General features: G+C 68.8%; 50 protein-coding genes and 3 pseudogenes (1 of these 53 running past the window's edge). 20 read left to right on the top strand and 33 right to left on the bottom strand.

All coding sequences use genetic code 11. The features are described from left to right. The 3 genes and pseudogenes from AB0I81_RS36020 to AB0I81_RS36010 all read left to right on the top strand — a co-directional run. On the top strand, positions 1-653 hold the final stretch of the coding sequence (locus AB0I81_RS36020; RefSeq protein WP_360666217.1) for a prenyltransferase/squalene oxidase repeat-containing protein. 880 nt of this gene lie to the left of the window's left edge; only the last 653 of its 1,533 coding nucleotides appear in the window; its start codon lies off the left edge, out of view; the stop codon is at positions 651-653. 269 nt (positions 654-922) lie between these two features. After that, complete coding sequence (locus tag AB0I81_RS36015) at positions 923-1,459, top strand: hypothetical protein (RefSeq protein ID WP_360666214.1); 537 nt, start codon at positions 923-925, stop codon at positions 1,457-1,459. A 93-nt stretch (positions 1,460-1,552) separates the two neighbouring features. Next, positions 1,553-1,847: pseudogene (locus AB0I81_RS36010) on the top strand (ISAzo13 family transposase); the annotation flags it as partial. A 58-nt stretch (positions 1,848-1,905) separates the two neighbouring features. Here the strand turns inward: AB0I81_RS36010 and AB0I81_RS36005 are convergent. After that, positions 1,906-2,616 (bottom strand): annotated as a pseudogene (locus AB0I81_RS36005) (acyltransferase domain-containing protein); the annotation flags it as partial. A gap of 692 nt (positions 2,617-3,308) precedes the next feature. Here AB0I81_RS36005 and AB0I81_RS36000 point away from each other — a divergent pair. Beyond that, on the top strand, positions 3,309-4,223 hold the full coding sequence (locus AB0I81_RS36000; protein ID WP_360666211.1) for a hypothetical protein: 915 nt from the start codon (positions 3,309-3,311) through the stop codon (positions 4,221-4,223). A gap of 48 nt (positions 4,224-4,271) precedes the next feature. On the opposite strand, the gene AB0I81_RS35995 is transcribed toward AB0I81_RS36000, so the two are convergent. The 6 genes from AB0I81_RS35995 to AB0I81_RS35970 all read right to left on the bottom strand — a co-directional run bounded on the left by AB0I81_RS35995 (position 4,272) and on the right by AB0I81_RS35970 (position 8,981). Further along, on the bottom strand, positions 4,272-5,378 hold the full coding sequence (locus tag AB0I81_RS35995) for a serine hydrolase (RefSeq protein WP_360666208.1): 1,107 nt from the start codon (positions 5,376-5,378) through the stop codon (positions 4,272-4,274). After that, the gene (locus AB0I81_RS35990) at positions 5,375-6,334 is read right to left on the bottom strand and encodes a hypothetical protein (RefSeq protein ID WP_360666206.1); all 960 of its coding nucleotides are present in this window, start codon (positions 6,332-6,334) and stop codon (positions 5,375-5,377) included. The genes AB0I81_RS35995 and AB0I81_RS35990 overlap by 4 nt, the downstream gene beginning before the upstream one ends. A 41-nt stretch (positions 6,335-6,375) precedes the next feature. Then, on the bottom strand, positions 6,376-7,101 hold the full coding sequence (locus tag AB0I81_RS35985) for a hypothetical protein (protein ID WP_360666203.1): 726 nt from the start codon (positions 7,099-7,101) through the stop codon (positions 6,376-6,378). Positions 7,102-7,113: 12 nt separating this feature from the next. Then, a complete protein-coding gene (locus AB0I81_RS35980) occupies positions 7,114-7,344 on the bottom strand; it encodes a hypothetical protein (protein ID WP_360666200.1) in 231 nt (76 codons plus the stop codon). A gap of 199 nt (positions 7,345-7,543) precedes the next feature. Beyond that, on the bottom strand, positions 7,544-7,870 hold the full coding sequence (locus AB0I81_RS35975) for a hypothetical protein (protein WP_360666197.1): 327 nt from the start codon (positions 7,868-7,870) through the stop codon (positions 7,544-7,546). A 298-nt stretch (positions 7,871-8,168) separates the two neighbouring features. Further along, positions 8,169-8,981 carry a methyltransferase domain-containing protein gene (locus AB0I81_RS35970; protein WP_360666194.1) on the bottom strand — a complete coding sequence of 271 codons (813 nt, stop codon included), beginning with the start codon at positions 8,979-8,981 and terminating at the stop codon, positions 8,169-8,171. A gap of 163 nt (positions 8,982-9,144) precedes the next feature. Here AB0I81_RS35970 and AB0I81_RS35965 point away from each other — a divergent pair, with 163 nt between their 5' ends. The 3 genes from AB0I81_RS35965 (at position 9,145) to AB0I81_RS35955 (ending at position 11,294) form a co-directional block, all read left to right on the top strand. Continuing rightward, positions 9,145-9,684, top strand: a complete 540-nt coding sequence (locus AB0I81_RS35965) for a hypothetical protein (protein ID WP_360666191.1) — start codon at positions 9,145-9,147, stop codon at positions 9,682-9,684. After that, the gene (locus AB0I81_RS35960) at positions 9,681-10,319 is read left to right on the top strand and encodes a chorismate pyruvate-lyase family protein (RefSeq protein WP_360666188.1); all 639 of its coding nucleotides are present in this window, start codon (positions 9,681-9,683) and stop codon (positions 10,317-10,319) included. The genes AB0I81_RS35965 and AB0I81_RS35960 overlap by 4 nt, the downstream gene beginning before the upstream one ends. A 402-nt stretch (positions 10,320-10,721) precedes the next feature. Beyond that, the gene (locus tag AB0I81_RS35955; protein WP_360666185.1) at positions 10,722-11,294 is read left to right on the top strand and encodes a hypothetical protein; all 573 of its coding nucleotides are present in this window, start codon (positions 10,722-10,724) and stop codon (positions 11,292-11,294) included. 72 nt (positions 11,295-11,366) lie between these two features. Here the strand turns inward: AB0I81_RS35955 and AB0I81_RS35950 are convergent, their stop codons facing one another. The 7 genes from AB0I81_RS35950 to AB0I81_RS35920 all read right to left on the bottom strand — a co-directional run bounded on the left by AB0I81_RS35950 (position 11,367) and on the right by AB0I81_RS35920 (position 18,109). Then, positions 11,367-11,738, bottom strand: coding sequence for a transposase (locus AB0I81_RS35950; protein WP_360666182.1), 372 nt, complete (start codon positions 11,736-11,738; stop codon positions 11,367-11,369). A 737-nt stretch (positions 11,739-12,475) separates the two neighbouring features. Then, a complete protein-coding gene (locus AB0I81_RS35945) occupies positions 12,476-13,447 on the bottom strand; it encodes a hypothetical protein (protein ID WP_360666179.1) in 972 nt (323 codons plus the stop codon). Positions 13,448-14,011: 564 nt separating this feature from the next. After that, positions 14,012-14,404 carry a hypothetical protein gene (locus AB0I81_RS35940; protein WP_360666176.1) on the bottom strand — a complete coding sequence of 131 codons (393 nt, stop codon included), beginning with the start codon at positions 14,402-14,404 and terminating at the stop codon, positions 14,012-14,014. Between the two features lie 5 nt (positions 14,405-14,409). Continuing rightward, entirely contained in the window at positions 14,410-14,745 is a 336-nt protein-coding gene (locus AB0I81_RS35935; protein ID WP_360666173.1) for a hypothetical protein, read from the bottom strand. A 24-nt stretch (positions 14,746-14,769) separates the two neighbouring features. Continuing rightward, a complete protein-coding gene (locus AB0I81_RS35930; RefSeq protein WP_360666171.1) occupies positions 14,770-14,970 on the bottom strand; it encodes a hypothetical protein in 201 nt (66 codons plus the stop codon). Continuing rightward, positions 14,951-16,432 (bottom strand): tetratricopeptide repeat protein, encoded by a 1,482-nt coding sequence (locus AB0I81_RS35925; RefSeq protein WP_360666169.1) that lies wholly within the window; start codon positions 16,430-16,432, stop codon positions 14,951-14,953. The genes AB0I81_RS35930 and AB0I81_RS35925 overlap by 20 nt, the downstream gene beginning before the upstream one ends. 126 nt (positions 16,433-16,558) lie before the next feature. Then, positions 16,559-18,109: a BTAD domain-containing putative transcriptional regulator gene (locus AB0I81_RS35920; protein WP_360666166.1), complete on the bottom strand. Its 1,551-nt coding sequence runs from the start codon at positions 18,107-18,109 to the stop codon at positions 16,559-16,561. A gap of 140 nt (positions 18,110-18,249) precedes the next feature. Here AB0I81_RS35920 and AB0I81_RS35915 point away from each other — a divergent pair, with 140 nt between their 5' ends. Genes AB0I81_RS35915 through AB0I81_RS35905 form a run of 3 tightly spaced genes read left to right on the top strand, consistent with a single transcriptional unit; the run spans position 18,250 to position 21,237 of the window. After that, entirely contained in the window at positions 18,250-19,392 is a 1,143-nt protein-coding gene (locus AB0I81_RS35915) for a serine hydrolase domain-containing protein (protein ID WP_360666163.1), read from the top strand. 14 nt (positions 19,393-19,406) lie between these two features. Further along, the gene (locus AB0I81_RS35910; protein ID WP_360666160.1) at positions 19,407-20,087 is read left to right on the top strand and encodes a hypothetical protein; all 681 of its coding nucleotides are present in this window, start codon (positions 19,407-19,409) and stop codon (positions 20,085-20,087) included. Continuing rightward, entirely contained in the window at positions 20,080-21,237 is a 1,158-nt protein-coding gene (locus AB0I81_RS35905) for a serine hydrolase domain-containing protein (RefSeq protein WP_360666157.1), read from the top strand. The genes AB0I81_RS35910 and AB0I81_RS35905 overlap by 8 nt, the downstream gene beginning before the upstream one ends. A 193-nt stretch (positions 21,238-21,430) precedes the next feature. Here AB0I81_RS35905 and AB0I81_RS35900 read toward each other — a convergent pair whose 3' ends face one another. The 10 genes from AB0I81_RS35900 to AB0I81_RS35855 form a co-directional block, all read right to left on the bottom strand. Further along, positions 21,431-22,855: an aldehyde dehydrogenase family protein gene (locus tag AB0I81_RS35900; RefSeq protein WP_360666154.1), complete on the bottom strand. Its 1,425-nt coding sequence runs from the start codon at positions 22,853-22,855 to the stop codon at positions 21,431-21,433. Beyond that, complete coding sequence (locus AB0I81_RS35895; RefSeq protein WP_360666151.1) at positions 22,852-24,429, bottom strand: GMC family oxidoreductase N-terminal domain-containing protein; 1,578 nt, start codon at positions 24,427-24,429, stop codon at positions 22,852-22,854. Before AB0I81_RS35895 ends, AB0I81_RS35900 begins: the two co-directional genes overlap by 4 nt. Beyond that, the gene (locus AB0I81_RS35890; RefSeq protein WP_360666148.1) at positions 24,426-25,427 is read right to left on the bottom strand and encodes a membrane dipeptidase; all 1,002 of its coding nucleotides are present in this window, start codon (positions 25,425-25,427) and stop codon (positions 24,426-24,428) included. Before AB0I81_RS35890 ends, AB0I81_RS35895 begins: the two co-directional genes overlap by 4 nt. Beyond that, entirely contained in the window at positions 25,424-27,283 is a 1,860-nt protein-coding gene (locus tag AB0I81_RS35885; protein WP_360666145.1) for a prolyl oligopeptidase family serine peptidase, read from the bottom strand. Before AB0I81_RS35885 ends, AB0I81_RS35890 begins: the two co-directional genes overlap by 4 nt. Then, on the bottom strand, positions 27,280-28,776 hold the full coding sequence (locus AB0I81_RS35880) for a peptidase S10 (RefSeq protein WP_360666143.1): 1,497 nt from the start codon (positions 28,774-28,776) through the stop codon (positions 27,280-27,282). The genes AB0I81_RS35885 and AB0I81_RS35880 overlap by 4 nt, the downstream gene beginning before the upstream one ends. 158 nt (positions 28,777-28,934) lie before the next feature. Beyond that, a complete protein-coding gene (locus tag AB0I81_RS35875) occupies positions 28,935-29,933 on the bottom strand; it encodes a membrane dipeptidase (protein WP_360666140.1) in 999 nt (332 codons plus the stop codon). Positions 29,934-29,942: 9 nt separating this feature from the next. Next, positions 29,943-31,790: an ABC transporter ATP-binding protein gene (locus AB0I81_RS35870; RefSeq protein WP_360666138.1), complete on the bottom strand. Its 1,848-nt coding sequence runs from the start codon at positions 31,788-31,790 to the stop codon at positions 29,943-29,945. Further along, on the bottom strand, positions 31,787-32,653 hold the full coding sequence (locus AB0I81_RS35865; RefSeq protein WP_360666135.1) for an ABC transporter permease: 867 nt from the start codon (positions 32,651-32,653) through the stop codon (positions 31,787-31,789). The genes AB0I81_RS35870 and AB0I81_RS35865 overlap by 4 nt, the downstream gene beginning before the upstream one ends. After that, positions 32,650-33,615 (bottom strand): ABC transporter permease, encoded by a 966-nt coding sequence (locus AB0I81_RS35860; protein WP_360666132.1) that lies wholly within the window; start codon positions 33,613-33,615, stop codon positions 32,650-32,652. Before AB0I81_RS35860 ends, AB0I81_RS35865 begins: the two co-directional genes overlap by 4 nt. 56 nt (positions 33,616-33,671) lie before the next feature. Next, positions 33,672-35,330 (bottom strand): ABC transporter substrate-binding protein, encoded by a 1,659-nt coding sequence (locus AB0I81_RS35855; protein ID WP_360666129.1) that lies wholly within the window; start codon positions 35,328-35,330, stop codon positions 33,672-33,674. A 276-nt stretch (positions 35,331-35,606) separates the two neighbouring features. Here AB0I81_RS35855 and AB0I81_RS35850 point away from each other — a divergent pair, with 276 nt between their 5' ends. The 4 genes from AB0I81_RS35850 (at position 35,607) to AB0I81_RS35835 (ending at position 42,287) form a co-directional block, all read left to right on the top strand. Further along, positions 35,607-36,485, top strand: coding sequence for a serine hydrolase domain-containing protein (locus AB0I81_RS35850; RefSeq protein WP_360666126.1), 879 nt, complete (start codon positions 35,607-35,609; stop codon positions 36,483-36,485). Positions 36,486-36,592: 107 nt separating this feature from the next. Beyond that, positions 36,593-38,851, top strand: a complete 2,259-nt coding sequence (locus AB0I81_RS35845; RefSeq protein ID WP_360666123.1) for a DPP IV N-terminal domain-containing protein — start codon at positions 36,593-36,595, stop codon at positions 38,849-38,851. Positions 38,852-38,871: 20 nt separating this feature from the next. Beyond that, the gene (locus AB0I81_RS35840; protein WP_360666120.1) at positions 38,872-41,172 is read left to right on the top strand and encodes a DPP IV N-terminal domain-containing protein; all 2,301 of its coding nucleotides are present in this window, start codon (positions 38,872-38,874) and stop codon (positions 41,170-41,172) included. Between the two features lie 161 nt (positions 41,173-41,333). Continuing rightward, the gene (locus tag AB0I81_RS35835; RefSeq protein WP_360666117.1) at positions 41,334-42,287 is read left to right on the top strand and encodes a GntR family transcriptional regulator; all 954 of its coding nucleotides are present in this window, start codon (positions 41,334-41,336) and stop codon (positions 42,285-42,287) included. Positions 42,288-42,320: 33 nt separating this feature from the next. On the opposite strand, the gene AB0I81_RS35830 is transcribed toward AB0I81_RS35835, so the two are convergent. The 5 genes from AB0I81_RS35830 to AB0I81_RS35810 are packed head-to-tail and all read right to left on the bottom strand — an operon-like array spanning position 42,321 to position 47,235. Continuing rightward, complete coding sequence (locus tag AB0I81_RS35830; RefSeq protein WP_360666114.1) at positions 42,321-42,749, bottom strand: cobalamin B12-binding domain-containing protein; 429 nt, start codon at positions 42,747-42,749, stop codon at positions 42,321-42,323. A gap of 30 nt (positions 42,750-42,779) precedes the next feature. Then, positions 42,780-44,468, bottom strand: a complete 1,689-nt coding sequence (locus AB0I81_RS35825) for a methylmalonyl-CoA mutase family protein (protein ID WP_360666111.1) — start codon at positions 44,466-44,468, stop codon at positions 42,780-42,782. Beyond that, a complete protein-coding gene (locus tag AB0I81_RS35820) occupies positions 44,456-45,361 on the bottom strand; it encodes a GTP-binding protein (RefSeq protein WP_360666108.1) in 906 nt (301 codons plus the stop codon). Before AB0I81_RS35820 ends, AB0I81_RS35825 begins: the two co-directional genes overlap by 13 nt. Further along, positions 45,348-46,835: an AMP-binding protein gene (locus AB0I81_RS35815; RefSeq protein ID WP_360666105.1), complete on the bottom strand. Its 1,488-nt coding sequence runs from the start codon at positions 46,833-46,835 to the stop codon at positions 45,348-45,350. The genes AB0I81_RS35820 and AB0I81_RS35815 overlap by 14 nt, the downstream gene beginning before the upstream one ends. A gap of 1 nt (position 46,836) precedes the next feature. Next, positions 46,837-47,235 (bottom strand): hotdog domain-containing protein, encoded by a 399-nt coding sequence (locus AB0I81_RS35810; RefSeq protein WP_360666102.1) that lies wholly within the window; start codon positions 47,233-47,235, stop codon positions 46,837-46,839. A 444-nt stretch (positions 47,236-47,679) separates the two neighbouring features. Here AB0I81_RS35810 and AB0I81_RS35805 point away from each other — a divergent pair, with 444 nt between their 5' ends. Next, positions 47,680-48,984: an aspartate aminotransferase family protein gene (locus AB0I81_RS35805; RefSeq protein ID WP_360666099.1), complete on the top strand. Its 1,305-nt coding sequence runs from the start codon at positions 47,680-47,682 to the stop codon at positions 48,982-48,984. Positions 48,985-48,997: 13 nt separating this feature from the next. Here AB0I81_RS35805 and AB0I81_RS35800 read toward each other — a convergent pair whose 3' ends face one another. Then, positions 48,998-49,342 carry a hypothetical protein gene (locus AB0I81_RS35800; protein ID WP_360666096.1) on the bottom strand — a complete coding sequence of 115 codons (345 nt, stop codon included), beginning with the start codon at positions 49,340-49,342 and terminating at the stop codon, positions 48,998-49,000. A gap of 743 nt (positions 49,343-50,085) precedes the next feature. Continuing rightward, entirely contained in the window at positions 50,086-51,054 is a 969-nt protein-coding gene (locus AB0I81_RS35795) for a hypothetical protein (RefSeq protein ID WP_360666093.1), read from the bottom strand. 316 nt (positions 51,055-51,370) lie between these two features. Here AB0I81_RS35795 and AB0I81_RS35790 point away from each other — a divergent pair, with 316 nt between their 5' ends. Then, complete coding sequence (locus AB0I81_RS35790) at positions 51,371-52,174, top strand: ATP-binding protein (RefSeq protein ID WP_360666090.1); 804 nt, start codon at positions 51,371-51,373, stop codon at positions 52,172-52,174. 813 nt (positions 52,175-52,987) lie between these two features. Here the strand turns inward: AB0I81_RS35790 and AB0I81_RS35785 are convergent. Further along, positions 52,988-53,389 carry a hypothetical protein gene (locus tag AB0I81_RS35785; RefSeq protein ID WP_360666087.1) on the bottom strand — a complete coding sequence of 134 codons (402 nt, stop codon included), beginning with the start codon at positions 53,387-53,389 and terminating at the stop codon, positions 52,988-52,990. Positions 53,390-53,930: 541 nt separating this feature from the next. On the opposite strand from AB0I81_RS35785, the gene AB0I81_RS35780 reads away from it, so the two are divergent. The 4 genes and pseudogenes from AB0I81_RS35780 (at position 53,931) to AB0I81_RS35765 (ending at position 57,518) form a co-directional block, all read left to right on the top strand. Next, complete coding sequence (locus AB0I81_RS35780) at positions 53,931-54,371, top strand: hypothetical protein (protein ID WP_360666085.1); 441 nt, start codon at positions 53,931-53,933, stop codon at positions 54,369-54,371. Between the two features lie 761 nt (positions 54,372-55,132). Then, a pseudogene (locus AB0I81_RS35775) lies at positions 55,133-55,266 on the top strand (IS5/IS1182 family transposase); the annotation flags it as partial. Positions 55,267-55,292: 26 nt separating this feature from the next. Then, the gene (locus AB0I81_RS35770; RefSeq protein WP_360666082.1) at positions 55,293-56,444 is read left to right on the top strand and encodes an alginate lyase family protein; all 1,152 of its coding nucleotides are present in this window, start codon (positions 55,293-55,295) and stop codon (positions 56,442-56,444) included. 504 nt (positions 56,445-56,948) lie between these two features. Then, complete coding sequence (locus AB0I81_RS35765; RefSeq protein WP_360666079.1) at positions 56,949-57,518, top strand: helix-turn-helix domain-containing protein; 570 nt, start codon at positions 56,949-56,951, stop codon at positions 57,516-57,518. 60 nt (positions 57,519-57,578) lie between these two features. Here the strand turns inward: AB0I81_RS35765 and AB0I81_RS35760 are convergent. After that, on the bottom strand, positions 57,579-57,671 hold a 93-nt coding region (locus AB0I81_RS35760; protein ID WP_360650124.1), incomplete at its 5' end, for an AraC family transcriptional regulator.

The raw sequence follows: 57,671 nt of genomic DNA, 5'->3' as shown, positions 1-57,671 counted from the left end.
CTTCGATCACGGCGGCTTCGATCACGGCGGCTTCGATCACGGCGGCCGAGGAATACCTCCTCGCCCAGCGCAACCCGGACGGCGGCTTCCCCACCTTCTCCCACGGAGCCCCGTCCGAGATCGCGATGACCGCCGGCGCCATCAACGCACTGGCATCCAACCCCGCACGCCGGCCCGACATCGAACGGGCCGTCGCCTTCCTCCTCCAAGCCGGCCACCCCATCGAACGCAGTTGGAGTCGCACCGCCACCAACGCGCTCTACCGCACCACGCTCGCCCTCGCCGGCCTCACCCCCTCCGCACCCGCACCCCTGCGAAGCGCCGCCCACATCGCCCATCGGAGCGCGATCCGCCACCTCATCGACATCCAGGAACCCGACGGCGGCTGGGGCCACGAACCCGGCGACACCAGCGACCCCATCAGCACCTCATACGCGGTCATCGCCCTCACCACCCAACCCGCACCCGTCGTCAGCCCCGCCCTGCACCGCGCCCTCGACCGCCTACTCGCAGCCCAGCAGCCCGATGCCGGCTACACCAGCCGCGCCGACCAGGCCGGCCCCCGGCCCCTGCTGTACGACATCCCGGCCCTCGCCGACATCTTCGCCCTGCTCGCCCTCAGCACAGCCCCCGGACACCGTGACAAACCCTGAGCAACAAGGTCTTCTGCGCTCCAACCAAGATCCCTAGGACGAGCTCATGGTCGAAGCTCAGCCCGGCGTAGATCCGCTCGACCGCCGCTTCGGCGAAGCCGATCGCCGCCATGCAGGCCGGGAAGTCGGCCTCGGCTGGCCAACGAGTCGATGCTGGAGCTGTGTGAGACTTCAGCCACGAAACAGACAAACGCTCAGAGTAATTGAACGGCGACACTGAGTGTGCATAGCATGGCTGTTGATCAATCCCCCCACCTTGGAGACCCGACGTGTCAAAGGATGCCGCGTTTCACCTGACCCGCCTCCGAGCCCGCTTCGCACTCCTCGACACCACCGGAGATGGGCGCCTGCGAGCCGAAGACTTCGACCTGCTGGCGGAACGGGTCCTCAACGCCCTCGGAGTGAACCGGGACTCGACCAAAGCCCGCGCCCTCGTCGACGGCTGCCGCACGTACTGGCAAGGATTCGCCAGCGCTTGCGACGGCGAGCCGGCCAACGGCATCACCTTCGGGGAGTACGTCGCAGCCGCCACCGACGTCGACCACTTCGACACCTACGGCCAACCCTACGCCCGCGCCTTGGCCGCCCTGACCGACCGCGACGATGACGGCTACATCGAACCGGGCGACTTCCTCGCTTGCATGACGGCGATCGGCTTCCCGCTGGCACGGGTCAGGCAACTCTTCGCCACCTTGTCCCCCAAGGGCCTGATCGCCAACGCTGACTGGCAGGCGGCGATCAAGGACTACTATGTCAATGCCTCCGCCGACACCCCTGGCCAACTGCTGATTCGCAGATCTGTGTGAAACCGTCGACTAAGGACCTGCAGAGAAATAACCCCTAGCTTTCAGGGTTCGCGGTCGATGGTCTGATTGAGCGTATCGGCGGAGACCGTGGCGATGCTGGCTGCGAAGCTTGAGGCGATCTTGCCGCATCTGGATGAGCGGCAACGCCGGCTGCTGCTCGGCGCCAAGGCTCGCGTGTTGGGGCGTGGTGGGATCCGGGCGGTGGCCCAGGCCGCGGGCGTGCGAGAGGCGACGGTGTCACGGGGGCGTTGGCGAGTTGGACGCTGGCGCTGAGCCGCTGGGGCGAACACGCCGCCCAGGCAGCGGCCGCAAACGGCTGCTCGAGACCGACCCAGAGTTACGGGCGGCATTGCTGGTGCTGGTCGAGCCGGATGAGCGCGGGGATCCGCGTGCGCGGTGCATTCGTTGAACAGCTGGTGCCCGTCCTCCAGCGCCGCCCCCGTGGCGCCGGAGAACCGGACGACCTGGCGCAGGTTGTCCACCCCGTAGCCGGCATCCAGGGCCCGTTGGTCGTGCGGGTCGCTGGTGACCGTGGAGTAGAAGGCGATCTCCGGCCCGCTCGGATCCAGGCCGGCCAGCGCGCCGCGCAGGCGGTCCAGGATCGGGTCCATGTACGGCGAATGCGAGGCGACGTCGATCTCGACCAGCGCCGCGGCCACCTCCCGGGCGTGCCAGTTTTCCACGAGCGCGGCGATCTGGTCCGGGTCTCCGGAGATCACCGTGGAGGCCTCGGCGGTCATCACCGCGGCCGACACCCGATCCGCGCCCGCGGCGGCAATATCGGCTTCGACGTCGGCGGCGGACAGCAGCACCGAGGCCATCGCGCCGCCGGTGACCTGGCGCAGCAGCGCGGAGCGGCGGCAGATCACGGCGGCGCCGTCGGCGGGCGACAGGGCGCCGGCGACCACGGCGGCCGCCACCTCGCCCATCGAGTGGCCGATGACCGCCGCCGGGTGCACGCCCCAGGATCGCCACAGCGCGGCCAGCGCGACCTGGACCGCGAACAGCGTCGGCTGGATGCGATCCACCTCGCCCAGTTAGCCGGGCGTGGTGAGCGCGGCGCGCAACGAGAACCCGGCCTCCGCAGCGATCAGCGGCCCCAGTTCGTCGATCACGCCGGCGAACACCGGCTCGCCCTCCAGCAGGGTGCGGCACATGCCGGGCCACTGCGAGCCCTGGCCGGTGAAGACGAACACCGTGCCGCCATGCTGCTCGGGCAGCACCGGGATGCCCTCGGCCAGGCCGTCGGCCTGGCCGTCCCGACCGAAAGCCGTGAGCCGGTCGGCGAGTTCGCGGCCAGAGGCGGCCACCACGCCGAGCCGGAACGGCGCGTGCGCAGGACCTGGACACCCCTCGCACAAAACCGGCGCAGGCGCAGTGGGATCGCCCCTACCCGAGCTTCTGCGACGGGTGCGGCGCTCGCCTGGCCACCGAGCCGGTCGGGCGACGCCGCTACTGCGGACCGGCCTGCGTGACGACCGTCTCCCGCGTGCGGAAACCGGACACCCCGTAAGGCTCGCTCCTTCAGGCGCCTGGGACAGACATCCGTCGTTACCGAGTTCCGCGATCGGCGCCACCGGCCAGGCCGGAGGAAAGATCACGGTCCGGTACGTCTGCCCGGACATGTCCCCATAACCCGCCTGCCACGATCGCTTCATCTGACCAGAGACCTGACCACAGGGACCAGTGTCCGGCTGTTCCGGCGCCGACAGCCCCTCCGGGCTCTGACGAGTGTGAGCTGCGCACCGTGACCAACGGCACAAACTCGCCAACAGCAAATTGTAATCAATTGATTACACTAGGTAGTAGGACGTCAACGTGCGGCCTGCAACACGTCAGGAGTTTCAGAGTGAGCCCCCGCTACCACCAAGACCATTACGGCGCGATCACCGTCGGCGTCTACAACTGCCTGCCGCCGGATACCGACGTCGGCTACAAGCCCTTGCCTTCGGTGGTCCTGCGACGACTGCCCGTCGTGCAGACCGCGTCCAATCCTCGCCGGTTCCCTCCACGACTGGTCCGCCCCGCCTGGGACAACCAGGTCACCAGGAGCGAGATCGAGGCCGAGATGCCGCTGCCGGAGGCCTATCGGCGGCTTGCCCGGCACACCGCCGGTCATTGGGGCGGTCGCGACTTCGACCCCGCCGACGTCTCGGTCATCCACACCGACTGGTCCCGCTACCCGGTGGGCACCCGGTGCACCCAGCGTCTGGTGCTGGGCAACGCCTATGGGCGGGCCGGGCCGACCATCGCGCTGGCCGCGTTGTGCGACCTGATGCGGGCCAGCCGCCCGGCCGCGTTCGTCGGCACCCTGGTCTCGGTGGCCCCCTACGTGTGCGGCACCGCCCCGGTCTCCGGCGGCCCGGAGGGAGTGAGCAAGGAGTACACCGACACGGTCACCATCACCGTCGCCTCCACCACCGCCGACGGCCGGGAATTCGGCCTCACCGCCACCGCGGGCATCACCACCCCCGGCGAAAAGCTCGATCGCACCGCCACGATGCAGTGGTCGATCTCCACCTCACAGACCACCGAAGTCGCCAAGGCCCACTCCGAGACGACCCGCCTGCAGGTGCCACCCGACCATTGGGGAAAGATCGACATACGGGCGTGCGCCGGGCTCTACTCGGGCTGGCTCGCCTACGCGACCGGCCACAACGACGACGCGATCGGCCTATATCCGGCGCGCGTGCCGATCCAGGCCTACGGCTTCCCCAATCCGGTCGCCGAGCACACCATGACCGCACCCGCCACGCCGATCTGACCGCCCCTTCCGGCCCTGCCCGCTCCGGCCAGGTGCGGGTGTGGTGGGTCAGGGAAAGGCGACGGCCTTGAAGAGCCGGCGTGCGGCGCGGACGACGGGCTGAGGGCGGGACGGCCGGGTGTTGGCGAGCAGCACCACGCCGGCTGCGGCGCCGGGGCTGAAGCCGATGAAGGCGGTGAATCCGCCGGTGCCGCCGCTGTGCCACAGCAGCGTGTGTCCCTGCACGGCACGCACGTTCCAGCCCAGCCCCATCGCGTCGGGCGCCTGCGGCGGGTGGTCGTGGGGCGGGTGGTCGTGGGGCGGGTGGTCGTGGGGCGGGTGGTGGGTGGCGGCGATCGCGGTGGCCAACCGGGCGGGCGCTGAGCCTGGATCCAGTTGGACGTGCAGGTAGCGCAGCATGTCTGCGGTGGTGGAGTACAGGGCGCCGGCCGCGGCGAAGGCGCCCAGGTGCCAGTGCGGGACCGGGTGCCGGTGACGGTGTCCGCCGGCGGCGCGGCGGGACAGGTCGTCGTCGGTGGGGATGGTGGTGTCGTGCAGCCCCAGGGGGGTCAGGACGCGTTGGGTGAGCAGGTCGGCGTAGGACAGATGGGCGGCGCGGGCCAGCAGGTGGCCGAGCAGCCCCATGCCGAAGGTGGAGTACCGGGTGGCGGGGTCGTGGCAGGGTCGTAGCCGGGCGGTGGCCCGGTGCAGGTCCTGCACGCCGAGCCGGGCGTAGGGGTCGCGCCAGTGCCGCAGCGCGCGCAGGCGCAGGCAGAGCGGGAAGTGAGGCAGGCCAGCGGTGTGCGTGGCCAGGCCCGCCAGAGTGATGGCCGTGCCGCGCGGGGGCGCGGCGTGGGCGGGCAGGTGGACGTGGGCGGGGTCGTCGTAACCGACGATCCCGCCGGCGACCATGTCGGCCAGCAGCAGGGCGGTGAAGGTTTTGGTGATCGAGCCTAGCGCGAACAGCGTGCTGGGCGTCACCTCAGCGGCCGGGGCTGGTGCCGGGCCTGGGCGGGTGCGGCGGGTGGCGGGCCAGGTGTGGTGGCCGGCGGTGATAACGGCCTGCTCGGGGCCGCGGATGGCGGCGCCGGCCGCTGCGGGGGCGTGCTCGTCCTCGACGAGCGCGTGCACGGTCGCGCCGAGCAGGGCGGCGAGGCCGGTGGGAGCGCCGCTCACGAGGTGCTCTCGCCCGGCGTGGCCCGGGTGAGGGCGCGGGAGAGGGTCAGGGTGCCGGCGATGGCGGCGACGATGGTGGGGTGGCGGTGGTTGACCCAGGCGGCCTGAGGATCGGCGGGGGGCGTGGTGACGCCGTTGGGCATCAGGCCGTCGGCCTGCTGGGCCGCGGCGACCTCCGGCCAGACGGCGGGGAAGAACAGGGGGCGCTTCAGGCAGGTGCCGACGATCAGCAGTTCCAGCAGCAGGTCCCAGAAGCGGATCTCGCGGTACACCTCCACCCATACTGGCAACCATTGGTGCAGGTAGCCCTGAAGGGGGCCGGGCAGCCCTTCGGGGCGGTCACCGTAGTCGGTCAGGTGGAAGACGGTGTGGGTGAGACCGTAGGCGTTGGCGAGGTCCAGCATCCACGGTTCGGGCATGCCGCCCAGCCAGGTGCGGCCGGTCAGGGCGGCGAGGTCGTCGCGGAGGGGAAAGCCGATCTTGGCGGCCACGGCAGCCACGGCCAGCCGCCGGTTGGGCACGTGTTCACTCACCCGGGAGGCGCGCAGGCCGTGCAGATGGGTGGTCAGCCGGTCCAGGCCGTCATGGCGATGACCGGTGGCGGCGAAGGAGGCGTACATCTCCATCGGGTGGGTCGCCGCCGGCGTGCCGGCCTGCAGCCGATACAGCACCTCGCCCTCGTCCAGCTCACGCCAGGCGAATTCGAGCAGCCCCTCGGCGGTCCGCGCGCAGTGCGGCCCGGCCACCGCCTCCCGGCGGATGATCTCACCGGCCAGGGCCAGTTCGGCCAGGGACTTCAGCGCACCGTTGTCTAGATCCTGTCCGGGCCTGTCGCGTTCCAGCCGGAAGCAGGTTCGCATGGTGCCCAGCCAGGACACCGCCTTCTCGCCGACCTGTCGGGCCAGTCGCACCGCGACCACGTCCACGTCGCTCGCCTGTCCGCCGCTCGTCACCATGGGCTGCCTGTCTCCTCGTCACACTTGTCAGGGGCCCTTGATCAGGCCGGTGCGCGGGTCATCAGGCGATGGGCGATGCCGCACTGCAGCAGCACGCGTGGATCGCCCGTGCCAACGATCTCCAACTGGCCCAGCGCCGCTTCCACCATGGGCTCGTCGTCGCCCGCGCGGTCGAGGGCGAGCCAGCGCGCCAGACCGGCCGCGCCGAGCAGATCCCGGCGCAGCAGCGCCCGCGCGAGCCCCCGCGCCACATCCCGGCGCCGGGCCGCCACCCGCTCGCGCAGGGCCGCGTCCGCCCACGGGTGCGCCGCGCAGGCCAGCCGCGACAGGTCGGCGGCCAGCGGCAGCCACTGCCCGTCCGGCAGCCACCCGGGCGACCGCGGCGAGGCCAGCCCTTCCCATGCCGTCACGTCCGTTCCCGCCGCCACCAGCACCCGCGCCAGCGCCGCGTCCCTGACGTTCCACAGCGTCGCCCCACGCGAGTGCCCGGCCGGTGCGGGGTAAGCCCGCACCGCGGCCCGCACCACCGCCTCGTCCGCGCCCCCGGCGGGCGCGCCGCGCAAGGCGGACGGGGTGAGCACGTCCGCGCCCAGCACCCGTACGGCTGCCAGGCCGCGGGACCGATCATCCCAAGCATCTACAAACCGGTCCAGGTGATCACCGCCGGCGTGGCCTTCCTGGTCATCCAGCGCGCGGAGCAACTCGCTCGCCAGCGCCTGGACGGCAGGCTCGACCGTGCCGGGGACGGACGAGGCGGTAATCGGCATCGGCCGGCGCCTTCAGACCGCCGCCGCGTGCGCCAGCTTCTGTATCATCCCGTCGAAGGCGTCCTCGACGGGCTCCTCACCGATCGGGTCGGCCGACAGGACGAGGAGCAGGATCAGGATGCCTGCTCGCGGTGAGTGCTCCAGACCGCTGTGGGGCTCCTGCTGACCGATCAGCGCGTGAACCTGATCCTTCTCCTGTGTTGTCGGCGCCTCATAGGCGTACGCCATCGTCTGTGCAGACATCGATTCCCCTTCTGGTGTCGGCCGGCGGAGGTCGGCTCGGCTCCGGCCGCTCGACCGGCGCCTGCGTGAACTGCTCGACCTCGGTCAGCCAGCGGTGAAAGCCGATCGGACGACCGGCGTCAAGCAAGCAGGTGGGATCACCATAGGCATCGTTATCACTTAACGCATATGAATGATTACCCTGAGTGTAGAAGTTTGCTCATGAGTCGGGGCAACATTTTTGTTCTCTCCAAGTGAGGAAATAGTTGCCTTGTGTACGAGGCGTCCAGGAACAGGTAGTCCAGCTCCACCGCGGCAAGGTCGCGCCGGCACCAGGCGTCGTCTCTTCTCCGTCGCTGGCGGCGGCGCGTTGGTAGCGGGCGCGGCCGAGGAAGGCGTCCACCTCGGCCTCGACGGCGGTCTGGATGATCAAGCGGGCGCCGAACCGGGCGACGTCCTCGATCACCTCGACCAGATCACGACCTTCGGTGAACAGGGCGTCGATCTCGGCGGGGATGGCCTGAACGGGCGGTAGTGTGCGTGCCACGAGCGTAGGTCCTTGCGCTGTGCGAACTTTGGTCGGTTCAGCACGGCAACCTACGCTCGCTCACATTTACACCGCATCTCGGACGCGACCGGACCACCGCCGACGCCGTTTGCCTGGCCTGTTGCCCATCACCGTGTCACCAGCGCCGCCAGGAACTGCGGAACTCCGAGCCCAGGCTTGGGAGTTTGAACCAGTGATCGCGATGATTGCCCGCCCAGCCTATACACGCGCTCGGTGACATCTCGGGCAGGGGCAGATACTTGGCGGGGGCGGTCAACAGCGTGCGGGGATGGCGGTGTCAGGCTTTGCGTCCCCAGGCTTGCACCAGCAGGCTTTCGCGCACGATGGTGGTCGGGCGGGCGAGATGCCGGCCAAGTTCGTGCGTCATGCCGGTCAGGGTGCGCGGGTCGATTCCGCAGGCCCTGATCCGCTCTTCGAAGAGGTCGGCGAAGTACAGCAGCAGAGTTTGATAGAGGTCTCCGGGCTGCCAGTAGAAGGCGTGCGCCGCGACCTGGACGTCCTGGCAACCCGCCTCGCGGAGCAGCGTCGGCAGCCGGGCTCCGATGTGCACGTCGCCGCCGAACACGGAGACGAGCAGGGATTTGAGTTCGTCCCAAGCGGGGTGGGGAGGTTCGCAGTGCCAGGCGGCCCAGTCGAACTCCTGCATGGCGATCCACCCTCCGGTACGGGTGGCGGCGGCCATCGAGGCCACGAGTGCCTCCGGGGAAGCGCTGTTGATGAGCAGGAGCCGACAGTGCGTCAGATCGAAGGGCAGCTCGTCATCGCAGGGCAGGGTCCCCAGCGTGGTGGTGACGTTGGCCAGGCCGAGCTCGGCGATGGATTTCGCGGCCCAGTCGATCATTCGCTCGTCGTTGTCCAGGCCAACAACGGTGCCAGATCGGCCGACCTTGTCACTGAGAAGGTCCAGCACGCCCAGAGGGCCACATCCGACGTCGATGGCGCGTGCCGGCTCGGCGAGCGGCAGCCGGTCCAGCAACTGACGCGCGGCGTCGCGAAGGAGACCGCACTGGGCCAGCAAGCGGCGCCGCTCGGCGTCCGACGAGCCGAGCAGATAGGTGGGGTCGGGTGAAGCCGGTGCTGATCGAGGCACTTGTGCCCCCTCTCACTTGCTGTCATGACGGCCTTCTCAATCTACCCTTGATATCACTTAGCGTAGCAGTATATTTACTTATAGTAATTAAGCCTGAGGGAGATGATCCCTATCTGTGCGCGCCTCCGCCGCCCGCCCTTCAGCTACCACCAGGAGACACGACATGCCCGACGACACCACATCGCGGCTGGCCCGACTGCGGACTCGCTTCTCACTCCTTGACATCAACGCCGACGGCCACCTGCGGGCCGAGAACTTCGACCTGCTGGCCGAACGCGTACTGGACGCGCTCATCGTCAAGCGGGACTCGGCCAGAGCCATAGCGCTGCGGAGAGGCTGCCGAATCTACTGGCAGGGACTGGCCGCCATGGCGGGCGGTGGCGACGACGATGTCGTCTCTTTCAAGAAGTACGCGGCAGTCATCCCCAACAATGCCCATTTCGACCGTTACGGCCGAGCGTATGCCAGCGCCCTCACCTCGCTGGCCGACGTGAACGACGACGGCCAGGTCGAACGGGTCGACTTCCTGGCCTGCATGGAGGCCATCGGCTTCGCCATACCGCAGATCGAGCGGACCTACGCCGAACTGAGTCATGACGGCGCCGTCACCACCGAAGATTGGAAGACGGCGATCAGGGACTTCTATCTCAGCGACACGGCGTACACTCCCGGCCAGTTCCTGCTCGAACATCGGTCGGCATGATGCCAAATCAATCAGCACCGGCTCGCCTCGGTCACGCTCCCGTCGGCGAGGAGCATGGCTCCGCCAGGCAGGACACTAGCGGCGGCAGCCACCTGCTGACGCGCCGCAGCCAACCCTATCTGCCTGCTGAAGTGCGGCCGGTGCCGATCAACCACTTCATGAGCGCGCTAACCCGCGTGCTGCTGGCCAGCGACGGTTCGACCACCCTCCTGCTCCAAGCCCTGACCGGCGGATCGATCAAGGCGAACCTGACAAGCCTGACCCACCAGCCTGCGACGCGCCTGCCCGCTGACCTGCGGTCACAGCTGCAGATCGCCGACAAAACCACCGCCATCGTCCGGCGCTCACTCCTGCTTGATCAGCACGGCACACCGGTCTCCCGCAACGAGGTGATCGCCTCCGGCAACAACCCACTCGTGCGGCGCGTTCTCACCAACCCGACCCGACCCATCGGGCTCAACCTCATCGCCCACGCCCTCGATCACAGCCGCCGCTGCCACGTCACAGGACTGACAAGCTGGAACGCCCGACTCGATGCCGCGTCCAAGGCATACCTCGTCCAGGTCGGCGACGCGCCCCTCATGTTCATCTGGGAAACCTACAATCCCGCCGCAATCTCACCGACCATCCTGTGAACCGCGTTGATGTGAGCTGATCAAGACCAACGCCGGATCGCGAAGCTCCGACTTCGAGCCGGTAATCAACAACGCGGCGCCTCGGTCACCGCGGTGATAGTCTGCGGTCGTCCGCCATGTGCTGGATGAACGGAGCGCACGGCCACCCAGCCTGCACGGCTCGGAATGCAAGGACAGCGGCAACGCGACGACAGGCTCTGGCGCAGAAGTATCACTCTCGCTGATACCACGACAGCTTCCATCCGGGTTCCCAGGGCCCCCTTTGGTCATCTCGCCGTCAGCGGCAGCGGAGCTCGCAACTGCTCTTGACTCCAAACGTGTCGATTACTCAAAGTAACTTTAACGGACGGTGAGTGATCGTAACATGGTCAGCAGCCGCCGCCCGCTCCGAGGAGGCATGCCATGTCACAGGACACCACCTTCCACTTGACTCGCCTGCGGGCCCGCTTCTCACTCCTGGATGCCACCGGAGATGGCCGTCTACGGATGGAGGACTTCGAACGATTGGCGGAACGAGTGCTCCATGCCCTCGGGGCGGAGCAGGACTCAGACAAGGCCCATGCTCTCATCGACGGGTGCCGCCTGTACTGGCAGGGACTCACCGACGTGTCTGGTAACGAGCAAGACAGCGCCGTGACCTTCGAAAGGTACGCGGCAGTCGCTCCCGACGCCGACCACTTCGACACCTATGGCCTGCCCTATGCCCGTGCCCTGGCCTCTGTGGCGGACCGCAACGACGACGGATTCATCGAGCCCGCCGACTTCCTTGCCTGCATCACCGCAATCGGCTTCGCCTTGCCACAGGCCAAACAACTTTTCGCCACATTGTCGCGCAAGGGCCGGATCACCACCGGCGACTGGCAGACGGCGATCAAGGACTACTACGTCAACACCTCCGGAGACATCCCCGGACAACTGCTCACGCGCCGATCCTATGACGTCCGACCGCACGGCCCCGACCAATCCCGATGGTGACCCCGGCCCTCTGATCGGGTGTGTCCAGAGCTTGTCACTTCAGGGGCTCTGCCAAGATTCCCGTGGTAACGCTCAGTTCCTAGCAATGGTGAGAAGTATTCGTTTGCGGAGCAGGGCGAGACCAGCTCGCCCGTACATCTGCCGTTTCAATAATTTGATCTTGTTGATCACGCCCTCGGTGGGGCCGTTGCTGTAGGGCAGGGTGAGACCGGCGATGACGGCGTCGTGGTCGATGAGCAGTCCTTCGGCGAAGGAGCGCAGAGGTTGGAGATCGCCGGCGCGGACGTCGTTGACCCAGTCGTCGAGCCGGTGTCCCTGGCGCTGGGTGAGCAGGTCGGCGAAGGTGCGTACGTGCTCGGTGGTCTGCTCCAGCTCCTGGCAGCGGTCGAGTCCTTCCTGCAGCCGGGTGGTGTGGCCGGGGCCGAGATAGGCCGGGTCGGTCATGATCCAGATGGCGGCACGGCGGGGTGAGGGCGGCGGCTGGGCCTCTTCGGCGCGTCCTTGGCCCAGGTAGCGGTACAGCAGGGTGGAGCCGCCCTGGTACCCCTGTGCCGCTCGAATATTGAGTTACGTGGCCTGAGCTGCGGTTATGCGGCGTGGCGGTATTCGTTGATCATGCCGGTGGCGACGGGTTTTCGGCGAACGGATCGCAGGTCGCTGAGATCGGTCACGTCCCGGGCGGGCTGCGTTGCGATGTCTGGGGTCCGACGGGGTGCCGGATCGACACCGGCGGCGTGCAGGCATCTCCCACACGGTGGAGGCCGCGTTCGGGTAGCCCAGGCGCGCCAACTCGCCTTGGATTCTTCTGTGCCCCCAGGTCGGGTTCTCCCGCGCCATCCGCATGACCAGTGCCTTGACCGGCCGGCGGGTGCCGGGCCGTCCCGGGCGCCGCCGGTCGGTGATGGTCCACTTACGCGCTACAAGATTGCGGTGCCAGCGCAAGAGCGTCGCCGGGGTGACTGGGAAGATTTCCGCCCACCGGCGGCGGAGGCCGAACAAGCCCCTCACCAACCGATAGACCAGCGACAACAACACCCCGCGACAGTCGCAGCCGCCGCCCTGATCACGCAGCAAAACCCCAGCTCACAGCACGAAACCGTGTTTTCGAGCGGGACACCTCCCGCCCGAGGAGTTCGAGGCGATCTACAACGCTCAGCACCACCTCAACGAAGCCCTAGCAATCAACCGCTGAGGTCTCCATCAAAGCCGGGGCGGTTCACCCGGCTGCGCGAGACAGCATCGGCAGGCGGCCGCCTCCCGTCGCGAGCGTCGTGCCCGCGAGCGGCCTTCAGGATGGCGGCCAGGAGAACCAAGCCCACACTGATGCCCAAGATATGCTCGGCAATCGCGACCACCGTGTATTCGCCGGTCACGAACCCCCCAGGCCGCAGAATCACCACCGGCAGCTTCCAACCGCTCCACGCGAACATCGAGCCGGACGCCCCGAGGGCCAGCGTCATCGGGACCCACTGCCGGAGTCCGGCGGGGCGACGATGTGTGAGCGTCCACACGCTCCAGGCTCCCACCAGTGCCCACAGCCCCGAACTCCCGCTCAACAACCGATCGTTGAGCTCCAACTGATCGCGATGAGCCGGGTCGAGGCCCAGCGTGCCGCCCAGCGCCCAGGATGACCAGAGCAAGCCCAGTCCGATGGCTACCGCCATCGCCACCGTCACCGGCGCCGATGCATGTGTGCGGCCGTCTCCGACCCGGCCCAGGAAGGGCCGCGGCCATCGCTCCCTCAGGTAGATCGGCAGGGCCACGGCGAGTCCCACGGCCATGCCGGCGAAGCCGATGGCGATGAAGATCTCCTCCCCCCGCGCGGCCGAGCCGGAACCGTCACTCCCGTCGCCCCCGAGGACACTACTGATCACCACGTACGGCAGCATCGGGACCAGAAAGCCCGCGCCCACCCACGAAAAGAAGATCACCGGTACGGCCGCCAGTCGACGGCCCCACGGCTGAGCCAGCGCCAGCCCGAGCGCGATCCCGGTCGCCGCCATCACCACGGTGACGACGTTCAGCATCACCCAGTCGGCAGTCCCGTACCCGTCGGGAGCCGGCCCGAGCAGCCCTGCAACAATCCAGATGATCTTGACGGCCAAATACAACGCCATGCTGAGCGCCGCGCCATAGCCGGCGAGCATGCGCACCCGGCTCCATCGCGCACCCACATTCGGAACGTCCACCGGATCCCGTCCCACTCGCACCCGAACCTCCTCAACCGTCCAATCTCGGTACTGCCGAGCCTTCTGGAGGCGTCGGTCAGGCAGCATCCCCCAACGTGGTGACCCCGCTCCCCCACACGGGGGAGCGGAGCCGTCGTCGCTGCCGTGTGCGGTGCCAAAACGCGGATCCTGCTGCTGATCTGGGCGTTTGCCGGGTGATCAGGCCGCTCTGCGGTACTCGCCGATCAGTCCTGTGACGGTCCTTCGGCGGTGGATCCAGGAGGTCATGTCGATCACTTCGCTGGGGTTGTGCAAGGGCGGGTGGAGGGAACGGCCCTGATGCGGGCGATGATGGTGGAAGTGGTGCTCGTACTAGGTCAGGACCTTGCGCAGGTGCCGCTCGCCATGGATGAGCAGGTGATCGAGGCACTCACGGCATAACGTTGCCACGAACCGTTCGGCGAACGCGGTCGCTCGTGGTGACCGGACGGGCGTCTTGATGACCCGCACGCCAGCGGCGGTGAACACCTCATCGAAGGAGCGGGAGAACTAGCCGTCACGGTCCCGGATGAGAAACCTGAAGGCGCCGGCGCGTTCACCCAGGTCCATCAGCAGGTTCCGGGCCTGCTGGGTGGTCCATGCGCCGGTCGGGTTGGAGGTGACGCCCAGCACGTGCACGCGGCGTGTCTCGATCTCCATGACGAACAAGACGTACAGGCGCTTGAGGAACACGGTGTCGATGTGCAGGAAGTCGCAGGCCAGGATGCCGGAGGCTTGCGAGGTGAGGAAGTGTCGCCAGGTAGGTGAGGTCTGGCGTGGCGCTGGGCCGAGGCCGGCCGCGGTGAGGATGCGGCGGATGGTGCCTTCCCCGATCTGATGGCCGAGGCCGAGCAGTTCGCCCTGGATCCGCCGGTGCCCCCATCGTGGGTTCTCGTCGGCCATTCGGATCACCAGGTTACGCAGTTCATCCGGGATTGGCGGACGTCCGGGGTCGCGTTCGGGTAGGTCCAGCGTCGGCTGACCAGACGGCGGTGCCAGGCCGGCAAGGTGCCCGGCGTCACGATCCGATGGCGGCGAAGCCGCGTGGGCAGCAGCCGCGCCAGTGCGGTCAGCAGCGCCCGGTCGGCCCAGTCCGGTCGTGGCCGGGAGACCTGACGACGCAGGACGGTGACCTCATGACGCAGCACCAAGATCTCCACGTCCTTGGAGGCGTCACCTCGCGCGAGAAGCGACAACCAGCCGAACAACCGGACCATCATCAGATACAGCAGGCGTAGAAACACGAGTGCCGAGGATAGAAGGCCAGGTCAGATGCCATGGACGAGTTTTGGCACCGCACAGACGGGCAGGTCGGGCGACTCCTTGGCCACCGCACCCGCGCCCTCAGGCGAGGTCACCCAGTCGATCCACGTGATCGCGGCCTCCCGGTTCGTGGTGAAGGCGGTCACGCCGAGCCCGGTCAGCGCCAGGCACCGCCCGCTTCGTCTGTCAATCTGGGACTTGTACACGTAGCTGTGTCAGGCGGTGGGTGGCCTCGTGTGGTGTCATGCCGGCGCCTCGCTGGTAGGCGGTGTCGTAGCCGGTAGGGCCGAGGCGTTCCGCGAGCATCTCCGCGAGAAGACGCAGTTCGATTTCGCCGTGGTCGAAGGTGCCGCGGATGGCCTGGCTCAGGCCAAGTGCGGTGGCCGCGCCGGCCGGGTCACCCTCCAGGAACAGCAGCCTGGCCAGGAGTTGAGCGGCTGAGGCGGCGTCCCTGTTCTTCTGCGCCGCTTGAACGGCGCGGGGCAGCAGTTCGCGGGCACGTACGGCATCCCCGGCGGCGAGAAGATTGGCCACCCGGGCAGGGGCCACCCGATCGGCGGTGATTCCGGCCGGCTGGGGCAGCTTCCGGGCGAGTGTCTCCAGCCGGTCGAGCTCGTGATCGGCGCGTTCGACCTCTCCGGTGCGGCGGTGCAATTCGGCATAGGCGCCAAGCAACTCGATCTCCAGCACCGGCTGGCCACGCCGCAAGGCCGCTCGTTCGGCGGTTTCGATGTCATGCCTGGCGCCGGTCAGGTCGCCGGCGCGCATGCGTACGGTGGCGAGCGCGAGCCGGGTGGAGACCTCATCCTGTGATCCGAGGTCGGCGGCGATCGTGAGGCTGCGCTCGTAGGCGGTGATCGCCTGGTGGTGGTCGCCGGCGGTGGCGTGGATCTGGGCCAGGCCGTACAGCGCCTTCGCCGTCCACCACCGATCGCCCGCTTCCTCGAACGCGTGCAGCGCCGCCGCCATCGCGCTCGCGGAACCCGCCTGCTCGCCCCGTTCGCGATGCCGCATGGCTTCGATCATGAAGGTGCAGGCGATCGCCCAGCGGTCCGAGCCGCTGCGTACCCGGGCGATCTCCTGATCGAGCAGCTCATCCAGCCCGACTATGGCCGCCATCACCAGCACGATCGTCAACAACATCGGATAGCGGCGCAGCGCGCCCGTGCGCGCGCAGTCGTCGATGAGCGCACGCAGCCGCTCGGGGTCGGCGATCGGCCCGCCCTCGACGCCCACCTGGTGGATCGCGGTGAACGCGGCCCGGGCATCCGCGGGCAGCGCGTCGCCGAACTCGGCGACCTTGGCGACGTAGGCGTCGGCCCGCGCGTCGTAGCGGAGCATGACCCAGTACCAGTACAGCGGCCCGAGAATTCGGGCCGCGGTCTCGGCGTCGCCGCCGTCGATGGCCGTTTGCAGGGCAAGCATCAGGTTGTCGTACTCGGCCTGGAACACCCGCAGCGACGCTGCCTGCTGGTCCGAGCGCAGTAGCGGCTCGTGCTCCTCGGCCAGGTCGGCGAAGTGCCGCATGAGCCTGCGCAGGACGGGCTCGGCTTCCCCCGCACGCCGGAGCTTGTCCGCCGCGTAGGTGCGGATGGTCTCCAGCATCCGGTACGCGTCTTCGGACTGCTCCACGACGGACTTGTCGACCAGGGACTCGAGCACGTACATGACCTCGCCCGCCGGAAGGGTCTCATCCGCACAGACCGCCTCAATCGCCGCGACGCCGGTTTTCGACGGAAACATCGACATTCGGTGGGCCAGCGTGCGTTCTTGATCGGTGAGGAGATCCCAGCTTCATTCGATGACCGCATGCAGCGTCTGCTGGCGGGGCTGGGCGGTCCGGTTGCCGGTGCTGAGCAGCCGGAAACGGTCATCCAGCCGCTGGGCGACGTGGTCGGCGCTCATGGTCCGCAGTCGTGCCGCGGCCAGTTCCAGGGCGAGCGGTAGTCCGTCCAGCCGGCGCACGATGTCCACGACCGGCCGCGCGGTCGAGGCATCCAGTGCGAAGCCGGGTCGTACGGCTGCCGCCCGGTCGAGGAACAGCCGCACCGCAGCCGATGCGGAGGCACGATCGGGATCCGCGTGCGCCGGGGGCAGGCCGAGCGGTCCCAGGCGGCACAGCGCCTCACCCATGACTTCCAGCGGTTCCCGGCTCGTGGCCAGGATGGCCAAATCCGGCTGGCGCTCCAGCACCTGCCCGGCGAACTCCGCGACGGCTCCGGAGATCTGTTCGCAGTTGTCCAGAACCAGCACGCCTTCACCACCGGAGAGCAGGTTGACCGCCCGCTCCAGTGGAGTGCCGGCCGGCTGGGCTCCGGCGAGGCTGAGCGTGCTCAGGACTGCCTCCACCAGCCCGTCGGCCGTGTTCACCGCTGCCAGAGCGACCAGCCAGGCCCTGCCGCGCTGATGGGCCCGATGCCGGCGCACCACCTCCACGGCCAACCGCGTCTTGCCCGCTCCTCCGGGGCCCACGACGGTGACCAGCCGGGAGGACTCCAGCAGCCCGGTCAGCAACCTCAGCTCCTCCTGCCTGCCGACGAAGCTGGTCAGCTGGGCGGGCAGACGTCCTGGCACCGCGTGCGGCCGAACCTGTGGCGCCTCGGGGCTCTCCCGCTCACCCCGCAGCACGGCCAGGTGCGTTGTGCACAGGTCCTTGGAGGGGTCGACGCCCAGTTCCTCGGCGAGCGTGGCGCGGACCTGTTCGAAGACGGCCAGCGCGTCGGACTGGCGGCCTGCCGCGTGTAACGCTCGCATGCGCAGTCCGGCCAGCCGTTCCCGCAACGGGTGACCGGCGGCCATCGCCGCCATATCGGCCAGGATCTCATCGTGGTGGCCCAGTCGCAGCTCCGCCTCGAACCGGTCCTCCATGGCCGAGACCCGCAGCTCCTCAAGACGTGCGCCGGCCGTACCGGCGAAGGGGGCGTCACGCACGTCGGCCAGCGCCTCTCCCCTCCACAGCGCCAGCGCCTCGTCCAGTAGCGGGGCCGCTCGGTGTACGTCACCCGCGGCCAGTTCGCGACCACCCCGCTTCGCCTTCTCCTCGAACCGGCACGCGTCGACGTTCTCGGCGCATACGTGCAGGCGGTATCCGCCGGCCACCCTCTTTACGACCTCGGCCTCGCCCAGAGCTTTGCGCAGCCGATGCACCAGCCCATGCAGGGCGTTGACGGTGCCCCCGCGCGGATGCTCCCCCCACAGGCCGTCAACGAGTGCGTCGACCGACACCATCTCGCCCTCGGCCAGAGCCAGCCGGGCCAGCAGTGCTCGGACCATGACGCCGCCGACCTCGATCGGCGCACCATCGTCGGCATAGGCCCGGACCGATCCCAGCACCTCAATCCACATGCACAAAGGCTATGAGCACAAAGACGCGCACGTACCGCTGAAAGTGACGCCGTGCCGGTTAAAAGAGCGTTCTAAGAGGCCTGTAAGCGCCGGTGGACACCGTAGAGAACGTACAGCAGAACCACCCGGAAGGCAGTGCGATGACAATGCATGAGAGCGTGCAGCAGGTGCTCGACTGGACCGTGGCCGAGGTCGGCATTCCCGGCATCGTCGCCGAGGTCAAGGACGGCGACCGCACCTGGTTCGGCACCTCCGGCGTGGCCGACCTTCAGACCGGCTCCCCGCGCCGGCCGGGCGAGTACTTCCACGCCGGCAGCAGCGGCAAGGCCTTCACCGCCGCGACCCTCCTGGCTCTGGAAGCCGAGGGCGGCCTCAACCTCGACGACACGGTCAACGCCCACCTGCCCGGTGTGCTGAATGTGAACGGCTACAACGGCGACAAGATCACCATCAGGCACCTGCTCAGCAACACCAGCGGCCTGTTCCCCACCGGCCTGGCACCGGAGGTCAGCCACCGCTACGCCACCCGCTCCGGGTTCGCCAAGCATCGCTTCGACACCTTCAGCACCGAAGAACTGCTGCGGGTGGCGGTGTCCCAGCCCCCGGTCGGCGCGCCCGGCGAACGCTTCGAATACGCCAACGGCGGCTTCTACATCGCCGGCGCGATCATCGAGAAGATCACCGGCAACAGCTACGCCGACGAGGTCGACCGCAGAGTCACCCGGCCGCTCGGCCTGACCCACACCCGCGTGCGCCCCACCACGGACACCGGTTACCCCACTCCGCACCCGCGAGGCTACTCCCACCAGTTCCTCAAGGACGGCGCCGACCCCGCCACGCTCACCCCGGAGAACTGGCAATCGCTGATGGAGGAGCCCGGCCTGCCGCCCCTGGACGTCACCGAGCTCAACTCCTCCCTGGGCTACGCGGCCGGCAACGTCGTCACTTCCACGGCGGACATGATCCGCTTCTTCAACGCGATGACCACCGGCAGTCTGCTGCCGCCCGCACAGCACCGGCAAATGTGGTCCACCGTCTCCACCGAGGGCGGCCACTGGATGCCGCACGCCCGCTATGGCCTGGGCGTGTTCGAGTTCGACAAGCAGGCCACTGGCGGCCGGGCGCTTCGCGGGATCGGCGGCAGCTTCTGGGGCTCCTATTTCTTCGCGGTCGGCACTCCCGATGGGCGGCACACCGTCGCCGTCCACACCAACACCGAGTGGAAGTCCTGGGACCCCATGTTCAAGATCATCGAAGCGGAGTTCGGCATCTCCATCGGTTGAGAGGAGGAACTTCGATGCACACCTTTGACACCCCCGAGCCGATCGCCGCTGTCGTCTCATCAACCGCGGCCGACATCTGGATCAGCGCGACCCGGCGCACCGACACCACCGTCGAGGTACGGCCGGCCGATCCAGCCGACGCGGCCGACGTCGAAGCCGCCGGACGCGCTCGCGTCAGCTACGTGGGCGGCCACCTGTCGGTCCAGGACCGCTCGAGCATCCGATCACTGCCCGGCCGCATCACGGTGACGGTCGAGCTGCCCAGCGGCTCGGCGCTCGATATAGGTCTCCGCGATGGATTCGTCAACGGCCAGGGCCGCCTGGGCACGGTACGCGCTCACCTCTCCCAGGGTCACCTCCACCTCGACCGCACCGGCGAGCTGCGCCTGACCACCGACGACGGCGACATCACCGTGGCCACCGCCGGCGGCCCGGCCACCCTCACCACCGCCCGCGGCCAGATCAAGGTCGGCGAGAGTATCGGCACCACAGTGATCGGCAATGGCGCCGGGAACGTCACGGTGGACCGGGCCGCGGACGGCCTGAGTGTGACCGCCGAGCAAGGCGCCGTCGAGTTCCACGCCCACCTCGCCCGCGGCGACATCCAGCTCCACCGTGTCACCAGCGGCCGCCAGCCCACAGCATTTCCCCGCACCAACACCCATTTGAAGGAAGGGCGATCGACCCATGACTAAGATCCTCCGCACGGCCGCCTGTCTGCTCGCCGCCACAGTCGCCGTGACCGCAAACGCGTCATCGGCTGTGGCCGACGACCACGCCGAACTCCAGCAGGTACTCGACCAAGCCGTGGCAGACGGTATGCCCGGCATCATCGCTGACGTCCGTGACGGCCACAGGTCCTGGTTCGGTACGGCAGGCGTGGCCGACACCGAGACTGGCCGCAAGCGCCGGCAGCAGGAATACTTCCGGGCCGGCAGCACCACCAAGACGTTCGTCGCGGTCGTGGTGTTGAAGCTGGCGGCCGAGGGTCGGCTCAGCCTGGACGATACCGTGGACAAGTGGCTGCCCGGCGTGGTGAAGGGCAACGGTCATGACGGCAGCAAGATCACCATCCGGCAACTGCTCAACCAGACCAGCGGCATCTTCCCCTACACCTCCGATGAGGCCCTGGCGACCAAGCAGTGGAGCACCGCCTTCCTCAAGGGCCGTTTCAACAGCAACCGCCCCGAGCAGCTCGTAAAGGTGGCCATGGCCAACCCGCCCTCCTTCGCGCCGGGCAAGGGCTGGGGCTACTCCAACACCAACTACACGCTCGCCGGGATGATCATCGAGAAGGTCACTGGCAACTCCTACGCCGAAGAGATCACCCGGCGCATCATCCGCCCGCTCGGCCTGAGGAAGACGTACCTGCCGGGCGAAGGCACGAAGCTGCGCCGGCCGCACGCACAGCACTACGTCAAGTTCCCGGTCGGCGAGGACACCACCACCCCCTACGACCTCACCGCCATGAACCCCTCCTGGGCCGGGGCAGCCGGCAGCATCGTCTCGACCATGAGCGACCTGCACACCTTCTATCGGGCAGTACTCAGTGGCCGGCTGCTGCCGCACACGCAGCAAAAGGAGATGTTCACCACCATCTCCACCAAGGGCGTGCAGTGGATCGACAACACCGCTTACGGGCTCGGCGTCTTCTCCCAGAAGTTGTCCTGCGGAGTGACGATCTGGGGCAACGGCGGCCGGATCCACGGGTCCTGGACATACGCGATGGGCACCCGAGACGGCAAGCACATGGTCGTCTCCAACATCAACGGCGACTGGGACAACCCGATCAGCATCCTCATCAAGGAAATGGAAGCCGAGATGTGCTCGCCCAGCTCCCGATAGCCACTCGACATCACCTGCTCATCCTGTCCCGCTCGAAAACACGGTTTCGCACTGTGAGCCGGAATTTCGCAGCGCGATCAGGGCAGCGGCTGCGACCATTGCGGGTGTTGTCGTCGCTTGTCCACCGGGGCTACCCGGCGAGCGGGGAGGGCCGGCTCCATCGCCCACCGCGTCGATGACCGACACCCCGGGATCAACCGACGAAGCGGGATCCGCTGAAGAACGCCGGCCCTTGCCACGTACCGATCTCACCGAGACCGCTGATCCCCCACATGCCGGCCACGGGCTCGACGTCCGGGGGTCCGTACGCCGAGTTCAGCCGCACCAGGCCGGCCCGCAACCGCCGGCCCACCGCGCGCGCTACGTCCCGGTCCGCGCCGAACACGTACCCGGCCAGCCCGTACGGATGATCGTTGGCCATGGCGACCGCCGAGTCGAGATCCCGGTAGGTCCGCACCAGGAGCACCGGCCCGAAGATCTCCTCTCGAAGGTCCGGCGCGTCGTCGGCGAGGACCACGGCGGGAGCCGCGAAGTGGCCGGACGACTCCGGGGGTTTCCCGTACCGGCGTACGTCGCAGCCACGTGCGGAGAACTCGGCGAGTTGCTCGTCGATCCGGCGCCGATGCGGCTCGTGCGACAGCGGCCCCAGCTGTGTCTCCGGGTCGGTGGTGACGCCGATCCTGACGGCGTCGAGGGCGGCCCCGAGCGCCGCCAGGTGGGCGTCGGCCCGCTCTCGCGGGACGATGATCCGTCGCGGTGCGACGCAGTACTGCCCGTTCAGCGTGAGCGCGGCCGTGACGACCTGTTCGGCGACCGCCTCAGGATCGGCATCGGCCAGCACGACGACCGGATTGTTGCCGGACAGTTCGAGGTCGACCGGCTTGAGGAGCCGCCCGCACGTCTCGGCCACGGCTTTACCACCCCTGACACCACCGGTGTACGAGACGGCCGCGATCCGGTCGTCGCCGACGAGCGCCTCGCCGACGGCGCGGTCGCCGTGGACGACCTGTACGACGCCGGCCGGCAGCGCGGCCCGCACCGCCTCGGCGAACCCGCCCGAAGAGTGCGGTGACCACTCCGACGGCTTGACGATCACGGGGCAGCCGGCGACCAGGGCGTAGGCGGTCTTCACGATCGCGAGGGAGGCCGGGGCGTTCCAGGGCACGAACACGGCGGCCGGGCCCCAGGGCAGTCGCCACTGGTCGCACGCCCCGGCGGACGAGCGCTGCTCGGCGTGCTCGAAGCCCTCCTCGATCTGGGTCGCGCCGCGTTCCAGCACCACGGTCACGGCCTTGACGAAGGCGGTCGTCGTCGCCTGGGGTACGCCGCTGTCCAGGCTGTCGGCGCGTCCCAGCTCGTCGCCGCGCGACGCCAGTTCCTGCCGCAGGTTCCGCAGCGCGGACGCCCGCTCGTGGCGGGCCAGACCTGACCAGAGGCCGTCGGCATGGGCCGCCCACGCCGTCGCGATCGCCCGCTCCACGCTCTCGGGTGCGCTGGCGCGCTGCGGGTGCAGGACCTCCCCTGTGTCGGGGTCCGTAAGCATCGGCTTCAGGCTCACGGCCGGGACCGCCGCCGTGGCTCCCGCCAGTTCCCGGATCGTGCAGTCGTGATCGGTCACGGGCCGTTCTCCTCGCGCATCGATGCCGCGACCTTCTCACCGACGAGGATCGCGGTCAGGTTGGTGTTGGCCCGGGTCACCCACGGGAGGATGCTCGCGTCGGCGACCCGGAGCCCGTCGAGCCCGAGCACCCGGCCGGCCGGGTCCACGACCGCCTCGGGATCGCGCGGGTCACCCATCCGGCAGGATCCGGCGGCGTGCACCGTGTCGGAGACGACGGCGAGGGCGAACCGGGCGAACTCGTCGTCGGTCATGGTCTCGGCGGGATCCGCGGTGACCGGGCCGGCACCGCCGAGGGTCATCGCGGCGGTGAGCTTGCGGAACTCCGGTTGCGCGGCGAACGTCCGCAGCTCGTCGGCCACGGCGCGGTACCGGCGCAGGTCGTCGGAGCGGGACAGGAGGTCGAAGTCGACCACCGGATCGGTCGCCGGGTCGGTGGACGCCAGTCGCACCCGGCCGGTCGAGGTGACCCGGTTGACCCACCCCACCACCCCGGCCGCCGGGACGCCGATGCCCAGCGCGCCGGTCACCGCGATCATGGCGTCGTTGACCTCGTCGCCGACCCCGGTGGTGAACCGCACACAGATCTGGCCCCGCCGGGGTGCACCCCGGTAGTCGAGTTCCTCGCGCAGGGCGAGCGACAGCACCACCGAAGGATGGTCCTGCAGGCCGTGCCCGACGGGCAGGTCCGCGACCGCGGCCACGCCCAGCCGGCGCAGCTCCGCGGCCGGGCCGACGCCGGACCGCAGCAGGATCGCCGGTGAGTGGACGGCGCCGGCCGACACGATGACCTCGGCGGCCCGGAACTCGGCGGGCTCGCCGCCGACGATGGCGCGGACGCCGGCCGCGCGGCCACCGGCGAACAGAATCCGGTCGGCCAGCGCGTCACCCAGGACGCGCAGCCCGGGACGGTCGCGGGCCGGTTCGAGGTAGGCGTCGTTGGTCGAGACCCGGGCCCGGTCCCGCCCGGCGTAGGCGTAGGGCGACACCCCGGTCGAGCCGGGCGCGTTGTGGTCGGGCGCCCATGGATGACCGAGCCGCCGGGCCACCTGGTCCACGGTGGCGTCGACGGCGACGAAGTCGTCCTGCCTGGGACGGACGATCGGGATCGGGCCGTCCCCGCCGTGGTACGGCGCGCCGGCGAAGTCCAGGTCGTCCTCGAGCCGGTTCAGCAGGGGCAGGACGGCGTCGAAGCCCCAGCCGTCGCAGCCCTGGGCGGCCCAGCCGTCGAAGTCCTCGACGGTGGCCCGGATCGCGAAGAGCCCGTTGATCGCGGAGCTTCCGCCGACGCCCCGGCCCCGCGGGTACGGCAACGGGGGCTGTGCCGCCGACCTCGACGCCCGCAACCCGGGGAACATGTGGGTCGCCGCGAGGCTCGCCGTCGGCTGCATCATCATCGGCTCGATGCTGCGCACCTCCGGTGGGGTGTCGGCGGAGCGGTAGTCGGGGCCGGCCTCGAGAAGCAGCACCCGGCGGCCGTCGTCCTCGGTCAGCCGGGAGGCGAGTGCCGCTCCCGCTGAGCCGGCGCCGACGACGATGACGTCGTACCCGGACCCGTCCCGGACGGACGTCACCGCGAACCCTCCCCGGGCCGGGCCCGCTCCAGCATCGCGAGGTAGGAGCCGCCGGTGACGAGGTCGATCTCGTTCTGGGTGAGGCCCCGCTCGGCGAGCCCGGCGACCAGGTTGCCGAGCCGGCTCGCGTCCTCCATGCCCGCCGGTCCCACCGCGTAGACATCCGGACCGGCTTCCTTCAGGCCGTAGGAATTCTCCGGATCGGCCTGCCTGAGCCCATCGGCGAGCATCTCCATCGGGGAGCCGGAGTAGTCCGCCCCGATCGCCAGGTGCCCGGCGCCGACCAGGCCGTAGATGTGCATGGCGTGATCCAGCATGTCCGACAGCGTCGCCTGGTACGGGTCCTGCGCCACGTAACCCCGGTAGGTGGTGATGCCGATGACGCCGTTGCGCTCGGCGACGGCCTTGATCTGCTCGTCGGTCAGGTTGCGGCGGTGTGGAGAGACGGTGTCGCTGTTGGCGTGGGAGACGAAGATGTCGCCGTCGTAGATGTCGAGCGCGTCCCAGAACGACGCCCGCGACATGTGGACCAGGTCCACCATGAGCGGCAACGACTCCAGCTCCTTGAGGATCTGCTTGCCGAGGTGGCTGAAGCCGCCCTCGCCGAACCGCTCGTTGCAGCCGGTGCAGAGCAGGTTCTGCGTGTTGTGCGAGAACGTGAACGCGGTGACACCCAGCTCGGACAGCGTGTACAGCGCCTCGAAGTCCCCGGCGAGCGGTCCGTACCCCTCCACCGACAGGAAGAGGCCGAACGAGCCCGGCGGCCGGTTCTCGAACTCCGCCCGGTTGCGGACGAACACGATCTCGCCCTCCGAGCGGCGCACCTCGGACAGCAACGTGCCGATCGTGCTCCACTCGGAGATCTGCATGATCGCCCCGGTCAGGCCGCCGGCCCGCCACGACTCCAGGTAGTGCTCGCGCAGGATCTGGGCGTGGCGGTCGGTCCCGTGGCCCAGCATCACGTGCGCGATCGTGGGACCCACATAGATGTTGATCATTTCGCTCCTCCTGCTGTCGGCGAGGTCCGCGCGGCCAGGACACGGGCGTAGAAGTCCCGCTCGGCCTCGATGGCGTGGACGAGGTTCTCCGCCTTGGCGAACAGATGTCCCTCGCCGGCGTAGACGTGGTGCTCGTGTTCGACACCGCGCTCGCGCAGGACCGCCGCGATCGCCTCGGCCTGGTCGGCGGGCACGACGTCGTCGGCCTCTCCCTGGAGCAGGATCAGCGGCGCGGTGATCCGGCCGGCCGCCGTGACCGGCGACCGCTCGTCGTAGCGCTCACGTGTCTCCGGCAAGGGGCCGATCAGCGAGTCCAGGTAGCGGGACTCGAACTTGTGGGTGTCCCTCGCCATCGCGTACGCATCGGCGACCCCGTTCATGCTGCCGCCCGCGGCGAACACGTCGCGGAAGGCGAGCGCGCACAGGGTCAGCCATCCGCCGCCGCTGAGACCGCGGATGACCAGCTTCGATCCGTCGGCCAGCCCCTTCGCCACGAGGTACTGGGCACCGGCGACCGCGTCGTCGACGTCGACCACGCCCCAGGTGCCCTTGAGCGCGTCGCGGTAGGCGCGTCCGTAGCCGCTGCTGCCGCGGAAGTTGAGCTCCAGGTAGCCGTACCCGCGGCTGGTCCAGTACTGCTGCCGCGGGTCGAGCACCGGCACGACATGGCCGGTCGGGCCGCCGTGGCAGTTGACGATGAGCGGGGGCGGGACGTCGGTGGGCACGGTCGGCGCGTACCAGAACGCGTGCGCCACCGCGCCGTCCGTCGTCGGGTACGTGATCGCCTCCGGCACCGCGATCGTGCCGGGCACTTCGACGCCGTTGTCCCGTATCACCTCGCCCCTGCCACCGGCCGTGGGATCCAGCAGGAGCACGGCAGGGGCGTGCCGGTGGCCCGCGGCCACGACGGCGATCCGGTCCCCGACGACGGTCGGCGAGACGAACTGCGTGTAGGGCGTCGAGACCTCCGCCACGCGGCCGCCGGGATGGCGTACGCCGAGATGCTCGGCACCGCCGATCGTCCACTTCACCAGCAGCCGCCCGTCGTCGAAGACGTCGAGGTTGCGCAGGCCGAGTGACCACAGGGGGGCGCTCATGTCGGCCTCCATGGCCACCAGCGGTTCTGTGTCACCGAGCCGGTACGGGTTCCACCAGCCGCTGCGGTCGCTGAGGAACACCAGGTCACCATCGGGGGTCCAGACCGGCTCGACGACGGACTCGGCCGCGGAGCCGGCGACGCGGGTGGCCGTGCCGATGCCCTGGGCGGTGAGGTCGGCCACCCAGAGCTCCGTCCCGTCCCACGGCATTCGCGGGTGGTCCCAGGTGATCCAGGCCAGCCTGGACCCGTCGGGAGAGACCCGTGGCGCGCCGGCGAAGTCGTGGCCACCATCGAGGACGACCTGCTCGTGCGGGGCCTCGCGGCCGACCCTGACCAGCTCGTTGGCGATCCGGCCGTCGTCGTGGTGCCGCTCGCGCACGGCGTAGACGTGCTCACCCGCGATCACGAAGTCGCTCCACCGGACCGTTTTTCCCGGTGCGGGCGGCGTCACCGCGATCCCCCGCCGCAGGCTGTGGATGCGCTGGTCCACGCTGTCGCACGCGAGGATCTCGCCGTCCGGCGCGACACCGTACGGGATGCCGCCGTAGCCGACGATGTTGCTGCACGAGCGCCCCGGCGGGGTCAGGTCCACCGGTTCGCCACCCGGCTCCCAGCGGACCAGGACCGTCCGCGCCTCTGACGGCCTGCCCTCGGTCCACAGCAGGGCGTCGCCGTCACGCCGGAGCCAGTTGAACGTCCGTGTCCCGGCGAACACCGCTGACGCGGGCAGCGCGCCGGTCTCCGCTTCGGCCGTCACGCCGCGTCGACCCCGCGCAGCGAGGTCAGGAAGGCGACCAGGTCGGCGCGGGTCCGGGCCAGGGACGGCTCGTGCAGGTAGATCATGTGCCCGGACTCGTAGCGGGTCCTGGTGACGTTGCGCGCCCGTTCGGGCTCCAGGTACAGGTGATCGAAGGTCAGCTCGGCGGGGAAGTACGGGGTGCCGAGGTCGTAGTAGCCGCTGAGCAGGAGCACCTTCAGGTGGGGTGACCTGTTCATGGCCGCGCGCAGGACGGTGGCGACCTCGAGCTGGGGCGTCCAGATGCCCGTCTGCTCGCTCTCCCGGTGCTTCCACGTCTCCCTGGGCCGGATGTGCCGGTAGAGGAGGGGACGGTCGGCCTCCCAGCCGAGATCGGCGCGAAGGTACTGGTTCAGGGCCCGCGTCGCGGGATCCGTGGGCGCGGAGTAGCTGGCGTCGTCCTCGGCCGCCTCACCGGCGGTGTCGGAGTCGATCCCGGTCCAGCGGGTGTCGAGGCGTCCGACCGTGCGGTGCCGGTCGCGCAGCAACTCCTTGACGTAACGCCACAGGTTCACCCGCAGGTTCGCCCGCAGGATGAACTCCGCCGAGATGCCGGTCAGCTCGGAGAGCCGCCGGGCGATGCGCTCGCGCTCGGCACCGGTGAGCCGGTTCCCCTTCAGCAGGGCCACGGAGTAGTCGTTCAGGGCGAAGTCCTCGGCCTCGGCGACGACCGCCGGCAGGTCACCGGAGATGACCCCGTGGTAGAGGGCGGTCGCGGCGTAGCTGGGCAACTGGCCGACCGCGCCGTAGTTCACGCCGACGCCGAAGGTCGTTCCCGCCACGTCCATGAGGGACGACAGCAGGATGACGCCGTCGACGTAGAGGCCCGGCACGCGCTGCAGGTAGTCGGCCACGACGGGTGCGCGGAGCGTGCCGTAGCTCTCGCCGAACAGCACGATCGGGCTGTTCCCGCGGTTCTCGCGCGCGACGAACTCGGTCACGAAGTCGCCTATCGCGGCGGCGTCGGCCTCGACACCGTGGAGTTGCGCGGGGTCCTCACCCGGCACCATCCGGCTGAACCCGGTGCTCGGCGCGTCGACGAACACCAGGTCCGCCACGTCCATGAGCGAGTGCTCGTTCTCCCCCAGCTCCCATCGGGAGGTGTCGAACAGCGGATCGCCGTCGAACACCACGCGCCGGGGTCCGTAGCTGTACATGTGCAGCCAGATCGTCGAGGACCCCGGACCGCCGTTCCACAGGAAGACCAGCGGCCGGTCCCGCTTCGACGGCACGTCGTCGCGCAGGTAGGCGGTGTAGAAGACGGCCACCTTGGGGGCGGGCTGCTCCTCGTCGTCGTGCAGGACGATCCTGCCGACCTTGGCGGTGTACTCGATCCGCTCGGTGCCGATGGTCACGGCGTGCCTGGTCGTGAACTGCTGATCCTCCACCGGCTTGGCGTCGGCCGCCCCGTTGGCTTCTGACGCGGTCGTCTCGTTGGTGGCGGTGTCGGGCATGGGGGCTCCCTGAGCATCGACGATGGGGCGCGCGCCGCCCTCCTACCTGCGCCAACACGTCGGCTGACGGGAGCGACTGCTATGTGGATCGTAAGAGCTGGGCCGATAAAGCGTCAATACATTAGGTCGTTTATTGCCTAGCCCATTGGTGCAATATCCTAGGGCTTGGACGGGCGGGATCGCTCGAGCATCCGCAAGTAGGACTCGCCGCAGATGAGATCGATCTCGTCCCGCGACAGGCCCCGCCCGGCGAGCCCGGCCGGGATCGCGCCCAGGTCGCCGGCGTCCTCGAGCCCCTCGGGCCCGTACGTGTAGAGCTCGCGGCCCCGGCCCTTGATGCCATGGGCCCCGTCCGGATCGATCATGTCCAGCACGGGCACGAGCATCTCCACGGGCGACTCGCAGTAGTCGGCGCCGATGCACAGGTGCTCGGGGCCGACCAGGTCGTACATGTACATCGCGTGGTCGAGCAGATCCGACAGCGTCGCCTTCATCGGCTCGGGCGAGACGTAACCGCGGAAGGTGTTGAGCCCGATGACCCCGTTGCGCTCGGCGACGGCCTTGATCTGGTCGTCGGTCAGGTTCCGCGGGTGCGGGCACAGGGCGTCGGCGTTGGAGTGCGAGACGAACAGGTCACCGTCGTAGAGGCCGAGCGCGTCCCAGAACGAGGCCCGCGACATGTGGACCAGGTCGATCATCATCGGCAACGATTCGAGTTCCCCGAGCGTCTGCTTCCCGAGGTGGCTGAAGCCGCCCTCGCCGAACCGCTCGTTGCTCCCGGTGCAGAGCAGGTTCTGCAGGTTGTGCGAGAACGTGAAGGTCGTGATCCCGAGCCCGGACAGCGTATGCAGAGCCTCGAGGTCGCCCGCGAAGGCGCCATGGCCCTCCAGCGACAGGAAGATCCCGAACGATCCCGCAGGACGGTTGTCGAAGTCCGCCCGGGTCGCGCAGTAGGTGATCTCGCCCTCGGACCGGTCGAACTCCGTGAAGTACGCGTTGATGGACGGCCAGTTCGAGACCTGGACGACGGCGGCGTCCAGCCCTCCTGCCCGCCACCGCGGCAGGTAGGTACTCCTGAGCACCTGCGCCTTGTTGCCCGGGACGGCGTGCTGGGCCATGACATCGTAGACGACGCCACCGACGTAACTGTTGATCATGGTGTCCTCTCAGGTGGTGAGCCACTGCTCCTCGGGACGCGGGACGGAACTGAGCAACTGGGCGGTGTAGTCGTCCCGCGGATGGTCGAGCACCGACTCGGTCGGGCCGGATTCGACGACCTTGCCCAGGTGCATGACGTACAGGTATTCCGACGCCTGGCGGACGATGGACAGGTCGTGGGTGATGAACAGGCAACTGATGCCGCGTTCCGCCCTGATCTGCCGCAGCAGGTTGAGGATCTGCGCCTGAACCGACATGTCCAGCGCCGACACGGGCTCGTCGCAGATGAGCACCCGTGGTTCCACCGCCAGCGCCCGCGCGATCGCCACCCGTTGCCGCTCGCCGCCGGACAGCGAGGCCGGGCGGCGCCGGGCGTAGCCGGGCGAGAGGCCGACGGACTCCAGGAGCTCGCCGACCCGGCGTTCGACGCCCGTGGCACCGCGATCGTGCGTCACGATCGCCTCTTTCAGCGCCCAGCCGACGGAACGCATGGGGTTGAGGCTCGAATAGGGGTCCTGGAACACGGTCTGCACCGTCCGCCGGAGCCTGCGGCGCTCGTTCGTCGTCAGGTCACGCCACCTGCGGACCGGGATGCCGTCGATCACGATCTCGCCGCCGGTCGGCGACTCCAGGCCGACCAGCATGCGAGCGAGCGTGGTCTTGCCCGACCCGGACTCCCCCACGATCCCGACGCTCTCGCCCGCCCGGACGGAGATCGACACGTCGTCGACGGCCCGGACGGTACGGCCGCCGCTCCGAAAGACCTTCTGGATGTTCACCACGTCGATCAGCGCGTCGTCGGAGCGGCTGCCGGCGGGCCCGTCCTCGCGCTCCTCGGCCTTGCTGAGCAGCGCGGCCATCTCGGCCTCGATCTCCGGCAGCCGGACGCAGCGCGATCGCCGATCGTCGCCGACCACGGCCAGCGGTGGCTCCCCGTCCCTGCACACCTGCCGGGCCCAGCGGCAACGGGACTCGAAGGAGCAGCGGTCCCGCACCTCGGCGGCCGAGGGGACCGAGCCAGGGATCGCGACGAGCTGCCGCACCCGGCGGTCGGCCGGAGGCTCGGACAACAACAGTCCCTGCGAGTACGGGTGCAGGGGCCGCTCACGTACATCGTCCGCCCGGCCCGCCTCGACCAGCGAGCCGGCGTACAGGACCTGGATACGGTCGCAGGTGGCGAAGGCGACGCGCAGGTCGTGGGTGATGAGGATCAGCGCCATCCCGCGCGCCTCCTGGATCCTCTTGATCAGGGCCAGTACCTCGCGCTGGGTGACCACGTCCAGCGCCGTCGAGGGTTCGTCCGCGATCAGCACCTGTGGGTCCCTCGCCAGCGCCGCGGCGATCGCGACCCGCTGCCGCATGCCGCCGGAGAGCTGGAACGGATACCGGTCGACGACCGTCTCGTCGGTGATGCCGACCTCGGCGAGACGCCGGATCGCCTCGGCCCGCCGTTCTGCGCGGCTCAGGCGCCGCTGCGCGAGCAGGGACTCCTCCAGGATGCGCCCGCACCGCATCACCGGGTTCAGCATGGTGAACGGGTCCTGCATGATCATGCCGATCTGGCGGCCGCGGATCGTCCGCCATTGCCGTTCGGACAGGTCGAGCAGGTTCTCGCCGTCGAACCTGGCGCTTCCCTTCGCGACGACCCCTTCGGGGAGGAGCCCGATGAGGGCCTTCGCGCTCATCGACTTGCCGCTGCCGGACTCGCCGACGATTCCGACGCTCTCGCCCGCGGCCAGCCGCAGGTCCAGCGCGGTGACGATCGGGTCGCCCGTGCCGGCCCGCTCGATCCGCATGTCCTCGATGTCGAGGACCGGGGGGCCGGAGGCGGGCACTCGCTCGGTGTGGGGGCTCAACGGCCTGCTCCTCGGCTCGACATCTTCTCGTAGATCCAGTCGCCGACCAGGTTCACGGACGTGGCGGTGAGGGCGATGGCGATGCCCGGCGCGATGATCGCCACCGGGTTCGTGAACAGCAGGGGCTGGTTCTCCGACAACATCTGGCCCCAGTCGGGGGTCCCCGGCTCGGCGCCCAGGCCGAGGAAGGACAGGCCGGCGAGGGAGACGAGGGATCCGGCGAAGATGATGACCGAGTTGGCGACGGCGGCCGCGGCGATGTTCGGCCAGATGTGCCGCACCATGATCCGGCCGTCCGTGACTCCGAGTGTCTTGGCCGCCTCGACGTACGGGCGAGGCGTCTGTTCGAGCGTCGCGGCGCGCATGACCCTGGCGTCCGTCGGGATCGTGAGAACGATCAGCAACCCGACCGCCAGCCAGTAACCACCGCCCAGCGCGCCCGCCACGACGATGATGATGAGCAGCGACGGGATCGCCACCATCAGGTCGACCCAGCGCATCACCAGCGAGTCGATGATCCCGCCCCGGTACCCGGCGAGGAGCCCGAGCAGGTTGCCGCACACCATCGAGGCGAGGGCGATGACCAGCGGGCCCAGGATCGCGGACTGGGCGCCGGCCAGCATCCGGGAGAAGACGTCCCGCCCCAGCCCGTCGGTGCCGAGCCAGTGTTCGGCGCCCGGGGGCGCCAGGCTGCCCAGCACGTCCTGCTGGGCCGGGTCATGGGGCGCCAGCATCGGGCCGGCGATCGCCATGAGCAGGACGAGCGCCATGAAGGCGAAGCACAGGGCGATCAGGACGGGAGGGCGGCGCCGTACGCGGCGTCCGGTGAGGCGCTGCGGCGTCGTGATGGCTGCCTCGGTCATGCGGACCGCCCTTCAAACCGGATGCGCGGGTCGATCGCCACGTAGGCGAGGTCCGCGAGCAGGTTGGCGAGCACGATGAGCACCGCGATGAGCATCGCCAGAGCCTGGATCATCGGCATGTCGCTCGTCTCGGTCGCCTGCACCAGCAGTTCACCGATGCCGCCCAGGGAGAACGCCGTCTCGACGAAGACGGCACCGGCGAAGAAGAACGCGAGCAGGGATCCTGAGACCGTCACCACGGGTATCAGCGCGTTCCTGAACGCGTAGCGGACCAGGACGTGCCGCCGGCTGAGTCCCCTGGCCCTGGCGAACATGATGTAGTCCTGGTCCAGCACTTTGATCATCGAGGCTCGGCTGTGACGCAGGAGGAACGCCGCGACGCACAGGGCGAGTGCCAGCGCCGGCAGGGTCAGGTGCCACAACTGGTCCAGGAACCCCTCGCCGAGACCCGCCGCCGGGAAGACCGGCACCAGGACCGCGAAGAGGTACAGGAGCAGGATCCCCATGACGAACGGCGGCGTACTCAGCGCCACGACCGCCCCCGCCACCAGCCCGCGGTCCAGCGTCTTGCGCTGGCGCAGCGCGGCGACGACGCCGGGAATCACGCCGAGGATGAGCGTCAGGAGATAGGCGTACACCGCCAGGAACGCCGAGGGCCCGAGGCGGGCACCGATCTCGTCCGTCACCGGCAGCGTCGTCAGCGTGGACTCGCCGAAGTCGAAGACCAGCGCGTCCCGCAGCCACAACCAGTACTGGGTGAGGAACGGTTCGTCGAGGTGGTACCGCTCCGTCAGCGCCTGGACCAGCTCCGGGGTGGCCGGTTTACCGCCGAGGTAGGCGTCCACCACCGTACCGGGCGCGATGTGGACGAGGGAGAAGACGAGGAAGGACAGGATCGCGATCAGCACCACCAACGCGACCAGGCGCTTGCCGATCATCAGCAGGATCGCGCGGGCGCTCATGGGCGCGTCCTCACGGCGCCGCACCGTACGAGGTTGGTCATGATCACCTTACTTGGTCACTTGGGGATGACGTTGAGCACCCACGGCATGTTCGACCAGAAGCTGCCGAACTCGACGAGGTCGTAATCGATCGAGGCGTAGGTGTTGCCTTCGGCGTAGAGCGGCACGTAGGGAACGTCCTCGCCCAGGTGCTCCAGCACCTTCGCGTAGATCGCCAGGCGCTCTTGCGGGTCCTGCTCCAGCAGGCCGTCCGCCAGGAGCTTTTTCATCTCCGGCTTGGTGTAACCGGCGAAGTTCAGGCCGACGGGCGCCCCGGTCTTGTCGGTGCTCAGGAACAGGGCGGCCCAACTCGGATCCGGCACGCAGGGGCCGGTCTCGAAGTACGTCAGCGGCTTGTTCTGCCCGCCGAGTTCGGCGTACCACGCGGTCTCCGTGAGCACCTTGATCTCGAGATCGATGCCGATCTGCTTGAGCTGAGCGGCGATCACCTGGGCGATGGGCGCGGAGGCGGCGATCGTCTTGAACGTGAAGCGGAACCCGCCAGGGACCGACGACCGGGCCAGCTCGGCCTTGGCCGCTTTCAGGTCGTACGGATACGTCTCGACCTCCTCCAGCGCGGCCTTGACCTCCTTCTCCGAGCCCAGTGTGCGCAGCAGCAACGGAGACATGAGCGTGCTCTCCGGACCGCCGGCCCGCCCCTGGGTCGCCGCGACGATGTCCTCGCGCTTGATCGCGTGCGCGACCGCCCGGCGTACATGGACGTCGTTCCAGGGCGCCTGCTGGAGCGGCAGGCTGAGCAGGGAGGTCGCGCAGGTCCCGACCGTGGTCACCGTGCCGCCACCGGCGGCGGCGTCGAAGCCGGTCGGGCCGCCGACCGTGGGGGCGAGGTCGATCTCACCGGCCCGCAGCGCCAGCGCCATGCTGTTGTCATCGGCGAAGGACTTGACCGAGATCCGGTCGACCCGGGGCTTGCCGCCCCAGTAGCCGGCGTGTGCCGACAGCTCCATGCCGGTGGCCGGGTTGAGGCTGTCGAACTTCCACGGACCGGTGGCCACCAGCAACGTGCCCGGCTGGCCGAACTTGGTCCCGGTCTGTTCCGCGAACTTCTTCTGGAAGACGACCGAATACCACATCGCCGGCGTGTACTGCCACGACGCGTCCGGCTGCTTCAGCCTCACCCGGACCGTGTAGGTGTCCGCGGCCTCGACGGTGTCGACCGGAGCGAAGTAGGCCGAGCGCCTGGAGCCGGTGGCACGCAGACGATCCCAGGAGTACTTCACGTCCTGCGAGGTCAGCTCCGTACCGTCCCAGAACTTCACGCCCTGACGCAGGGTGTACTCGTAGACCTTGTCACCGACCCGTTTCCACTCCGTGGCCAGCCACGGCTGGAGTTTGCCCTGCGCGTCGATCCGTAGCAGCGGCTCCAGGCCGAGCTGGTTGGCATAGAGGCCGCCGGCGCCCATGTTCTCCGCCGGGTTCACGAGGGTGATCTGGCCCGCGATGCCCAGGCTGAGGCGCGGGATGTGCTGGTCCGAGACCGGTTTGCCCGGGTCTGCGCTTCGAGCCGTGTCGGCCGGGCGCGGACCGCCGTCCGGGTCCTTCCGGGCAGCCGGGCCGGTGCCGGCACACGCCGTGAGCAGCACTGCGGCAAGAGCGGCGAGAGTCAGGGCAAGGTGCCACCGCCCTCGTCTCGGAACACTGTTCGTCTCGGACATCTCAACACCATTCGGTAGTCGTGGCAGGGGAATCCGCGGCCCCTCACGAGACTCCGAAGAGCCTGGTTTCTCCGTTGAACGGCGAGGCCGGTCGCAGCGACCTGACCTCCGCTTCGGGCCATGTCCGGCGGGCTGTGTCATGACGTGGGGCACAGCATTGTCTGATTGCCTATGCCTGTCAAGACCTACTCAAGTGGTCCAAGACTGGCATGGTGTACACCTAATGCTTGGGGTAATATTCGCCCATTCAACTAGGTTGATAGGTGACTCGAGACGTTGAGCGACATCGACATTCCTGCTCTTCTGGCCGGCATCGAGGCCGATGCCGAGGACTACCTCTCCACCCGTCCCGAGGCAACCCTCATGATCGGGCTGTCCCTACGAGGCGAGCGTCACGTCCGGGCCTTCCTGGCACCGGGGGCCGAGCACGCCCGGCTCCCCGGCGCGAAGACGATCTACGAGATCGGCTCCGTGTCCAAGGTTTTCCTCACTACGGTCCTGGCCGCGCTGGAGGGTCAGGGCCTGATCGGTCTCGACGACCCGATCGCCACGCACCTGCCGAAGGACCTGCGGCTGCCACCCGAGATCGCGTCGATCACGATCCGGCAACTCGCCACGCACAGCTCCGGGCTGGGACCGGTCGGGAAGATCCACCAGCGGTTCATCGACGAGGAGCTCCGCGGGACCGAGTCACCGTTCGGCACCTACACCCACTACCTGCGCTACAAGAAGGAACATCTGTACGCCGACCTCGAGAACGCCGAGCTGATCTACCCCAAGGGGCAGGGCTGGACCTACTCGGTCATCGGCATGGGCGCGCTCGGGCACATCCTGGAACTGGTGGCGGCGAAGCCGTACGAAGAGCTGCTCAAGGAGACGGTCTGCGAGCCGCTGGGCCTGACGGACACCGGCTACTCGCTCTCGGCGGAGCAGCAGGGCCGGGTGATGTACGCCTACGACAGGGCGGGGCAGCCGTGCCCGACGGGAGCGAGCCGCCCGACTTCGTCCAGGGCCTGGGCTGGAGGGGCCTGGACCGGCCCGGGGGCCTGGCCTGGTGGCACCCTGGCACGACGTTGTTCTACCTGGCGGGCGCGGGCGTCGATGACCGTGCCCAGGCCGGGCTCGTCGTGCTGTGCTCCTACCGCACCTGCCTGACGGACCGCGATGTCCTGCACCCCCTGCAGCGGGAGTGGTTCCGCCGAGCCTGTCAGTAGCCGCCGGCCGTTCCGCCGCTGCCCACGTCCCCGCGAGGAGCGATCGTCATGAGCGCCAGCCTGTCCGCCCGCTACGCCAGGGCAGAGGCACTGCTGCCCCACAACCAGAAGAACCTGGTCCACTCCGCTCAGGTGCGGCCGAACTGGATCCGCGGCACCGAGACGTTCTGGTACCGGATCACGACGGCCGACGGCGCCCGGTTCGTGTTCGTCGACGCCGAGGCCGGCACCAAGCGGCCGGCGTTCGACCATGAGCGACTGGCCCGCGCGCTGAGCGGCGTCCTGGCCGGGAAGGTCGACCCGGACGCACTGCCGTTCCACCGGATCGAGCTGACCGACGGCGCGATCCGGGTGGTCGCCGGGGGACGGCGGATCGAGATCTCGCTCGCCACCTACACCGCGACGATCCTCGGACCGGCCCACCCCTCGGAGACGCCCTCGCCGGACGGCCGCTGGTCCGTGGGGCTGCGCGAGCACAACCTCTACCTGCGCGACACCGCCACCGGCGAGGTACGGCAGCTCACCACCGACGGCGTCGAGGCCCACGACTACGCGACGATGGCCGACTCCTGCGCCGAGCTGGTGATGCAAGAGAACCTCGGCTACACCATGCCGCCGCTCGTGGTGTGGTCACCCGACTCGACCAGGTTCGTCACCCACCGACTCGACCAGCGCCAGGTCGGGCTCATGCACCTGCTGCGATCGGCCCCGCCCGGCGGCGGCCGTCCGGTCCCGATGAGCTACCGCTACGCCGTCACGGGCGACGCGAACCTCGCCACGTCGGAGTTCTTCGTGTTCGAGGCCGCGACGGGCCGGACGACGCCGGCCTCGGGTGAGCCGGTCCTCACCCCGTACCTCCCTGCCATCGCCTGCAACCACCTGTGGTGGAGCGCGGACGGGTCGAAAATCTATTTCCTGTCCGGCGACCGCGGCGACCACGCCGTCCGGCTGCACGAGCTGGACCCCGCGAGCGGCGAGGTCACCCGGCTCGTCGAGGAGCAGACCGGCACGTCGCACATCACCCACGGCCCGCAGTTCCAGGACCGCAACGTTGAGGTGCTGTCCACGGGCGAGACGTTGTGGTGGTCGGAGCGCAGCGGGTACGGCCATCTCTACCGGTACGACCGCGACGGCTCGGTCACCGCTTTGACGTCGGGCGACTGGCTGTTCCGCCGCATCGTGTCGATCGACGAGGACGCCCGCCGGCTCGTGTTCACCGGCGCGGGCCGGCAGCCGGACTCGGATCCGTACCTGCAGGAGCTGTACGCGGTGTCGCTCGACGGCGGCGAGATCACCACCATCACGGACGACGGCCTCGACCACGACCCCCGGCCGTCGCGGTCGGGCCGGTTCTTCGTCGACGTCACCTCGCGCTACGACGTGCCGGCCGTGTCCGTGCTCCGCGACGCCACCGGCGCGGTCGTGCTCGAACTGGAACGGGCGGACGCCTCCGGTCTGCTCGCCGCCGGCTGGTCACCGCCCGAGCGCGTCGTGGCGAAGGCGGCCGACGGCGTGACCGACCTCTACTGCGCCGTGTACAAGCCGCACGACTTCGATCCGTCGATGACCTACCCCGTGGTCGAGGAGATCTACCCTGGGCCGCACATCTCCACCGCCCCGCTGCGCTTCCCGCAGTCCGGCGGCGTCGTGACCCTGGAACGCTCGGGCGCGGTGTTCGCCGCGCTCGGCTTCGTCGTCGTGGTGGTCGACGGCCGCGGGTCGGCGCTGCGCGGCAAGTCCTTCCAGGACCACGCCCGCGGTGACGGCGACTTCGTCGGCGACCACGTCGCCGCGATCACCCAGCTCGGGCGCACCCGCCCGTGGATGGACCTGGACCGGGTCGGCATCTACGGGCACTCGGCGGGCGGCTACGCCTCGACCAGGAGCATGCTCAGGGCACCGGACCTCTACAAGGTCGCGGTGTCCTCGGCCGGCAACCACGACAACCGCCTGAACCACGCCTGGTGGGCGGAGAAGTTCTACGGCCTGCCCGGCGACTTCGACTTCGCCGGCCAGTCCAACGGCGCGCACGCCGGGAATCTGGCGGGCAGATTGCTGCTGGTGCACGGCGAGATGGACGACAACGCCACGCCGCACGGCACGATGCGCCTGGTCGGCGCGCTCATCAAGGCGAACAAGGACTTCGACCTGCTCGTCGTCCCCAACGCGGAGCACCGCCTGACGATCGGCGGCGCGTACTGGCTGCGGCGCCGCTGGGACTACTTCGTACGGCACCTCATGGGCGAGACGCCGCCCGCGTACCGGATCGCCGACATCCCGATCGACCCCGAACTGCTCCCGTCGTGACCCCCCGGAGGAATGTAGCTATGAGCAACGACCTGGCCGCCCGTTATGCCAAGGCCGAGGCGCTGCTGGCCCACAACCTGAGAAGCCTGGTCCACTCCCCGCAGGTACGGCCGAACTGGATCCCCGGCACCGAGACGTTCTGGTACCGGATCACCGCGGCCGGCGGCGTCCGGTTCGTGTTCGCCGACGCCGAGACCGGCACCACGCGGCCGGCGTTCGACCACGAGCGGCTCGCCGGTGCGCTGCGCGCCGTCCTGAACGAGGACGTCGATGCCGCGAAGCTGCCGTTCTTCGGCATCGAACTCGTCGATGACGTGGTGCGGGTGGTCGTCGGCGAGCAGCGCGTCGAGGTCTGCCTCGGCTCCTACGCCGCGACCCTCCTGGGCCCCGCCCGCGCGCAGGAGACACGGTCGCCCGACGGACGCTGGTCGGTGGGGGTCCGCGACCACAACCTCTACCTCCGGGACACCGCGACGGACGAGGAGCGGCGGCTCACCACGGACGGGGCGGAGGCGTACTCGTACGGGACGCCGCCGGACGCCTCCGCGAACCGCGTGATGCAGGAGAACCTCGGCTTCACCGCGCCGCCGCTGGTCGTGTGGTCGCCCGACTCGTCCAGGTTCGTGACACACCGCCTCGACCAGCGCGATCTCCAGCTCATGCACCTGGTACGGTCCGCGCCCGCGAACGGCGGCCGACCGGCCGCGATGAGCTACCGGTACGCCATGGTCGGCGACGAGAACGTCGCGACGGCGGACTTCTTCGTCTTCGAGGCCGAGACGGGCCGGGCGACCCAGGCGAAGCACGAGCCGGTGTCGATGGACTACCTCTCGGTGATCGCCTTGGACCACGTCTGGTGGAACGACGACGCCACGAAGGCGTACTGGCTGTCCGGCGACCGGGGCGGACGCACGGTCCGGCTGTACGAACTCGACCCGGCCACCGGCGAGGTCACCGTGCTCGTGGAGGAGACGAGCAGGTCGAACACCCTGCTCGGCCCGCACTACCACGACCGCAACGTGAAGGTCCTGAGCTCCGGTGAGGTGCTGTGGTGGTCGGAGCGCAGCGGCTGGGGCCACCTCTACCTGTACGCGCCGGCCGGCACGGGCGGCCCGGGCGGCACGGCCGGCACGGCTGGCACGGTCACCTCCGGCGACTGGCTGGTGCGCAGGATCGTCGGCGTCGACGAGGCGGCGCGCCGGGTCGTGTTCACCGCCGCCGGTCGTGAGCCGGGCTCGGACCTGTATGTGCAGGAGTTGTGCTCGGTGTCGCTCGACGGCGGCGAGATCACCACCATCACCTCCGACGGCCTCGACCATGACCCCCGCCCGTCGCGGTCGGGACGGTACTTCGTCGACGTCACCTCACGCGTCGACGTCCCTGCCGTCTCGGTGCTGCGCGACGCGACCGGCGCGGTCGTGCTGGAGCTGGAACGGGCGGACGCCGCCGCTCTCTACGCGGCCGGCTGGTCGCCCCCTGAGCGGGTCGTGGTGAAGGCGGCCGACGGCGTGACGGACCTCTCCTGCGCGATCTACCGGCCGCACGACTTCGACCCCTGCGCCAGGTATCCCGTCCTCGACGAGATCTACCCCGGCCCGCAGGTCTCCACCACGCCGATCCGTTTCCCGCTGTCGGGCGGGCCGCTGACCGCCGAACGGCACGCGGCGCCGTTCGCCGCCCTGGGATTCGTTGTCGTCGCGGTCGACGCACGGGGGACGGCGATGCGGGAGCGCGCGTTCCGCGATCATGCCCGCCTCGGCGGCGACGGCGACTTCGTCGACGATCACGTCGCCGCGATCACCCGGCTCGGGGCCACCCGCCCGTGGATGGACCTGGACCGGGTCGGCGTCTATGGCCACTCAGGCGGCGGCTACGCCTCGACCCGGTGCCTGCTGCGGGCGCCCGGCTTCTTCAAGGTCGCGGTGTCGTCCGCAGGCGACCACGACGACCGGACCTACCACGCCTGGTGGGGCGAGCGGTTCTTCGGCCCGGCCGGTGAGTTCGACTTCGACGCGCACGCCAACATCCCGCTCGCCGGCGATCTTGCGGGCAAACTGCTGCTGGCGCACGGCGGCATGGACGACAACGTCACGCCGCATCTGACGATGCGCCTGGTGGACGCGCTGATCGAGGCCAACAAGGACTTCGACCTGTGCATCGTCCCGAACGCCGATCACAGCATGTTCCACCAGCAGGCGTACTGGTTCCGTCGGCGCTGGGACTACGTCGTGCGGCACCTGATGGGCCGGACGCCACCCGCGTACCGAATAGCCGACGTCCCGGCCGACCCCGAACTGATCGCCGCGTACACGGGAGGCTGAGCGGCCATTTTGGCGCCGGGTCTGGGCCGGCCGTAATCTGGTGCTGAGAATAGGCTGATGATTGTGCTGCGATAATGTGCTCAACAACAGTCCGAGCACGTCGAGCAATGGTGTCCTTGACCTAGGACAAAGACGATTCATCCGCCGGTGGGGAGCGAGCAGTGGTCGACAAGATCCAGGTGAGCCTTCATTCCGATGTGCCCATCTACCGGCAGATCGTCACCCAGCTCTCGTTCATGATCGAGACCGGCGACCTCGAGCCGGGCCAGCCGCTGCCCAGTGCGCGGCTGCTGGCCGACAACCTCCGCATCAACCGCAACACCGTGGCACGTGCCTATGCCGAGCTCGGTGAGCTGGGCCTGGTCGAGGGGCGCGGACGCAGCGGGACGATCGTCGTCGGCCCCGGCCCGGAACGGGCCGGCTCGCTGGCCCGCGACCGGGCGCTGCAGGTGCTGGAGACGGCCACCCGTGAGTGCATCGAGCTGGGCCTGTCCGCGGCCGAGATCCAGTCCCTGGTGATGAGCCTGGCGGCACGCGCGGAGGACGACCTGCTCAAGGTCTCGTTCGTCGAGTGCAATGTCGATCGGGCCAAATACTTCGCCGGCGAGCTGGAGGACAAGGTCGGGGTCAAGGTGAAGCCCCTGGTGCTCGACTCGTTCGCGCCCGAGGAAGAGCGCGCCGACCTCGTCCTCACGACGTTCTTCCACCTCGCGGAGGTGCGCACCCTCATGCGGCGGCAGAAGACGGAGGTCGTCGCCATCGTCGTCGCGCCGCACATCCAGACACTCGTGCAGATCGCGTCCGTCGCCAAGAACGGCACCGTGGGCATCTGGTACCGCACCGACGATCAGGCGATCACCGTCCGTGACTCGCTGCGGGACTCCGGCATCAAGAACATCGAGGTGCTCGACGGCATCGAGGACGCCGACATCGAGGGCATCGACCTGGTGGTGATCCCGGACGAGATGACCGAGGTGAGGGCGCAGCTTGAGGAGAAGGTCAAGGTCATCCGGTTCGGGAACGTCCTCGACGCCGCCTCGATCCGCATGGTCAACGACGTCGTCCGGGACATGCAGGCCGCGAAGAGGGGCGATCGGAGCGTCCCGCGGGCCTGACGAGCGCTCCCGCACCGGCCGGGGCGTGCGGCGTCATGTCATCCGTACGCGCCGGGCGTGCCGGGAGATGTACTCGACGAGTTGCGCCGTGGGTGTGCCGGGACCGAACACCTCGTGCACGCCGAAGCCCTTGAGCGTCTCGGCGTCCTCGGGTGGCACGGTGCCGCCCACCACGAACAGCACGTCGTCACGGTCGTTCTCGCGCAGCAGCTCGCACAGTTCCTCGGCATATTCCAGGTGGGCGCCGGACAGGCTGGACAGGCCCAGCACGTCGGCGTCCTCCTGGACGACCGCACGCAGGATCGACTCCGGCGTCTGGTAGATGCCGGTGTAGACGACCTCCATGCCCGAGTCGCGCAGCGCTCGCGCGACGACCTTGGCGCCGCGGTCGTGCCCGTCCAGGCCGGGTTTGGCGATCACCACCTTGAGCGGTGTCCGGCGATCAGCAGCGGATGTCCTCATCGATTGTCCTTCTCTCTGGAACCCAATCCCTTAGAACACGGTCGACGGCTGGTGGTGTCCCCACACGCCGCGCAGCACGTCGCAGATCTCGCCCACCGAGGCGCGCGCCCGTACGGCGTCCTCGATCAGCGGCATGAGGTTGTGGCGCAGATCGGGCGCGGCCTTCTCGATCGCCCGGAGCGCCGCCGTCACCTGCCGGTCCTCCCTCGACCGCTTCACCTCGGCGAGCCGCTCCAACTGGCGCTCCATCACGCCCGGCACCGGCCGGTCGATCTCGATGTCGCGGGTCTCGTTCTCGTCGACGTAGTCGTTCACGCCGACGACGATCGTCTCGTCGCTCTCGACCTTGACCTGCTGCTCCCACGCCGAGTCGGAGATGAGCTGGACCGCGTACCCGGACTCGACGGCCGCCACCATTCCGCCCATCGCGTCGATGCGCTCGATCAGCGCGAGCGCGTCCTGCTCGATCTGGGAGGTGAGCGACTCCACGTAGTACGAGCCGCCCAGCGGATCGACGACGTCGGCGACGCCGGTCTCGTGCAGGATGATCGCCTGCGTCCGTACGGCGATCTTGATCGCGCTCTCCGACGGAATGGACAGCGCCTCGTCCAGCGAGTTCGTGTGCAGTGACTGGGTGCCGCCCAGGACCGCGGCCATGGCCTGGATCGCGGTCCTGGCGACGTTGTTGTACGGCTGCTGCGCGGTGAGCGAGACGCCGGCGGTCTGACAGTGCGCCCGCATCAGCCACGATCGCGGATCCTTGGCGCCCAGCCGCTCCCGCGTCAGCCGTGCCCACAGCCGGCGCGCCGCGCGGAGTTTGGCCGCCTCTTCGAAGAAGTTGTTGTGCACGTCCCAGAAGAACGACACCCGCGGCGCCAGCCGGTCGACGTCGATTCCCCGCTCGATCGCGTGCTCCAGGTAGCACAGGGCGTTGCTGAGGGTGAGCCCGACCTCTTCGACCGCCGTCGCCCCCGCGTCGCGGATGTGGTAGCCGCACACGTTGAGCGGGTTGAAGCGCGGCATGACGTCGGCGCCGTACTCCATCGTGTCGACCACGAGTTGCACGGAGGGCAGCGGTGGGAAGATGAACTCGTTCTGGGCGATGTACTCCTTCAGGATGTCGTTCTGGGTGGTCCCCGTGAGGACGTGGCCGGGGATGCCCCGCTCGTCGGCCACCACCCGGTACATGGCGAGCAGCACGGCCGCCGGCGGGTTGATCGTCATCGAGGTGGAGATCTGGTCGAGCGGGATGCCGTCGAAGAGCACGTGCATGTCGGCGACGGTGTCGATCGCGACACCGATACGCCCGACCTCGCGCCGGTAGACCTCGTGGTCGGAGTCGTAGCCCAGCAGCGTCGGCAGGTCGAAGTCCGTGGAGAGTCCGGTCTGGCCGGTCTTGAGCAGATACTTGTACCGGTTGTTGGTGTCCTCCGCCTGGCCGAAGCCGGCCACCTGGCGGATGGTCCACGGCCGTCCGCGGTACATCGTGGCGTGCACACCGCGCGTGTACGGGTACTCGCCCGGCAGCCCGATGTCCTCGCTGGGACTCAGGTGCCGGATGTCGGCGCTGGTGTAGATGTCCTTGACGGGCGCGCCCGACATGGTCGTGTACTCCGGGCGCCGTGGCGGGATCCTTTCGTAGTCGGCGGCCACCCGCTCCCGCTGCCACGCCTCGACGCGCTCGTCCCAGCGCTTGTCCTCCCCTGTCATCGGGTCCATCGGTTCGACGCCTCCTTCAAGATCTGGTTGACGGAGTTCTGCATGGTCGCGCGGGGATCCAGGGTCATCGAGCCGGCGCAGTCGGCGACCCAGGCCTCGGCCACCAGGGCCGCGTCCGAGCCCCACTTCTCCAGGCGCCGCGCCTCGAGCCGGCCGTCCTGGAGCAGCGATCGCCACCGCTCGTACAGTCCCTCGCGCACCTTGTCCACGCCCGTGCCGTCGATGGCGGCCGTCTGGTGGACGGCGCCGGCCCGCCCGGCGGCCAGCCGCAGGTGGCGCGCCGTCTCGGCCGCGCCCGGCCGGTCGGCCATGTTGACGATGAAGGTGTCGGCGACCTCCATGAGCCCCGCCTTGATCGTCTGTACGGCGTCGCCGAGACCGGGAACGGTGACGAGCAGGACGGTGTCGGCGACCTCGACGATCGCGACCTCCGTCTGCCCCGCGCCGACCGTCTCGATGAGCACGACGTCGAACAGCCCCGACAGTTCGAGCAGCCGGGCGATGTTCCTGGTGGACCCGGCCACCGCGCCATGGGAGCCGCGGCTGGCCAGGCTCCTGACGTACACGTCCGGCCGGCCGTTCAGGTAGGTCTCCATCCGTACCCGGTCGCCGAGCACGGCTCCGCCGCTGAGCGGGCTCGACGGGTCGATGGCCAGGACCGCCACGCGCCGCCCGTCGTCGGCGAGGGACTCGATCAGCCGTCCGGTGAGTGTGCTCTTGCCCGCGCCGGGTGGTCCGGTGATGCCCACGATGTGGCAGGGCCGCGCCGCCCTCGGGATCGACACCTCCCACGGCGGGCTGTTCTCCACTACCGTCACCGCCCGGGCCAGCGGCGCCCAGTATCCCTGGCGTCCCTTCTCGACCAGCGCGGCGATCTCGTCAGACGCGAACAAGGGTGATCTCCCCGTCCACGATCATCTTCTTCACCGCGTCCTTGGCGGTCTTGCCGATCCCGGTGGTCGGGAGGCTGCCGATCAGGCCCGCCCCGGTCGGCCGCTTGTAGGAGACCAGCAGCGACCGGCAGTGGGCGAGCAGATCGTCCGCCGTCAACGCGCCCCCGCGACGCGGGACGGCGATCACGACGGGTGTCTCCCCCCACCGGTCGCTGGGCACGCCGACCACGATCGCCCGTTCGACGGCCGGGTGCCGCGCGGCGACCTCTTCGATTTCCACGGGTGCGATGTTGACGCCCCCGGAGATGATGATGTCCTTGCTACGTCCGGTCAGGAAGACCATTCCCCGCTCGTCGATCCGGCCGAGGTCGCCCGTCCGCATGGCGCCGCCGATGTCGAGTGCCGCCTTGGTGGCGACCTCGTCCTTGTAGTAGCCCTTCATCAGGGCCGGGCTGGTGCCGAGCAGTTCCCGCCCGCCGTCAGGTCCGGCGGGATGCCCCGGATCGACGGCGAGCCGGGTGGTCGGGAAGGCCCGCCCGACGCTGGACGGCTCCTGACGCAGCACGCGGTGCGGTGCCGCCGACAGCGGCAGGACCTCCGTCATTCCATACAACTGATGCATCTCCACCCCGGGCAGCTCGTCCCACCAGCGGCGCAGGAGCGGCTCCGGCATGGGCTCGGACGCGAACAGCACCCATCTCAGGTGCGCGAGCTTGTCCAGCGGGGCGTGCTCGATGAGCCGGCTCAGGATCGTCGGGACCGCGTCGAACGTCGTCGCGCGCGTGCAGGCGTCGGCGACCCGGTCGACGTCGAACCGGGGCAGGATCTCCAGCGCGCCTCCCGTGCACAGCACGGGGAGCACCTGCTCGGGTATGCACGCGTAGAGCGGGAGGAACACCACCGACCGGTCGTCGGGACGGAACGGGAACGCCGAGGTCAGTTGCAGGCAGGCGTGCAGCATCGTGTCCTGGGTGTGGACGACGCCCTTCGGCCGGCCGGTGGAGCCACTGGTCAGCGTGATCGAGGCGGGCGAGCCGGGCCTGATCACGGGGAGCCGGCCGCGACGCTGCGCCGATTCGGCCGGATCCATGGAGAGGATCTGGAAGGACTCGGCCAGCTCGTCCCGGACGCCGGCGTCCACCCGGCCCACGAACACGCGCCCGGCGTCGACCGAGGCCAGCAGGCGGCTCGCGGACGTCCCGTCGAGCATGCTGTTGACCGGAACCGCAGTCCCGGCCGCGCGCATGATGCCGAGGTAGTTCACGACGTACGCCGGCTCGTTGGCCCCGATGAGACCGACGGCGTCCCCGGGACGCAGGCCCGTGGTCAGCAGGTGGCGGGCGACGGCCTCGGCACGGGACCACAGGTCGCGATAACTCCAGGTGACGCCCTCGTGGATCAGGGCCGGCCGCTCACCCTGGGCGCGCGTGACCGCGTCGATCCAGGTGACGACCGAGTAGGGGTTCAGGGTCACCTCACGCGCCCCCGGCCGCGCCGCCGGCGCCCACGACGATCGTGGCCACCGCCGTGGCCGCGAGGACCGGCTCGGTGGTGGCGAGCCTGCCGCGTTCGTCGATACCGATGACCTTGAAGATCCGGGCCTCGATCCTGCGGCTGCGCCGTCCCCGCCGGACGACGCGCGCGATGCCCTCGACGTAGTCGCCCACCCGCAGCGGAGCGAGGAACTCGACCGACTCGTACGCGGCGCACAGTCCCTCGTCGCCGCCCTCCCGCAGGGCGAGTTCGGTCTCGAGATCGGCGAAGATCTCCATCGCCTTCGAACCGGGAACGAGGTTCCCGGCGTAGCGCGCGTCGCCGGGTGCCAGGCGAAGGCGGATCAACGCCTGGTCGTCAAACGGCCTCGGTTCCACCATCGGACTCCTCCTGATCGGGCCACAGGTCCGGTGCAGACAGAGTAGAGCATTTCTACCTATACGAATAGGCCATATATGGGAGGCATCTGATAAGCCGTACTCTGCGGGGCGCAGGACCCGCGGACGGTACGACTGTTGACTGGATGAGACTCGTGGTCCACACCCGAAAACTCGCCCACAGCCGCTCCTCGGGAGCGTGTCCCAGCATTAGACCTATGCCAATAGGCCAAAAATGCTGCTATGGTGGCCATCGCCGCGTGAGGGGGCCACCATCGCGTGCCTCCTCTGGGTTCCGACTCCCCCGACGATCGTCGAGGGCGGCTCCACCGGGCGTGTCAACAGCCACTTTCTCATGTCTTGCTGGGGCTTAAACAGCCTAGGCAATTCGCCCCAAGAGCGTCCTTCCTCCGGGCCGACGAGCCCACTACGACTCAGGAGACCGCCGTGAACACGGACACATTTTGGGCCGACGTGGAGGACCACCTGGTCCGGTACATTCCGGTGTTCACGCCGCGGATCATCGAACGCGCGGCCGGTTCGTACGTGTACGACAGCGACGGGAACGCCCTCCTCGATTTCACCTCGGGCCAGATGAGCGCGGTGCTAGGCCACGCGCATCCGGCGATCGTGAAGGCGGTCTCGGAGTGCGTGGGCTCGTTGGACCACCTGTTCAGCGGAATGCTGAGCCGGCCGGTCGTGGAACTGGCGAAACGGCTCTCGCGGACGTTGCCCGGCGACCTCACCAAGATGCTGCTTCTGTCCACGGGCGCGGAGTCGAACGAAGCCGCGATCAAGATGGCCAAACTCTTCACCGGCAAATACGAGATCGTCTCGTTCGACCGTTCCTGGCACGGTATGACGTCAGGCGCGGCCGCTGCCACGTTCTCCGCGGGCCGGCGTGGCTACGGCCCGACGATGCCCGGCAACTTCATCCTCCCGACGCCGAACGCCTACCGCTCCGGCTTCCGCAGGCAGGACGGGTCGCACGACTGGGAGTCCGAGCTGGAGTACGGCTTCACCATGGTCGACACCCAGTCCAACGGTTCGCTGGCGGCCTGCCTCGTCGAACCGATCCTCTCCTCGGGGGGCCTCATCGAGCTTCCCGTCGGCTATCTCGCCCGGCTCAAGGAGATGTGCGAGGCGCGCGGGATGCTCCTGATCCTCGACGAGGCGCAGACCGGCCTCGGGCGGACCGGCCACATGTACGCGTTCGAGCGTGACGGCGTCGCCCCCGACCTCCTGACGCTCTCGAAGACGCTCGGAGCCGGGCTGCCCGTGGCCGCGGTGATGACGAGTGCCGAGATCGAGCAGGTCTGTGCCGAACGGGGCTTCCTCTTCTACACGACCCACGTCTCCGACCCGCTCGCGGCGGTGATCGCGTCGACGGTCCTCGACGTCATCGAGCAGGACCACCTCGTCGAACGCGCCGCCGAGCTGGGACGCCTGCTCACCGATCGCCTCACGGCCCTTCGTGACACCCACGAGGTCGTGGGCGACATCCGGGGCCGGGGCCTGCTCCAGGGCCTGGAGCTCGTGGCCGGCAAGGCGAGCAAGGCGCCGGCCGACGCTCTGGGCACGGCCGTCACCGCGGCCTGCCTGGATCGGGGCCTGCACATGAACATCGTGCAATTGCCCGGCATGGGCGGGATCTTCCGTATCGCGCCACCGCTCACCATCAGCGAGCACGAGCTGCACACCGGCATGGACATCCTCAGCGACGCTCTCGCCGAAGTCACCAAGTCCAATTAGGACTTGCCGATTATTAACTCGTAGGTTTGATCTTGTCTGCGGCTTTGGTGTCGAAGGCGAGAACGCGAGCACGCAGGAGGCGTAGGGCGGCTGGCGGGGTGGGCGCGGGAGCGATACCGGTGTCGTGTCGGTTGAGGAGTTCGGCGGTGCTGCGCGTGGTGCGGTAGGCGGTGGTCCGGCTGGTGGCGAAGAGCACCGCCAGGGGTTCGAAGCCCGGGCCCAGCCGCTGGTGCAGCACCGTGAGCAGGACCTGGGCGGGAAAGGCGATGGTGGATGGCCGGCCCGGATTGATGCGCGGCCGCTGCCGGTCGAGAGTGCGCAGGGCCGCGGTCAGGCGATCCAGTTCAGGTCGGGACATGCCGGTGGGGATGGGATCGGACAGGGTCTGCGGGGTCCACCGGCCGGTTGGTCCTGGCCGGATCCCGCCCCCAACGCACGAGCCTCGGCACCCAGCAGCAGCCGACGCTGCCGCTCATCCAGATGCGGCAAGATCACCTTGAGCTTTCCCGCCGGCATCTCCATGGTCTCCGCCGACACGCTCACCCCGGAGCATCGGCAGCGAGGCCGAAACGCTACAAGTAGTTTTTCGGCAAGTCCTAGGCGCCTGAGCGCCAAACGACCGGACCCGCACGGTGTCTCCGCAGGCACCACATGGGAACCGCCGGCAAGCGCAACGGCGACGGCAGGCGCTGGGGCCGGTCATGCGGCACGTGCTGCCGTTGTTCCTCAAGCTGTACAAGCTGAGCGAATCCAGCATGGATTGGCTGTACGGACACCGCATCCACTGGGACGCACCCGTTCTCCAGTCCTGACCCGTTTCTGCGCGTGCGGCCCGAGACCAGGCCGGCACGCGCACTCTTTCACCGCAGAGGGGATGATCCATGGTCCCATTCGGACTCCTCCTTCAACCGGGCGATGACGTCGCCGCTCGCGAGGGTTACGTCCGGCCACAGGTGTTGGCCCCGAAGACCATCCGCTGCTTCTCGCTGTACAGGGCGAGGCGGTGGCCGAGGAGTCAGCACGCCAGTACGTCGAAAGCTTCTCCGTGTACGGCGGCAGGACCTCTTTCGAATGGGAGCACATGCCTCGGCGAGACCGGGTTCAGGCGGCCACGGCGGCCTGGAAGGTCTTGAGCGCCTCCGGGCCGAAGTACGCGCCGTAGCTGGTCGTCGTGTTGCGCAGCGCGTGGGCGGAGATCTGGTAGCCGGTGCCGGTGGTCTTGTTGAAGGCGTGGAACCACGGGCCGCCGCTGGAGCCGCCGCCCATGTCGCACTTCATCGCCCACTTCATCCCATACGACGGGCTGACCGACGCGCCGCTGCAGTACTGCAGGGTCTTGCCGCCGTTGCCGTTGCTCGGGTAGCCGAGCAGCAGGTTGGACGTGCCGGCGGCGGAGTTGAACCGGAGGCCCTGCCCGCCGACGGTCTTGACGATCGACTTGCCCTTCACCGGCTTGACCACCAGCATGCCGAAGTCGAGCGGCGGCACGTGGGCACCGTCCTTATAGTAGCCGGACCACATGAACATGGTGCGCGCCGCGAACTTCCCGTACGGCGCCGCCCCGTTCTTGTACGCGGGCACGAACACCAGGTTCTTGCTCCAGCGCCCCTCGCCGTCCATCATCGCGTGCGCGACGGTGACGACGACGTCGCCGTCCTTGCTGTTCACCACGTTGCCCGAGGCCACGAAGTCCTTGCCGTTGCCCCCGGTGCCGAACACCTTGCCCGCCGTCTTGGTGATCAGCCCGCCGGACTTCCACGTCGCCTGCTTGGCGGCCTTGGTCGAGTACGGCGGGAAGTACCGCTTGGTGGTGATCGTGGGGGTGGGGTCGATGTCCACCGGCTCGCCGGCGGCGAACGGCGTGCGGGGCGCGTCGGCGGGCGTGCCCTCGGGGGCGGCGAGCGGTTCGGCGGCCTGCATCCGCTCCGCGGACCAGTAGTCGTCCGCCGCCCGGAGCGTCGAAGCCACCTTGTGCTCGACGGGCGCGTCCTTGGCCGGTTCCGCGACGGCGGCGTGGGCGCTCAGGCCGAGCAACAAGGTGGTCAAACCGGTGACAGCAAACGTGCGCATGTAAACCTCCGTGACAAAAGTGCTTACGGAGACTTACCACATCTTTCGCTCAAACCAGGACAAACCGCTGAAAGTCGGGGGAACGTCACTAGCCGCAGCCGTACGGTATGGGCGCGATGCCCGGTCTCGCCAAGTCCCTCTCTGTCGAGCATGTCCGGCATGGACGAGGTCATGGGAGGGAGTATCGCCGCACCACGACAGCGCCCGGATCGGCTGGTCGATCGGTCGCCGTCGATGGTCATATCGGGCCGTAGCCTCGAACGGGCGCACCATCGCGGCTTGGCGCGGCATTCGTGCTCCGGTGCCGGGCACCCGGATGGAAGCAGGGCTCGCGTTCGCGACGCTGCACGAGCTGCTGTGGCCGGTCATGGACCGACTGGAGACGCTCGCCGCCCCGCAGACCGCGGCGTTGCGCGGGGCTCTGGGGATGAGCGGGGCTCTGGGGACGAGCGGCGCGTTGGGGACGAGCGGCGCGTTGGGGACGAGCGAGGGCCCGACCAACCGCTTTCTCATCGGCGCGGCCGTGCTGTCGCTGCTCAGCGGCCTTGCTCGGGAACGACCGGTGCTCGTCGTGGTGGACGACGCCCAGTGGGCCGACGAGGCGACCGCGGAGTGTCTTGGCTTCCTGGCGCGACGTGTGGCGACGGACCGGATCGTGGTACTGCTCACCGAGCACGAGGATCCCGCCTCGGGACGATGGGAAGGCTTGCCGTCGCTGGAGGTGGCGGGCCTGGCCGACGACGACGCCCGCAAGCTCGTGGCCGCCGCCGTTCCGGAGACCACGAGGCGCTGGTCGAGTACACGATCCGGACGGCAGGGGGCAACCCGCTGGCGCTGCACGAACTGCCCGCCCTCGATCAAGGTTGCGGGCCTGCTGGGCCGTCCAGGCGCCGGTCGGGTTGGCGGTCACGCCGAGGACATGCACACGCCGGGTGGTGACTTCTATGACGAACAGCACGTACAGGCGCTTCAAGGAAATCGTGTCGATATGGAAGAAGTCGACGGCCAGCAGGCCTTGCGCCTGGGCGCGCAGGAAGGTCCTCCCCGAGGTATCCGTGCTTCGTGGAGCCGGGCCGACCCCTCCGGCTCCGCAAGATCCGGCGTACGGTCGCCTCGCTGACCTGGTAGCCGAGCCGGACCAGTTCACCGTGCCCCGGCGGTATCCCCAGGACGGGTTTTCCTGCGCCAGGCGCACCACCAGCTCCCGGATCTCCTTGCCCATCCGGGGGCGGCCGGACCGGTGCGGATACGTCCATCGGCGCTGGACCAGGCGACGATGCCAGGCCAGCAGGGTGCCCGGTGTCACCAGCCGGTGAGCCCGCATCCCGGGTGGTAAGAGCCGGGACAGCGCGGCCAGAATCGCTCGATCGGCCCAGTCCGGCTTCGGCCGGGTGACTTGCCTCCGCAGTACCGCCACCTCATGCCGCAGCACCATGATCTCGACGTCTTTCACCACCTCACCTCTTTCACCGCCTCACCTCGGCCCAGCAGCACCAACCAGCCGAACAACCGAATCATGATCAGATACAGGAGACGGAAAGACACAAGGACCGATCCTGCCCGTATCGGCGTATCAGGCCGACCTGGAGGTCAGGCCTCCTGCGATGACTTTTGAAGCGGTCCAGGCTCCTCATCCGCCCGGACACCGTGCTGCGCTGGCACCGCATCTGATGAGACGTCGTCACGCCCGCACCAGCCGGCCGAAGCGACCTGGCCGCCCACCCACATCCGCTCCATCCGCGCCCTCATCCTGCGCCTGGTTCGGGAGAACCCTGGCTGGGGTTATCGGCGGGTGCATGGCGAGCTCGCCACACCCGGCATCAAGGTCGCGCCCTCCACGGTATGGGAGATCGTCAAACAGGCGGGTCATGATCCGGCACCCACACAGGCGTCCACCACCTGGGCCGACTTCCTGCGCTCCCAAGCCGACACCCTATTGGCCTGCGACTTCATCGAGACCGTCACCCTCAGCGGGCAACGCCAGTACATCCTGGCCGCCATCGAGCACGCCACCAGACACGTCCGTGTGCCCGGCACCACCGCGCACCCGAGCGCGAGCTGGGTCATCCAAGCGATCAGGAACCTGGTGATGGATCTGGACGATGCGAGCTGCCGGGCTCGCTTCCTGATCCGAGACCGAGATGGGAAGTTCCCGGCCCTCATGGACGAGATCCTCACCGAGGCCGGCATCAAGACGGTACTCACCGGTATCCGGATGCCGCAGATGAACTCGATCATGGAGCGGTGGGTGCAATCGTGCCGACACGAGCTTCTCGACCGCTGCCTGATCTGGAACGAACGCCACCTGCGGCACGCCCTGCGCGAGTACGAACACTTGCACCTACAACCAGCACCGCGCACATCAAGCCCTGAACCAAGCAGCCCCGCTACGCACCATCCCCGATCCGATCACCGATCCAGAGCGAATCACCGACCTGAATGTAGGCCGACGAGACCGGCTCGGCGGCATCCTTCACGAGTACTCACACGCGGCTTGAACTGCATGGATGGAATTTTCGGCAGGCGCAGCGTTGGCGCGCTTGGGCTCCCCGATCGCGGCCTCCACCGTGTGGGAGATCCTGCACGCCACCGATATCGATCCGGCACCCCGTCGGATTCGAACCTGCGACCGTCAGATTAGAAGGCGCGCATCCAAGACAGGAATGGGAAGGCAGCTACCCGGACCGGACTTCCACCGGCAAGCGACAACGAGCTTACGAACAACAAGATCAGCCGCTACGTCACGGCTTCACCCCCTGCTCTGCCGGGCGCACGACAAGCGTTCACTACTGACACATTTCCCTGCACGAATGACAAAGTCCGGAGCCCACGACGATCCTAAGGTTTTTGGGCAAGGCCAGAGAAAGAGGAATCACATGTTCCGGACCACCGGCGCGTTGATCGCCGCGGCGCTTGGCGCGTCGATCATGATCGCCCCGTCGTCCGCATCCGCGGCAAGCGATTGGGAGTGCTACGGCACCCAGGTAAAGCGCTGCGCCACCGTCTGGTGGGACCAGACCGCCGACACTTACCGAGCGCGGGCGAAGATCACCGATGTCGCCGGTGGCGGCAGCTTTCAGGTCAAGGTCACCAACGTGAAGCTTCTGCGCATCAACAAGAGCGACTATGTGACGGCGCGTTCCACGAAGGATAACGACGGCTGGCATGACACCGAGGACTCGGCCGCCACCGTCACGGTCGACCCGTGCTCTCCAGACCAGAGTTACGCCGTGGTGGCGACTTTTAGTTGGAAGGGTGCGTCCTCCGGCGAGAAGACCTGGCGTCCCAACCAGGCGTGGGGCCATACCTGCGACTGACCTGCCGAACGCGCCGTCCCATACTGACCGGGTGGCGCGGACATGTTTCCCTCAAGAGCCTCCATCAGACCGGGAGCGGTTCACAGCGCGTGATCAACTCCATGCTCCAAAGCCCATCGCCGCCATCTTGGTACCGCAAGGTCGCGAGGCTGTCATGAATCCATGTGTCTGTTCTCGGCGTTTCAGCCGGCGTCGTTGTCGGGACGGCACCCGAAATGCGATTGTGCGAGGGCCACGTGCTCGGCGAACGCGCAGGCGCGGCCGGTCGGCTCCACCTTCACCGGGCCCGACGCTCACTCTTCGGCCTGACCGCGCCTCTCAACAGCATCGTCAGATCGGTCAAATGATCACCTGTCCAACAATGCCTTGCAGAGCAAAGAGAAGCAGTGTTACCCCTCACCCGACTCCGGGTTCCCGCGATCGGAGTGGCTCTCACCGCCACCCTTGGAGCCGACTACTCATGGCGCCCGCTGCACACGCTGCACCCGACACGAAACCCAGCTACGTCCAGTGAATCAAGCCGATCCAGTCCGTGAACACCTATGTCACGATCAAGGACAGCTACGGCTGGCCGTACCCGATCAAAGTGACCACCACCTGGGATTCCAAGTCCTCCAAGCCCGCGCAGCTACGGTCCATCGTGATCCGCGAGAACGGCTTCCCCAAAGGGCCCATGCAGCTTTCCAGAGCTCTACTTCGCGAACGCGAACGACTGGGAGGCCCAGCGAGGTAGATACGGCAAGATCTGCGACGGCGGCGGGCACGAAGGGCTCACCGTCTTGGCCGACCACGCGCCGGACCTGTCCAGCGCGCTGGAACGCGCGGTCGCCGCCGGATACACAAGCACCACGGAAGAAACATGAAGGTCATCGTCGCTGTGGGCGGCTGGCCGCTGTGACGTCCGCGCCTGGAAGGAAACCCGTGCGTCTCGCTCGCCCTCTCACCGCCACCATGCTCGTGGCCGCCGCCGTAGCCGTCCCGCAGCCCGCGCAGGCGGCCGCGTTCAAGCATCCCGGCGTCCTGGTCAGCCGCGCTCAGCTCGACTTCGTCAGAGCCAATCTCGGCAACGAACCGTGGAAGTCTGCCTGGAAAGCCCTGCAACGCAGTCCCGTTGCCTCGCTGTCCTACACGGCCAAGCCCCGCGCCGTCGTGGAGTGCGGTATGTATGGGAACCCCGACCACGGCTGCTCGGACGAGCGCGAGGACGCCAATGCGGCCTACACGCACGCCCTGCGGTGGTACCTCACCAAGGACTCCCGCTACGCCAAGAAGGCGATCCAGATCATGGACGCCTGGTCAGCGGTGATCACCGAACACACCGGGAGCAACGCGCCGCTGCAGACCGGCTTCGCGGGCGCCAACTTCTCCCGCGCCGCCGAACTCATCAAGCACACCTACACCGGCTGGACCCGGGCCGGCCGGTTCGCCGACAGGCTGCGCACCGTGTACCTGCCGACCGTGATCGCCGGAAAGCCCAACAACCAGGGCAACTGGGAACTGATCATGACCGATGCCGCCATCGGCATCGCCGTGCACCTGGACGACCGCGCCTCCTTCGACCGGGCGGTCACGACCTGGCGCGGCAGGCTGCCCGCCTACATCTACCTCGCGACGGACGGCTCGCTGCCCAAAGCGCCACCGAACAGCAAGTACGACACCAAAGCCGAGATCATCGAGTACTGGCACGGGCAGACCAAGTTCGTGAACGGCCTGGCCCAGGAAACCTGTCGTGACTTCGGGCACACCGGATGGGGGCTCGCGGCCATCTCCCACGTCGCGGAGACGGCCCGCCACCAGGGCGTGGAGTTGTACGCCACGGCCAAGGACCGGCTGCGATTCGCAATGGAGTTCCACGCTCGCCTGCAACTGGGCGCGACGGTGCCATCATGGCTGTGCGGCGGGAAGGTCACCCCCGGCCTCGGTCCGAACCTCGAAGTCGGATACAACGCGTTGCACCAGCGTTTCGGATACGACATGCCCTATGCCGAGAGGTGGGTGAAGCAGAAGCGCCCGGTCGGTGCCTCGCGCTTCCTGGCCTGGGAAACCCTCACCCACGCGAAGAACCCGCGCTAAGCCGCGATGAATCTATCGGCCACACCGGATGCCAACTCCGACGGCGTGGCCAACGTCTTCTCGGCCGCGACCGGAATGCTGACGGTCCGGAACGGCGAAGGCGGCAACATGTTCGGCCCGGTCACCGCGATCATCAGCTCCGGCCGGGCAGTCTTGGCCGTTCTACGGAGGCATCGGGCGTACCGATGTCCGGCGAACGTCTACAACGGAGGTCCCGTCTGGTCGAGCTCGGCCAGGCGCCCCACGCCGCGAGCGTGAGCGCGCCAACCGGCTTCGGGTGTGCCCGGCCGCGCTCTTGGGGTGTGCCGGCGGACATGCCAGAAGGCAGGATCTGGTTTCCCGTACGTGCCGCTGCTGGCGATGTAGAGGCCGAACCCCCAGATGGAGGCTGATCCGCCGTAACGGAGGCGGATGAGGGGCAGCCGGTCTCCGCAGGTCAGTTCGCCTTCGACATAGGCGAAACTGACCGTGGTAGCGGACGTGCAGGCCTGTCGGCTGTGGCCAGTGATCGCGGGCGTGCTGGCGCAGTGGCTGGGCCAGGGAGGTCTTGGTCGACTCCGGGATGGTGGGCATGCGCTCTATCCCTGCCGTCCGGCGTGTCGATCACGCTCCGGGAGGTGGGGGATCGGGCTCAAGGATCGGCCCCGTGGCGGACGGCCGCCGCGCTTCACCCCCGTCCAGCGGGCTGAGATCACGGCGCCGGCCTGCTGGCTGCCGGCCGAGACCGGGATACTGCTGTCCCGCTGGAGCAGCACCGACCTGGCCCGCGAAGCCGTCGGCCGGGGCATCGCCGCGGCGATGTCCGCCTCGACCGTGCGCCGGATTCTGGCCGCCGACGTGCTCAAGCCCTGGCAGCACGCCTCGTGGATCTTCATCCGCGACCCCGGCTTCGCCTCCAAGGCCGCCCGCGTGCTCGGCCTCTACCAGCGCACCTGGAACGGCGCACGCCTCCTGGCTGAACCAAACAGAACGAACTCAACTTCCAGCAGCCCGCCGTACTACAAGCGATCGCGTGAACCCTCGAATGACTTACGAGCCGGACCACTATGGCCGAGGTTGTCACTTCAGGAGTGATACCCCCTAAGGCCGAGCGTCCAAAGCCGGTCACGCGGAACGCGGGCCGGGCGGAGGCCATCAGGTGGAGGAGTGGGGGTGGTTTGTCTCGCGCCAGGCTCGTGGCGTGATTCCGTAGGCTTGTTTGAATACCTTGCTGAAGTGGGTCGCGTC

Origin of the sequence: Nonomuraea sp. NPDC050404 (assembly GCF_040655495.1) — a bacterium.
Taxonomy (GTDB): domain Bacteria; phylum Actinomycetota; class Actinomycetes; order Streptosporangiales; family Streptosporangiaceae; genus Nonomuraea.
The sequence above is the reverse complement of the archived record's forward strand: the minus strand, read 5'-3'. Positions and strand labels throughout refer to the sequence as shown.

Bases quoted from the DNA above. Each gene is read 5' to 3' on its own strand.
- AB0I81_RS35800 (WP_360666096.1), bottom strand. From the start codon at position 49,342: ATGTCCCGACCTGAACTGGATCGCCTGACCGCGGCCCTGCGCACTCTC.
- AB0I81_RS35865 (WP_360666135.1), bottom strand. From the start codon at position 32,653: ATGACCGAGGCAGCCATCACGACGCCGCAGCGCCTCACCGGACGCCGC.
- AB0I81_RS35905 (WP_360666157.1), top strand. From the start codon at position 20,080: ATGACTAAGATCCTCCGCACGGCCGCCTGTCTGCTCGCCGCCACAGTC.
- AB0I81_RS35960 (WP_360666188.1), top strand. From the start codon at position 9,681: ATGATGCCAAATCAATCAGCACCGGCTCGCCTCGGTCACGCTCCCGTC.
- AB0I81_RS35810 (WP_360666102.1), bottom strand. From the start codon at position 47,235: ATGGTGGAACCGAGGCCGTTTGACGACCAGGCGTTGATCCGCCTTCGC.
- AB0I81_RS35940 (WP_360666176.1), bottom strand. From the start codon at position 14,404: ATGGCCGACGAGAACCCACGATGGGGGCACCGGCGGATCCAGGGCGAA.
- AB0I81_RS35915 (WP_360666163.1), top strand. From the start codon at position 18,250: ATGACAATGCATGAGAGCGTGCAGCAGGTGCTCGACTGGACCGTGGCC.
- AB0I81_RS35920 (WP_360666166.1), bottom strand. From the start codon at position 18,109: ATGTGGATTGAGGTGCTGGGATCGGTCCGGGCCTATGCCGACGATGGT.
- AB0I81_RS35890 (WP_360666148.1), bottom strand. From the start codon at position 25,427: ATGATCAACATCTATGTGGGTCCCACGATCGCGCACGTGATGCTGGGC.
- AB0I81_RS35910 (WP_360666160.1), top strand. From the start codon at position 19,407: ATGCACACCTTTGACACCCCCGAGCCGATCGCCGCTGTCGTCTCATCA.
- AB0I81_RS35795 (WP_360666093.1), bottom strand. From the start codon at position 51,054: ATGCGCACGTTTGCTGTCACCGGTTTGACCACCTTGTTGCTCGGCCTG.
- AB0I81_RS35780 (WP_360666085.1), top strand. From the start codon at position 53,931: ATGTTCCGGACCACCGGCGCGTTGATCGCCGCGGCGCTTGGCGCGTCG.
- AB0I81_RS35875 (WP_360666140.1), bottom strand. From the start codon at position 29,933: ATGATCAACAGTTACGTCGGTGGCGTCGTCTACGATGTCATGGCCCAG.
- AB0I81_RS35990 (WP_360666206.1), bottom strand. From the start codon at position 6,334: ATGGTGACGAGCGGCGGACAGGCGAGCGACGTGGACGTGGTCGCGGTG.
- AB0I81_RS35955 (WP_360666185.1), top strand. From the start codon at position 10,722: ATGTCACAGGACACCACCTTCCACTTGACTCGCCTGCGGGCCCGCTTC.
- AB0I81_RS35790 (WP_360666090.1), top strand. From the start codon at position 51,371: ATGGAAGCAGGGCTCGCGTTCGCGACGCTGCACGAGCTGCTGTGGCCG.
- AB0I81_RS35980 (WP_360666200.1), bottom strand. From the start codon at position 7,344: ATGTCTGCACAGACGATGGCGTACGCCTATGAGGCGCCGACAACACAG.
- AB0I81_RS35880 (WP_360666143.1), bottom strand. From the start codon at position 28,776: ATGCCCGACACCGCCACCAACGAGACGACCGCGTCAGAAGCCAACGGG.
- AB0I81_RS35830 (WP_360666114.1), bottom strand. From the start codon at position 42,749: ATGAGGACATCCGCTGCTGATCGCCGGACACCGCTCAAGGTGGTGATC.
- AB0I81_RS35860 (WP_360666132.1), bottom strand. From the start codon at position 33,615: ATGAGCGCCCGCGCGATCCTGCTGATGATCGGCAAGCGCCTGGTCGCG.
- AB0I81_RS35845 (WP_360666123.1), top strand. From the start codon at position 36,593: ATGAGCGCCAGCCTGTCCGCCCGCTACGCCAGGGCAGAGGCACTGCTG.
- AB0I81_RS35855 (WP_360666129.1), bottom strand. From the start codon at position 35,330: ATGTCCGAGACGAACAGTGTTCCGAGACGAGGGCGGTGGCACCTTGCC.
- AB0I81_RS35825 (WP_360666111.1), bottom strand. From the start codon at position 44,468: ATGGACCCGATGACAGGGGAGGACAAGCGCTGGGACGAGCGCGTCGAG.
- AB0I81_RS35985 (WP_360666203.1), bottom strand. From the start codon at position 7,101: ATGCCGATTACCGCCTCGTCCGTCCCCGGCACGGTCGAGCCTGCCGTC.
- AB0I81_RS35965 (WP_360666191.1), top strand. From the start codon at position 9,145: ATGCCCGACGACACCACATCGCGGCTGGCCCGACTGCGGACTCGCTTC.
- AB0I81_RS35925 (WP_360666169.1), bottom strand. From the start codon at position 16,432: ATGTACGTGCTCGAGTCCCTGGTCGACAAGTCCGTCGTGGAGCAGTCC.
- AB0I81_RS35950 (WP_360666182.1), bottom strand. From the start codon at position 11,738: ATGACCGACCCGGCCTATCTCGGCCCCGGCCACACCACCCGGCTGCAG.
- AB0I81_RS35840 (WP_360666120.1), top strand. From the start codon at position 38,872: ATGAGCAACGACCTGGCCGCCCGTTATGCCAAGGCCGAGGCGCTGCTG.